Origin of the sequence: Massilia putida, from assembly GCF_001941825.1 — a bacterium.
GTDB classification, from domain to species: Bacteria; Pseudomonadota; Gammaproteobacteria; order Burkholderiales; family Burkholderiaceae_D; genus Telluria; species Telluria putida.
Map to the genome: position 1 here is coordinate 6167304 of NZ_CP019038.1, position 55661 is coordinate 6222964.

At 67.2% G+C, this 55661-nt stretch carries 54 protein-coding genes and 1 pseudogene (2 of these 55 cut by a window edge); 37 read left to right on the plus strand and 18 right to left on the minus strand.

From position 1 onward, the window contains the following. Positions 1-802: the 5' portion of a methyltransferase gene (locus BVG12_RS29690; RefSeq protein ID WP_075796646.1), read on the minus strand. The gene continues 164 nt to the left of window position 1, outside the view; the window shows 802 of its 966 coding nt (coding positions 1-802); it begins with the start codon at positions 800-802; its stop codon lies off the left edge, out of view. Between the two features lie 195 nt (positions 803-997). Here BVG12_RS29690 and BVG12_RS29695 point away from each other — a divergent pair, with 195 nt between their 5' ends. The 5 genes and pseudogenes from BVG12_RS29695 to BVG12_RS29715 form a co-directional block, all read left to right on the plus strand. Then, positions 998-1180, plus strand: coding sequence for a hypothetical protein (locus BVG12_RS29695; RefSeq protein WP_075795546.1), 183 nt, complete (start codon positions 998-1000; stop codon positions 1178-1180). Positions 1181-1242: 62 nt separating this feature from the next. Beyond that, on the plus strand, positions 1243-2118 hold the full coding sequence (gene ypfJ / locus BVG12_RS29700) for a KPN_02809 family neutral zinc metallopeptidase (RefSeq protein WP_075795547.1): 876 nt from the start codon (positions 1243-1245) through the stop codon (positions 2116-2118). 177 nt (positions 2119-2295) lie between these two features. Next, entirely contained in the window at positions 2296-3480 is a 1185-nt protein-coding gene (locus tag BVG12_RS29705) for a zinc-dependent alcohol dehydrogenase (protein WP_075795548.1), read from the plus strand. Positions 3481-3489: 9 nt separating this feature from the next. Next, entirely contained in the window at positions 3490-4053 is a 564-nt protein-coding gene (locus tag BVG12_RS29710) for a hypothetical protein (RefSeq protein WP_156895767.1), read from the plus strand. Between the two features lie 97 nt (positions 4054-4150). Continuing rightward, a pseudogene (locus BVG12_RS29715) lies at positions 4151-4429 on the plus strand (M4 family metallopeptidase); the annotation flags it as partial. Positions 4430-4543: 114 nt separating this feature from the next. On the opposite strand, the gene BVG12_RS29720 reads toward BVG12_RS29715, so the two are convergent. Further along, positions 4544-5245 (minus strand): M23 family metallopeptidase, encoded by a 702-nt coding sequence (locus BVG12_RS29720; RefSeq protein ID WP_075795549.1) that lies wholly within the window; start codon positions 5243-5245, stop codon positions 4544-4546. 24 nt (positions 5246-5269) lie between these two features. Beyond that, positions 5270-6199, minus strand: a complete 930-nt coding sequence (locus tag BVG12_RS29725) for a L,D-transpeptidase family protein (RefSeq protein WP_229503749.1) — start codon at positions 6197-6199, stop codon at positions 5270-5272. Positions 6200-6299: 100 nt separating this feature from the next. Here BVG12_RS29725 and BVG12_RS29730 point away from each other — a divergent pair, with 100 nt between their 5' ends. Further along, positions 6300-6599 carry a 2Fe-2S iron-sulfur cluster-binding protein gene (locus BVG12_RS29730; RefSeq protein WP_075795550.1) on the plus strand — a complete coding sequence of 100 codons (300 nt, stop codon included), beginning with the start codon at positions 6300-6302 and terminating at the stop codon, positions 6597-6599. 1 nt (position 6600) lies between these two features. On the opposite strand, the gene BVG12_RS29735 is transcribed toward BVG12_RS29730, so the two are convergent. Further along, positions 6601-7497 carry an alpha/beta hydrolase gene (locus BVG12_RS29735; RefSeq protein ID WP_075795551.1) on the minus strand — a complete coding sequence of 299 codons (897 nt, stop codon included), beginning with the start codon at positions 7495-7497 and terminating at the stop codon, positions 6601-6603. A 127-nt stretch (positions 7498-7624) separates the two neighbouring features. On the opposite strand from BVG12_RS29735, the gene BVG12_RS29740 reads away from it, so the two are divergent. Both BVG12_RS29740 and BVG12_RS29745 read left to right on the plus strand, forming a co-directional pair. Beyond that, positions 7625-7804 (plus strand): hypothetical protein, encoded by a 180-nt coding sequence (locus tag BVG12_RS29740; protein WP_075796649.1) that lies wholly within the window; start codon positions 7625-7627, stop codon positions 7802-7804. A gap of 22 nt (positions 7805-7826) precedes the next feature. Then, the gene (locus BVG12_RS29745) at positions 7827-8012 is read left to right on the plus strand and encodes a hypothetical protein (protein WP_075795552.1); all 186 of its coding nucleotides are present in this window, start codon (positions 7827-7829) and stop codon (positions 8010-8012) included. 70 nt (positions 8013-8082) lie between these two features. On the opposite strand, the gene BVG12_RS29750 is transcribed toward BVG12_RS29745, so the two are convergent. Then, entirely contained in the window at positions 8083-8301 is a 219-nt protein-coding gene (locus tag BVG12_RS29750; protein WP_075795553.1) for a hypothetical protein, read from the minus strand. Positions 8302-8459: 158 nt separating this feature from the next. Here BVG12_RS29750 and BVG12_RS34630 point away from each other — a divergent pair, with 158 nt between their 5' ends. Both BVG12_RS34630 and BVG12_RS29755 read left to right on the plus strand, forming a co-directional pair. After that, positions 8460-8597, plus strand: a complete 138-nt coding sequence (locus tag BVG12_RS34630; protein ID WP_169926848.1) for a hypothetical protein — start codon at positions 8460-8462, stop codon at positions 8595-8597. Between the two features lie 64 nt (positions 8598-8661). Further along, positions 8662-9024: a hypothetical protein gene (locus tag BVG12_RS29755; protein WP_075795554.1), complete on the plus strand. Its 363-nt coding sequence runs from the start codon at positions 8662-8664 to the stop codon at positions 9022-9024. 130 nt (positions 9025-9154) lie between these two features. Here the strand turns inward: BVG12_RS29755 and BVG12_RS29760 are convergent, their stop codons facing one another. From BVG12_RS29760 to BVG12_RS29770, 3 genes are all read right to left on the minus strand, one after another. After that, entirely contained in the window at positions 9155-9358 is a 204-nt protein-coding gene (locus BVG12_RS29760; protein ID WP_229503750.1) for a hypothetical protein, read from the minus strand. A 143-nt stretch (positions 9359-9501) separates the two neighbouring features. Next, a complete protein-coding gene (locus tag BVG12_RS29765; RefSeq protein ID WP_075795556.1) occupies positions 9502-12333 on the minus strand; it encodes a bifunctional diguanylate cyclase/phosphodiesterase in 2832 nt (943 codons plus the stop codon). Positions 12334-12429: 96 nt separating this feature from the next. Further along, a complete protein-coding gene (locus tag BVG12_RS29770; protein ID WP_229503751.1) occupies positions 12430-13179 on the minus strand; it encodes a fused MFS/spermidine synthase in 750 nt (249 codons plus the stop codon). A gap of 159 nt (positions 13180-13338) precedes the next feature. Here BVG12_RS29770 and BVG12_RS29775 point away from each other — a divergent pair, with 159 nt between their 5' ends. The 7 genes from BVG12_RS29775 (at position 13339) to BVG12_RS29805 (ending at position 21968) form a co-directional block, all read left to right on the plus strand. After that, the gene (locus BVG12_RS29775) at positions 13339-13614 is read left to right on the plus strand and encodes a hypothetical protein (RefSeq protein WP_075795558.1); all 276 of its coding nucleotides are present in this window, start codon (positions 13339-13341) and stop codon (positions 13612-13614) included. A 7-nt stretch (positions 13615-13621) separates the two neighbouring features. Next, positions 13622-14791, plus strand: coding sequence for a GGDEF domain-containing protein (locus BVG12_RS29780; RefSeq protein ID WP_075795559.1), 1170 nt, complete (start codon positions 13622-13624; stop codon positions 14789-14791). Positions 14792-14945: 154 nt separating this feature from the next. Continuing rightward, positions 14946-15875 carry a Ppx/GppA phosphatase family protein gene (locus tag BVG12_RS29785; RefSeq protein ID WP_075795560.1) on the plus strand — a complete coding sequence of 310 codons (930 nt, stop codon included), beginning with the start codon at positions 14946-14948 and terminating at the stop codon, positions 15873-15875. An 83-nt stretch (positions 15876-15958) separates the two neighbouring features. Next, positions 15959-16756 carry a substrate-binding periplasmic protein gene (locus tag BVG12_RS29790; protein ID WP_075795561.1) on the plus strand — a complete coding sequence of 266 codons (798 nt, stop codon included), beginning with the start codon at positions 15959-15961 and terminating at the stop codon, positions 16754-16756. Positions 16757-16808: 52 nt separating this feature from the next. Then, on the plus strand, positions 16809-20294 hold the full coding sequence (locus BVG12_RS29795) for a response regulator (RefSeq protein ID WP_075795562.1): 3486 nt from the start codon (positions 16809-16811) through the stop codon (positions 20292-20294). Beyond that, complete coding sequence (locus BVG12_RS29800) at positions 20294-21427, plus strand: response regulator (RefSeq protein WP_075795563.1); 1134 nt, start codon at positions 20294-20296, stop codon at positions 21425-21427. Before BVG12_RS29795 ends, BVG12_RS29800 begins: the two co-directional genes overlap by 1 nt. Before the next feature lie 67 nt (positions 21428-21494). After that, complete coding sequence (locus BVG12_RS29805) at positions 21495-21968, plus strand: hypothetical protein (protein WP_075795564.1); 474 nt, start codon at positions 21495-21497, stop codon at positions 21966-21968. A 2-nt stretch (positions 21969-21970) separates the two neighbouring features. Here the strand turns inward: BVG12_RS29805 and BVG12_RS29810 are convergent, their stop codons facing one another. Both BVG12_RS29810 and BVG12_RS29815 read right to left on the minus strand, forming a co-directional pair. Further along, positions 21971-22279, minus strand: a complete 309-nt coding sequence (locus BVG12_RS29810; protein WP_036234245.1) for a hypothetical protein — start codon at positions 22277-22279, stop codon at positions 21971-21973. Positions 22280-22502: 223 nt separating this feature from the next. Further along, the gene (locus BVG12_RS29815) at positions 22503-23144 is read right to left on the minus strand and encodes an ABC transporter ATP-binding protein (RefSeq protein ID WP_075795565.1); all 642 of its coding nucleotides are present in this window, start codon (positions 23142-23144) and stop codon (positions 22503-22505) included. A 362-nt stretch (positions 23145-23506) separates the two neighbouring features. Between BVG12_RS29815 and egtD the strand changes: the two genes are divergently transcribed. The 3 genes from egtD to BVG12_RS29830 are packed head-to-tail and all read left to right on the plus strand — an operon-like array spanning position 23507 to position 26649. Continuing rightward, positions 23507-24472: an L-histidine N(alpha)-methyltransferase gene (egtD, locus tag BVG12_RS29820; protein WP_075795566.1), complete on the plus strand. Its 966-nt coding sequence runs from the start codon at positions 23507-23509 to the stop codon at positions 24470-24472. Positions 24473-24499: 27 nt separating this feature from the next. Then, positions 24500-25723 carry an ergothioneine biosynthesis protein EgtB gene (gene egtB / locus BVG12_RS29825; RefSeq protein ID WP_075795567.1) on the plus strand — a complete coding sequence of 408 codons (1224 nt, stop codon included), beginning with the start codon at positions 24500-24502 and terminating at the stop codon, positions 25721-25723. Further along, positions 25720-26649, plus strand: a complete 930-nt coding sequence (locus BVG12_RS29830; protein ID WP_075795568.1) for a YihY/virulence factor BrkB family protein — start codon at positions 25720-25722, stop codon at positions 26647-26649. Before egtB ends, BVG12_RS29830 begins: the two co-directional genes overlap by 4 nt. Positions 26650-26739: 90 nt before the next feature. Here BVG12_RS29830 and leuA read toward each other — a convergent pair whose 3' ends face one another. After that, a complete protein-coding gene (gene leuA / locus BVG12_RS29835) occupies positions 26740-28428 on the minus strand; it encodes a 2-isopropylmalate synthase (protein ID WP_075795569.1) in 1689 nt (562 codons plus the stop codon). Between the two features lie 512 nt (positions 28429-28940). On the opposite strand from leuA, the gene BVG12_RS29840 reads away from it, so the two are divergent. After that, positions 28941-29585, plus strand: a complete 645-nt coding sequence (locus BVG12_RS29840) for a DUF1906 domain-containing protein (protein WP_075795570.1) — start codon at positions 28941-28943, stop codon at positions 29583-29585. Here BVG12_RS29840 and selD read toward each other — a convergent pair. Together selD and senB are read right to left on the minus strand one after the other, a co-directional pair. Further along, complete coding sequence (gene selD, locus BVG12_RS29845) at positions 29582-30637, minus strand: selenide, water dikinase SelD (protein WP_075795571.1); 1056 nt, start codon at positions 30635-30637, stop codon at positions 29582-29584. The genes BVG12_RS29840 and selD overlap by 4 nt on opposite strands. A gap of 34 nt (positions 30638-30671) precedes the next feature. Beyond that, complete coding sequence (senB, locus tag BVG12_RS29850; protein ID WP_075795572.1) at positions 30672-31646, minus strand: selenoneine biosynthesis selenosugar synthase SenB; 975 nt, start codon at positions 31644-31646, stop codon at positions 30672-30674. A gap of 41 nt (positions 31647-31687) precedes the next feature. On the opposite strand from senB, the gene senA reads away from it, so the two are divergent. Beyond that, the gene (senA, locus tag BVG12_RS29855) at positions 31688-32902 is read left to right on the plus strand and encodes a selenoneine synthase SenA (protein WP_229503752.1); all 1215 of its coding nucleotides are present in this window, start codon (positions 31688-31690) and stop codon (positions 32900-32902) included. A gap of 56 nt (positions 32903-32958) precedes the next feature. Here the strand turns inward: senA and BVG12_RS29860 are convergent, their stop codons facing one another. Both BVG12_RS29860 and BVG12_RS29865 read right to left on the minus strand, forming a co-directional pair. Further along, positions 32959-34539: a DEAD/DEAH box helicase gene (locus BVG12_RS29860; RefSeq protein WP_075795573.1), complete on the minus strand. Its 1581-nt coding sequence runs from the start codon at positions 34537-34539 to the stop codon at positions 32959-32961. A 529-nt stretch (positions 34540-35068) separates the two neighbouring features. Next, positions 35069-36430, minus strand: coding sequence for a transglycosylase SLT domain-containing protein (locus BVG12_RS29865; protein WP_075795574.1), 1362 nt, complete (start codon positions 36428-36430; stop codon positions 35069-35071). Positions 36431-36880: 450 nt separating this feature from the next. Here BVG12_RS29865 and BVG12_RS29870 point away from each other — a divergent pair, with 450 nt between their 5' ends. Next, complete coding sequence (locus BVG12_RS29870) at positions 36881-37450, plus strand: DUF1415 domain-containing protein (RefSeq protein ID WP_075795575.1); 570 nt, start codon at positions 36881-36883, stop codon at positions 37448-37450. Next, positions 37431-37646: a DUF1289 domain-containing protein gene (locus BVG12_RS29875; RefSeq protein ID WP_075795576.1), complete on the plus strand. Its 216-nt coding sequence runs from the start codon at positions 37431-37433 to the stop codon at positions 37644-37646. Before BVG12_RS29870 ends, BVG12_RS29875 begins: the two co-directional genes overlap by 20 nt. 10 nt (positions 37647-37656) lie before the next feature. Here the strand turns inward: BVG12_RS29875 and BVG12_RS29880 are convergent, their stop codons facing one another. Next, positions 37657-38163 carry a DUF1993 domain-containing protein gene (locus BVG12_RS29880; RefSeq protein ID WP_075796651.1) on the minus strand — a complete coding sequence of 169 codons (507 nt, stop codon included), beginning with the start codon at positions 38161-38163 and terminating at the stop codon, positions 37657-37659. Between the two features lie 244 nt (positions 38164-38407). Here BVG12_RS29880 and BVG12_RS29885 point away from each other — a divergent pair, with 244 nt between their 5' ends. After that, positions 38408-41566, plus strand: coding sequence for a sensor domain-containing protein (locus BVG12_RS29885; RefSeq protein ID WP_075795577.1), 3159 nt, complete (start codon positions 38408-38410; stop codon positions 41564-41566). After that, the gene (locus BVG12_RS29890) at positions 41535-43871 is read left to right on the plus strand and encodes a xanthine dehydrogenase family protein molybdopterin-binding subunit (protein WP_083685519.1); all 2337 of its coding nucleotides are present in this window, start codon (positions 41535-41537) and stop codon (positions 43869-43871) included. The genes BVG12_RS29885 and BVG12_RS29890 overlap by 32 nt, the downstream gene beginning before the upstream one ends. On the opposite strand, the gene BVG12_RS29895 is transcribed toward BVG12_RS29890, so the two are convergent. Next, positions 43872-44300, minus strand: coding sequence for a thioredoxin family protein (locus tag BVG12_RS29895; protein ID WP_075795578.1), 429 nt, complete (start codon positions 44298-44300; stop codon positions 43872-43874). Between the two features lie 62 nt (positions 44301-44362). Between BVG12_RS29895 and tsaB the strand changes: the two genes are divergently transcribed. The 4 genes from tsaB to BVG12_RS29915 are packed head-to-tail and all read left to right on the plus strand — an operon-like array spanning position 44363 to position 47454. Continuing rightward, complete coding sequence (tsaB, locus tag BVG12_RS29900; protein ID WP_075795579.1) at positions 44363-45100, plus strand: tRNA (adenosine(37)-N6)-threonylcarbamoyltransferase complex dimerization subunit type 1 TsaB; 738 nt, start codon at positions 44363-44365, stop codon at positions 45098-45100. After that, positions 45097-45558, plus strand: coding sequence for a ribosomal protein S18-alanine N-acetyltransferase (gene rimI / locus BVG12_RS29905; RefSeq protein WP_075795580.1), 462 nt, complete (start codon positions 45097-45099; stop codon positions 45556-45558). The genes tsaB and rimI overlap by 4 nt, the downstream gene beginning before the upstream one ends. Continuing rightward, positions 45555-46508 (plus strand): uracil-DNA glycosylase, encoded by a 954-nt coding sequence (locus tag BVG12_RS29910; RefSeq protein WP_075795581.1) that lies wholly within the window; start codon positions 45555-45557, stop codon positions 46506-46508. Before rimI ends, BVG12_RS29910 begins: the two co-directional genes overlap by 4 nt. After that, on the plus strand, positions 46486-47454 hold the full coding sequence (locus BVG12_RS29915) for a DUF1853 family protein (protein WP_075795582.1): 969 nt from the start codon (positions 46486-46488) through the stop codon (positions 47452-47454). Before BVG12_RS29910 ends, BVG12_RS29915 begins: the two co-directional genes overlap by 23 nt. A gap of 73 nt (positions 47455-47527) precedes the next feature. Here BVG12_RS29915 and lplT read toward each other — a convergent pair whose 3' ends face one another. Beyond that, a complete protein-coding gene (gene lplT, locus BVG12_RS29920) occupies positions 47528-48790 on the minus strand; it encodes a lysophospholipid transporter LplT (protein ID WP_075795583.1) in 1263 nt (420 codons plus the stop codon). Between the two features lie 138 nt (positions 48791-48928). On the opposite strand from lplT, the gene alr reads away from it, so the two are divergent. The 7 genes from alr to pstB form a co-directional block, all read left to right on the plus strand. After that, the gene (gene alr / locus BVG12_RS29925; RefSeq protein WP_075795584.1) at positions 48929-50041 is read left to right on the plus strand and encodes an alanine racemase; all 1113 of its coding nucleotides are present in this window, start codon (positions 48929-48931) and stop codon (positions 50039-50041) included. A gap of 10 nt (positions 50042-50051) precedes the next feature. Continuing rightward, positions 50052-51431 carry a DNA repair protein RadA gene (gene radA / locus BVG12_RS29930; protein WP_075795585.1) on the plus strand — a complete coding sequence of 460 codons (1380 nt, stop codon included), beginning with the start codon at positions 50052-50054 and terminating at the stop codon, positions 51429-51431. A gap of 84 nt (positions 51432-51515) precedes the next feature. Beyond that, positions 51516-51836, plus strand: coding sequence for a PilZ domain-containing protein (locus tag BVG12_RS29935; RefSeq protein ID WP_075795586.1), 321 nt, complete (start codon positions 51516-51518; stop codon positions 51834-51836). Between the two features lie 505 nt (positions 51837-52341). Next, positions 52342-53385, plus strand: coding sequence for a phosphate ABC transporter substrate-binding protein PstS (pstS, locus tag BVG12_RS29940; RefSeq protein WP_075795587.1), 1044 nt, complete (start codon positions 52342-52344; stop codon positions 53383-53385). Between the two features lie 104 nt (positions 53386-53489). Continuing rightward, positions 53490-54509 (plus strand): phosphate ABC transporter permease subunit PstC, encoded by a 1020-nt coding sequence (pstC, locus tag BVG12_RS29945; protein WP_075796654.1) that lies wholly within the window; start codon positions 53490-53492, stop codon positions 54507-54509. After that, the gene (gene pstA, locus BVG12_RS29950; RefSeq protein ID WP_075795588.1) at positions 54509-55363 is read left to right on the plus strand and encodes a phosphate ABC transporter permease PstA; all 855 of its coding nucleotides are present in this window, start codon (positions 54509-54511) and stop codon (positions 55361-55363) included. The genes pstC and pstA overlap by 1 nt, the downstream gene beginning before the upstream one ends. 11 nt (positions 55364-55374) lie before the next feature. Continuing rightward, positions 55375-55661, plus strand: the 5' end (the start) of a protein-coding gene (gene pstB, locus BVG12_RS29955) for a phosphate ABC transporter ATP-binding protein PstB (RefSeq protein WP_229503953.1). 517 nt of this gene lie beyond the right edge of the window; the window shows 287 of its 804 coding nt (coding positions 1-287); its start codon is at positions 55375-55377; its stop codon lies off the right edge, out of view.

Below are 55661 nucleotides of genomic sequence, written 5' to 3' on the forward strand. Positions count from 1 at the left end.
CGGCCCCGTCGACGATGGCCACGCCCGTGTACAGCAGCAGGCTGCCGCCGGGCTGCAGCCGGTCCAGCGCCGCGTGCACGATGCGGATCGACAGTTCGGCGCCGTGTTGTCCGCCGCCGTGGCGGTACGTCAGCGCGTGCGGGTCGAGGATGTAGGGCGGGTTCGACAGGATGAGGTCGAAGGCGCCGTCGACGCCGTCCAGCAGGTCGCTGTGGCAGGGCACGACGTTGTGCGCGCCGTTCAGGTTCGCGTTGACCTCGGCCAGCGCCAGTGCGGCCGGGTTGATGTCGCTCGCGTAGACGGTCGCGTCGCGGCAACGCAGCGCCAGTTCGATCGCGCCCGGTCCGGCGCCGGCGCCGATGTCGACCGCGCGCCGCACGGGCCGGCGCAGGCTGCCGTGCAGGCCGAGCACGCGCCGCAGCGCGGCCGTGTAGCGGTAGGTATCGGGGCCGAAGAACACGGCGTCCTCGTCGGACGTGGGCCAGGCCGAGTGAAAATACAGGCGATCACCGATCGTCGAGGCCCGCACGAGCGCGCGCCAGCCGTCGGCGTCGGCCGGTGCCGCCAGGCCGGCCGCGCGCAGCTGGCCGTCGATCGCGTCCGGCAGCACGCCGGCGCGGAACGGCCGGCTCCAGCCGAACACGCCCCGCAGGTCGTGCGCCCAGGCGTTCTCCGGGCGGTTGTTCACGCGCCGGTGCGTGGCCGGCGTCACGGTCACGAAACGGTAGCCGGCGGCTTGTAGACTGCTGCCGAGCGCGGCCAGCGCGTCGTGGTTGGCGAAGGGGGCGGCGGTCGAGGTCATGCGCGCAGCATGCATGACGCCCGCGCGCGCTTCCGTACGCGGGCGCACAGAGCCATGTGGACAGAGTCATGCAGGGCGGATCGCCGCTATGGCATTATGTGAATTGTGTGAAAGTTCGAACAGATGCGGCCGCGGGCCGCATGCAGAATTGATCCGGGCTGATGCAGGACGCGCGGCCCGGACACGAGGATGACCATGAAGACGACGACGCCGGACGTATCTTTGAACGAGCGCGTGCGACGGGAAGTCGAACGCGAACGCCACGAACGCGTGCTCCACGACGAGCAGCGGGCGGGCCTGGCGGACGACGAGTTCCGCCTCAAGGATGCACGCGAAAACATGGGGTCGGTGAAGATCAGGCGTCCCAGCGGACGCTGATTCGCCCGGCACCGAAACAATGACGACGGCACCGCCAACGCGGTGTCGCAAGGAGAGCAATCATGCGTTGGGAAGGCGATCGACAGAGCGACAACATCGAGGACCGCCGCGGCGACGGCGACGGTGGCGGCGGATTCAGCTTCGGCGGCGGGACCGTCGGCATCGGCACGATCGTCATCGCGCTGGTCGGCTCGTGGTTCTTCGGCGTCTCGCCGTCGACGATCCTGAACCTGCTGTCGGGCGGCGGCTCGCCGGCCCAGGTCCAGCAGGCGCCGTCGCATCCGCCCGCGAACGACCGCGAGACGCAGTTCGTCCGCACCGTCCTCGGCTATACGGAAGACACGTGGACGCAGATCTTCCGCGCCAACGGCGCCACCTATACGCCGCCGCATCTCGTGCTGTACACGGGCCGCACCGGCACGGGCGGCTGCGGCGTCGGCCAGGCGGCCGTCGGCCCGTTCTATTGCCCGGCCGACCGCAAGGTCTATCTCGACCTGGATTTCTTCCGCATGATGCAGCAGCGCTTCAAGGTCGGCGGCGAATTCACGCAGGCGTACGTGATCGCCCACGAAGTCGGCCACCACGTGCAGAACCTGCTGGGCATCTCGGGCAAGGTCGACAGCGCGCGCCGGCACCTGTCCGAAACCGAGGCCAACGCCGCGTCCGTGCGGCTGGAACTGCAGGCCGACTGTTTCGCCGGCGTGTGGGCCTATCACACGAACCAGGCCAAGCAGATCATCGAGCAGGGCGACGTCGAGTCCGCGCTGAACGCCGCCAGCGCCATCGGCGACGATGCGCTGCAGCGCCAGTCGCGCGGCGTCGTCGTGCCCGATTCGTTTACGCACGGCACGTCGGCCCAGCGGGTGCGCTGGTTCACGCGCGGCCTGCAGACGGGTTCCGTCCAGCAGTGCAACACGTTCGAGGCGCGCCAGCTCTGACCCCGCATCGCTCCCCGCGACGGCCGCCGCGTGCGGCCGTTTTCGTTCACTGGGCAAAAAAGTGTTCATTAACCCCCGTACGTTTCCGTGCGCGTATCGCCTTCCTTAGCGGTTTGACATACCTTGTTGTCAAGGGCTCGTCCATTGAGGCGGGCCGTCAACCATCGAGGAGGAATTATGCTGGCAATGAATTACCGGGGGCCGTATCGCGTCCGCGCCGATTACAAGCCCGATCCCGAGATCGAACATCCGGGCGACGCCATCGTGCGCGTGCTGCGCTCCTGCATCTGCGGGTCCGACCTGCACCTGTACCACGGCATGGTGCCCGACACGCGCGTGGGCCACACGTTCGGCCACGAGTTCGTCGGCGAAGTCGTGGACGTCGGCCGCGACGTGCAGACGCTGAAGGCGGGCGACCGGGTGCTGGTGCCGTTCAACTTGTTCTGCGGGTCCTGCTTCTTTTGCCAGCGCGAGCTCTTCGGCAACTGCCACAACACGAATCCGGAAGCGACGGCCGTCGGCGCCATCTACGGTTATTCGCACACGGCCGGCGGCTATGACGGCGGCCAGGCCGAGTACGTGCGTGTGCCGATGGCCGACGTCGGCCCGCTGCCCATCCCCGACGACCTGCACCTGGACGATGCCGTGCTGCTGACGGACGCCGTGCCGACGGGCTACCAGGCCGCCGAGATGGGCGACATCCAGGAAGGCGACACGGTCGTCATCTTCGGCGCGGGCCCGGTCGGCATCTTCGCGGCGAAGTCCGCGTGGCTGATGGGGGCGGGCAGGGTGATCGTCGTGGACGAGGTCGAGTACCGCCTGGAATTCGTCAAGCGCTATGCCCAATGCGAGGTCGTGAACTTCCGCGAAGTGAACGACATGGCGGAGCACATCAAGAAGATGACGGACTGGATGGGCGCCGACGTCACCATCGACTGCGTGGGCGGCGACGCGGCCGGTTCCATCGCGCAAACCTTGACGGGCCGCCTGATGAAGATGCAGGCCGGCGCCTCGACCGTGCTGCACTGGGCGATCAACTGCGTGCGCAAGGGCGGCAATGTGTCGATCGTGGGCGTGTACGGACCGACCTTCAACATGGTCCCGATGGGCAACGTGCTGAACAAGGGCCTGACGATCCGCGCGAACCAGGCCAGCGTCAAGCGCCACCTGCCGCGTCTCATCGAGCACATCCGCGAAGGGCGGTTGAATCCCAAGGAAATCATCACGCACCGCGTGCCGCTGGAAGAAGTGGCGGACGCGTACCACATCTTCTCGAGCAAGCTCGACAACTGCATCAAGACCGTCCTGATCCCGCCGTCCGCGCGCGAGGTCCAGGCCGTCAACGCCACCGCACTGCACTGAGGAGACGCCATGGAACACCATCATCATCACGACGGCGACGCGGGGCACGTGCACGCGCATCCGCTGCAGGGCGACATGGCGGACGGCCCGCGCCGGCCGAGCCGCGAGGAACTCGCCCACATCAACGGCTGGGGCGCCGACCTCGACCGCAAGAACCGCCCGGCCATCCTGATGGAGCGCACGCCCGCGCGCTTCATCCACCCGCACGAAGGCAAGCTGCCGCAGCAGCCGGAGAATGTCGAGATCCTGGTGTCGACGGAGCGCCCCGGCATCACGCCCATCTTCGGCACGGTCCAGCCGCCGAAAGGCTTGTCCGGCATGATCCGGCGCCTCGCCTTCAAATGGTCCGAGAACGATATGCGGCGCTGGCTGCTGCTGCTCGCGGCGGACCGCGTGAACGTCGTCGAAGGCGTCGGCGAGGACCTGGTCCATGGCAAGGTGCCGAACGTGCTGGCCGAGATGGGCATCAAGGCCGAGTGGGAGCACAACCGGGCCGGTCTCGTGAAGAAGGCCGTGCTGACGGGCGCCGTGCTCGGCGCGGCCGTCTACCTGATGCGCCGGCGCCCGCGTTGACGGTGCCATAGACGCATCCGGCGCGCCCCGGCGCACCGTACCGCGCCACGTGGCAACCGCCCGGCGGCAGCCGCACGCTGCCGCCGGGCTTATTTGGGGGTCAAACGCGGACAAGGCGGGCGACGATTACAGCAACTACCTCGTCAAGACGCCGGCGGCGATGACGGGCAACGGCCTGGACAAGGCGTACCGCATCCGGTTCAGGGCGAACACGACCAAGTTCACGTCGAGCACCGATTATGCGGATGCGCGCGCCAAGATGATCGAGGCGGCGGGCGAGTTGTACGGCAAGTCCAGCCGCGAACTGATTGCCGTGCAGCGGGCGTATGCGGCGATCAAAGTGGGGGCGGATGTGGACGAACCGCCGGCGCAGTAAGGCCGTTCCCCCATACTGAGGAACAGGATTCGGTACGTCGACAGCGTCGATGGCTCTGTTAATGCCTGTCTGCGGACACTCGGCATGGGTCCGCGCGTCCCGGGGACGACGGGTTTATGGCTGCAATAACGGATACGGATCCACCGGCGTCCCCTTCCACCACTGCTTCTCGGGCGTCAGCTCGAACACGGCGAAGTGCAGGTGCGGCGCGTTCGGGTCGGCGTTGCCCGTCGTCCCCACATAGCCGATCAGATCGCCCCGCTTGACCTGCGCGCCTTCCTGCAGGCCGTCCGCGTAGCGGGCCAGGTGCGCATAGTAATAGGCGTATTTTTCCGTCGGATCGAACTGGTAGATCGTCAGCCCGCCCGGCTTGCTCGTGAAGAGCTTGACGATCTTGCCGTCCGCGACCGCCAGTACCTTCGTGCCCTTGGGCGCCATGATGTCCAGCGCTTCGTGATGGCGCTCGTTGCCGCGCGGCTGGTCGTACGTGTCGGTGAGTTTCGACGGCGCGATGCCCTCGACCGGCACCAGCAGCTTGCCGGCCGGGGCCGCCGGCGGCGAAGCCGGCGCGGCCGCCGGCGCATCCGTGGCGGCGGGACGCAGCGGGAGGTCGAGCTCCGTGAGGTCCGGCATCACCTGCGGTGCCGGCGGCAGCTTGCCCTCCAGGGGGCTGCCCGGCGGCGGGGGCGCGGGCAGGGAGCCTGTGTTCACCGCCACGGCCGGCGCCGCCGGTTCAGGGGGCATCTGGCGCAGCCAGACGAACAGGCCGCCCGCGCCTACCAGCACGCCGAGCAGGAAGGTCATCAACCATCTCATTGCCGTCTCCTCATCGTTTGCGTGTTATTCCTCCAGCACCACTTCCGTCCCCGGCTGCACCAGCCCGGCCACCTCGGACGCGCTCCAGTTCGTCAGGCGGATGCAGCCGTGCGATTCGCTCTTGCCGACCGAGGCCGGCACCGGGGTGCCGTGGATGCCGTAGTGCGGCTTGGACAGGTCGATCCACACGACGCCGACCGGATTGTTCGGGCCGGCCGCGATCGTCGTGTTCTTGTCGCCCGGCTTGGCGTCCCAGAACAGCTTGGGGTTGTAGTGGTACGTCGGATTGCGGTGCACGCCATCGATCTTCCAGTGACCGATCGGCAGCGGGTCATGCTCGCTGCCGCTCGACACGGGGTATTGCGCGAGGATGGTCCCGGCCGCGTCCTGCAGCTGGAGGATGCGCGCGTCCTTCGACACGACCACGCGCGCGGCCTGCGCCAGCGCGGGCGTGCCGACGACGTTGGGCACGAGGATCTGCTCGCCCGCGCGGCCCAGGTCCTTGCCGGGATTGAGCTTCGCCAGCAGCGCCGGGCTCACGTGGAATTTCTCGCCGAGGGCTTCCGCCGGCGTGCTGTAGCCGAGTGCGGGCAGCTTGGCCTTTTCCATCATGTCGTCCGGCACCGGGCGGAACGGACCGGCGACGTCCGCGTCGACCAGCGTGTAGGTGAGCAGCGTGGGCGTCTGATCGGCGTTCAGCGCGTTCCACGTGGCCTCGTCGAGTTTGCCTGTCGGGTTCAGGCCGTGCGTTTTTTGGTAGCCGGCCAGGGCCTGGTGCATGTTGGAGCCGTAGGCGCCGTCGATTTCGCCGGGCGAGAAGTGGGCGCGGTCGAGCAGCACCTGCGCGCGCAGCAGCTTGTCGGATTCTGTCGCGGGCGCCGTTTGCGCGAACGCCGGACTGCCGGCGAGGCTGCCCAGCACGGCGATCAGTAGGTGGATGCGGAATGTTTTCAATTGATGTCCTGCCTGAAGATGTGATGGCTCCAGGGTAGTGCCGTGCAGGACGAGGCTCTGTGCGGGAACGAACCCAGGCGGGGCGGGTACAATCCTGCGCATGACGACGTTGACCATCACCCTGCAGCCCTCCGGCTGGTCCTTCCCGGCCGACACGGACACGACCGTGCTGCACGCCGCCGAACAGGCCGGCATCGACCTGCCCAGCTCGTGCCGCAACGGCACGTGCCGCACGTGCATTTGCCGCCTCGCGGGCGGCAGCGTGCGCTATCTCGTGGAATGGCCGGGGCTGTCGTTCGACGAAAAGCGCGAGGGGTACATCCTGCCTTGCGTCGCGGTGGCGCAGGAAGACCTGGTCGTCGACCAGCGGCTCGCGAAACGGATCGTGTTCCCGGACTGAGTCAGCGCGGCGCCGGCCCGAGCGCCGCTTCGATCGCGCCCAGCACGAGCGGCCACGATCGCGACGTCGCGGCCACTTCGTCGTAATGGCTGGCGCCGGGCAGGATGACGACTTCGGCGATGTCGCCGGCGGCGCGGGCCCGGGCCGCGAAATCGTGGGCGACGCGGGGCGGCGAGATGGTGTCCAGTTCCCCGGTGACGAGGATCGTGCGGCTGCCGTTCGGTATCAGGTCGCCCGGGTTCGTGTCGGCGAAGACGTCCGGCCGGGCGGCGCTGGGCGTGCCGGCCAGATCGACGACTTCGCGGCCGCAGCTGGATTTCAGCAGGGCCGATTCGCGGCGCAGGTCGGCCAGGCCGCCCAGGCTGACGACCCGGCGCACGGGAACGGCGTCCGCGCGGAACAGGGGGCTCGAGGCGGGGATGCGGGGCCGTCCCGCCAGCCATTGCACGAGCTGGCCGCCGGCCGAGTGCCCGACGGCCACGAGGCGTTCGACGTCCAGCGGATAGTCGCGCGCGGTGCGCGCCAGCAGGTCGAGGGCGGCGTTCATGTCCTGGTAGGTGCCCGGATAGCCGCCGCCGGCCTCGTCGACGCGGCGGTATTCCACGTTCCACACGGCGATGCCGCGCGCCGCCAGCGCGCCGGCCATATTGCGCAGCTGCGTGATGCCGCCGTACTCCTTCGTCCAGCAACCGCCGTGCACGAGCACGGCCACGGGAAACGGTCCCTTGCCGGGCGGGACGAACAGTTCGGCGTACTGCGACGGCGCCGCGCCGTAGCGCAGGGTGGCGTCGGGGGCGGGGCCGGACAGCGCCATGTAGTCGGCGAGGATCATCGGGGCGGCGTGGGGTGTCGAGGTCATGGCGAGGGACAGCGCGAGGGCGAGGAGGCGGCGCGGCATGGTGGGCGACGGGATGTCAAAACCCGACTATACCAGCCCCGCCCGCATGTCCGCACGATTGAAAACCCGCTCGGTTCTTCCATGCTAGGCTGTACACAACGTCAACGCTATCCATAGGAGGATGATCATGAGCCAGTCGAAATCCACCGGCAGTCAGAACAAGCAGTCAGGCAATCTGTCCGAGGCCGACCAGCAGAAGCGCCAGGCCGGCGTGAAGGACAAGAGCAGCCACGACCACATGTCGACCGTGAAGGCCGGCAAAGGCAAGGGCGCGGGCGGCGGCGCGAAGCAGAAGGAAGGCCGCTGAGCCTGGGCGCCGGAGAAGACCGATGAGTTTGCCGAAGCAGGTGGGCCGGCGGGACGACCTGCGTGCCCACTCGACGCCCGATCCCACGACGCCCGACCCGGAGTTGCCACCGCCGCAGCCGAGCCCCGATCCGGACGACGTGCCGGCGCCGGCGCGCGCGCCGGTGAAGGAGCCGGACGCGCCGGATGCGCCCGTCAAGGCGCGGTAAAGCGTTGGAAGATGTGAGAGGTGCGGATGGGGCGGACCGTCGTGTCGCCCCATCCGTTGTCACGTGAGCGTCAGGCTTTGCCCGGCTGGCCGTCGCGCGAGGCTTGCTGGTTGCCGGATTGGCCGCCGTCCTGCTGGCTGCCCGGGTTTTTTCCTTGCGGAGGGATTTCGCGGATCATGGCGTCCGTTTCGTGCTGGGCCGGCGAGCGTTCGCCGCTGCCGATGTCCGCTTCATGCATGTTGGCGGGGGCGTTGGCGCCCGGGTCGGGTTTCGGTACATTGGTTCTCATGACGTGCTCCATCGCGTTGTCGTGTTGGCGCGATATTAACAGTCCGTGTCGGGTTTGGGCGCGCAATAGGATCGCCGCTTCGGTACGCTGGCGCACATATGTCTTTTAGTAACTTTTTATAAAATGCCTGTGGCCAATGACATTCGGAGGAGAGAAGCATGAGCACCACCCTGTACAACAAGATTCCGCTGGGCCGCGGCCCGCTGCTGGGCTCGCACAAAATGCATGTCGCGGTGGCGCTGGGCGTGCTGACCGGGGCCGGGCTCGTCTGGGCCGCCGTGCGGGCGCTGCGTTGACGACCAGTTGCCGGGAAGGCCCGCCGCCGTTACCATGGCGGGCTTGTTTCCTTGGAAAGTGGTAATGAAGAATCTGAAACTGACGGGCGACGAATACGACGCGCTCGAATTCATCCGGCGCGGCGCCAAGAATGACCGCGTCAATGCCTGTGTCGGGCGCAATGCGAAGCGCCTGTCGGGCCTGAAGCTGATCCAGTATGCGAAGAACGGCAGCATCGCGCTGACCGCGCAGGGAACCGAACTGCTGTTCCTGCGCCGCTGCGTGCAGGCGCTGCGCGCGCTCGAGGCGGATCCGGCGGCGGCTGTCGACGATGACGTCGTTCAGTTCCTCAGCCGCAAATCCCACATCGCCGCGCGCGCGGAAGGCGGGTTCGACCTGACGGCGCGCGGCCGCGAATCGCTGGCCGACATCGCCGCCCAAGAGTAGCGGGATCCGGTAACGCATGACGGCAAGGGTTGCCCACCCTATGTCCGCAATTTCGATAGCTGTAGGGTGGGCATTTGAGGCCGGGGGCTCAAACGAAATGTGCCCACCATGCGCAACGACGATGAGACGTTCAGTTCGTGCGGCGTCGATTCGGATACACAAGGGCGCGCACGGCAATCTCCGCCGGCACGCCCATGGCCGCCAGGAATTCGGCGGCGCGCTGCAGGCCCAGCGTCGGGACCGACGCCACGGCCTGGTTGACCAGGTCGCGCGTACGCATGTCGGTGCGCGGCCTGCGTTCTGCCAGGGTGGCCGTGGCGGAATCGATATTCATTTCAGTCATCATCATCATACTCGGTGGGGTGGTATTGCAAAACAATCACCGGGTATTGTATGAGAACGATATCGATTAGGCCACAGGAAATTGCACAAATAATTTCACTTGGGGCCAGAACTTAAAGCAAATTCTAGATTTGCTCAGGCGACGGCCGTCTGCGGCTCGTCTTCCGGGGCCGTCAGGCTGCGGCGCTGGCGCAGCAACTGCTCGAATTCATGGGCCGGGAGCGGCTTCGAGAAATAATAGCCCTGCATTTCATCGCAGCCCTGGTGGCGCAGATAATCCAGCTGTTCGGCCGTTTCGACCCCCTCGGCGATCACGGACAGGCGCAGGTTGTGCGCCAGCGCGATGATCGAGGCGACGATCGCCGCGTCGTTGGCGTCGTGCGTGATGTCGTTGACGAACGAGCGGTCGATCTTGAGCACGTCGATGGGGAAGCGCGACAGGTAGGAGAAACTGGAGTAGCCCGTGCCGAAATCGTCGATCGACAGATTGACGCCCAGCGATTTCATGCGGTGCAACAATTCCACCGCCGGGGTGACGTCGCTCATGAACAGGCTCTCGGTCAGCTCCAGTTCCAGGCAGGACGGGTCCAGTCCGGTGTCGTTGAGGACGGCTTCGATCCCCGGCAGCAGGTCGGCGGCGCTGAACTGGCGCGCCGACAGGTTCACGGCCACGCGCAGCTTGCCCAGGCCCGCATCCTGCCACGCCTTGTTCTGGGCGCAGGCGGTGCGCATCACCCAGGCGCCGATCGGGACGATCAGGCCCGTGTCCTCGGCGATGCCGACGAAGCGCGACGGCGGCACCATGCCCAGTTCCGGATGCTTCCAGCGGATCAGCGCTTCCATGCCGACGATGCGGCCCGTCTGCAGGTCGACCTGCGGCTGGTAGTGCAGCACGAACTCGTTGCGTTCGAGCGCGTTGCGCAGCGCGCTTTCGATGCGCACGCGCTCCAGCGATTCCTCGTTCATGGCCGGCGTGTAGAACTGGAAGTTGTTGCGGCCTAGTTTCTTGGCGCGGTACATGGCGATGTCCGCATGCTCGATCAGGTTCTCGGCCGGCGTGCCGTCGCTCGGGAAGGCGGCCACGCCGATGCTGCAGGTGACGAAGAATTCCTTGGTGCCCAGCATGACGGGCTGCGCCACCGAATCCATGACGCGCTGCACGATGTCGGGCGTGAGCGGCTGGTCGGAGTGCTCGGACAGGATGACGACGAATTCGTCGCCGGACAGGCGCGCCACCGTGTCCGTGTCGCGCAGCGACGAGCGCAGGCGCGCCGCGACCGTCATCAGGAGGACGTCGCCGGCCTTGTGGCCCATGCTGTCGTTGACGAACTTGAAGCGGTCCAGGTCGATCAGCATCACCCAGACCTGGTGGCCGCTGCGCGTGGCATAGGCGACGGCCTGGCCCAGGCGGTCCTGCAGCAGCGAGCGGTTGGGCAGGCCCGTCAGCACGTCGTGCTGCGCCACGTGGTGCACGCGCTGCTCGGTGACCTTGCGCGCCGTGATGTCGCTGCCCGTGCCGCGGTAGCCGGTGAAGCGGCCCGTCTCGTCGAAGATCGGCTGGCCGTTGATGCAGAACCAGCGTTCTTCGCCGTTGTCGTCGACGACGCGGTATTCGAGGTTGCGGAACGGTTCGTGGGCTTCCAGCGTCGCGATGTGATCGCGGCCGAGTTCGGTGTCGGTCAGCGCGGGCACGTAATCCCAGCGGCGGCGGCCGAGCACGCGTTCGGTGGCGATGCCGGATTTTTCCGTGAAGTCGCCGGTGACGTGCGTGAAGCGGAACTGCTCGTCCTGCTCCCAGTACCAGTCGGACGACATGGCGACCAGCTGGCGGAAGCGCTGCTCGCTTTCCTGCAGGGCTTTTTCCGTGCGCTTGCGTGCGAGGACGTCGTCGATCAGGCGCTGGTTGGTCAGCTTGAGGTCGGCCGTCCGTTCGCGCACCAGTTCCTGCACCTTGCGCGTGCGCTGGCCGGCGGCCTGCACGAAGGCGCAAAACAGCAGCGTCGACAGCACGCCGCCGGCCAGCAGCAGCGTCGAGGCGAGGTGGTCGGCCAGCCATGGGCTCGGCGCGGCGATGGCTTCCACGGTCCATGACTGGCCGCCGACCGTGAAGGTGTTGACGGCGCGGCCCGTGAAGCCGGCCGACAGCAGGGCGAACGGCGGCTCGGACGGTGCCGCGTCGCTGCTGGCGTAGACGAGGCGGGCCGGATCGGCGCGGCCGCCGCCGTAGAACCTGAGGTGGATGCCGTGGTCGTCCAGCAGGCCGGCGCGGGCCAGCGTCGCCTTGACGAGGGTCGGGATCGAGATCACGGCCGCGGTGTCGCCGAGCAGGCGGCCGCCCTGGGCGTACACGGGCATCAGCACTTCGAAGCTGGGGGCGCTGGGCGCCTGGGCCAGTTGCAGCAGGCCGGTGACGGCGGCGCGGCCGCTGGCCTGGGCGCGCGCGAGGGCGTCCATGATCTGGCGGTTCTGGCCGACGTCCAGGCCGAACGCCGCCTCGTTGCCCTGCATCGGCTCGAGGTAATCGACGACATAGTAGCGGGCACGCTCCGCCACCGGCACCCGCCCGGCGCCGCGCATTTCGCGCAGCACGAGGTCGGGCTGGAACTGGCGCAGGTCCGCTTCGAACGCGGCCCGGTCGGCGCCCTGCACGACGCGGTGGAAATTGAAGGCGCGGATGTACGGGTTGCGCTGCAGCAGCGGTGTCGTGAAATCGTGGAACTGCGCGCGCGTGACCGGCTGGACGGTGGTGAACAGCTGGTTGGTGACGTTCAGGACTTCGACGGCATCGTCCATGCCCTGGCGCAGCGCGGCGACGCGCACCCCCGTGCCCTGTTCGAAGACCAGCGACTTGTTGTCGTATTCGAGCCGGCTGACGGCCACCGCCAGCACCGCGGTTGCGACCAGGCCACCCCCCAGTGTGAGAGCGGCTGCGAGCGTGAGCGAAAACGGCAGTCGGCGACGCGACATCCAGGGATCCCTATGCATGTAAGGTGATTGCTTGCCCAAAGGCATGAATTGAGGCGCCAGTTTGTCACAGAAACTCTAGTTTCCGCAAACAAATTGTCACATGCGGTGGCTTACCGGCCGAAGGTGTGGCGGCGTCAAAACAGATCGCGATGCGATCCAGGCAAGGATGAATCTTATGGCTAGCCGGTTCAATAATCCGAGGCCCAGGCCGCGCCGGCGCGCGAAACGCGCCACGCGTCGCGCCACGGCCGCGTCGGGGGTGTGCAAGGCATACACGATGCGGTTATTGCCCGCGACCTCGTCGAACCAGCAGGCCTGCCCTTCGAACACGGTGTGCAGCGCATCCATCACGTCCGGGTAGCGCGGGTCGTACGTGAACACATTGGCCACGAGGACGCCACCGGGCCGCAGCGCGCGGCGGCAATCGGCATAGAACGGCGCATCGGCCAGGCGCGGGGGCAGGCCGCGCGCGTCGAAACCGTCGACGAGCAGCACGTCGGCCGTGCCGGGGTGGGCCGCGAGCCAGGCGGCCGCGTCGGCGTGGACGACGGCAAAACGCGCGCTGTCGGGCGGTATGTGGAAGGCGGCGCGCAGCGCGATCACGTCGGCGCGCACTTCGAGGACGGTGATGCGCGCGTCGGGGAAGTGGCGGTGGCAAAACTTGGCCAGCGAGCCGCCGCCCAACCCGACCATCACGATGTGCCGGGGCCGCGGCGCGAACAGCATGAAACCCATCATCGCGCGCTGGTAGGCCAGCACGAGGGCATCCGGGCGCGCCAGCAGCATCTCGCTCTGGATGTCGCCGGGCGAGAATTCCAGCGTGCGCCGGCCGCGGCGCGTACGCACGAGCGGCGGTGCGGTTGTATACGGATGAGACGGGTCGTCGGGGGGCTGCATCGTGCCAGTATAGATGAAATCGATATCGGCCCCGTATCTCCATGGCGTAACTTGTTGCGTACGATGGGTTTCTGATAAGCTGGCCGTTGCAGCCCAAGCGGAGACCTCATGTTTCTGGATCACCCGACCATTACCGCCACCAACAGCCAGACCGAACCGGACCGCATCGAGCGCCTGGACCGCGTCTACGGCTACGCGATGGCGCTGGCGGACATGGACGGGAACCTTGCGTTTGTCGAGAAACTGACCCAGATCCACGACCACAAGGGCACCCTGATCGTGTTCTGGCACGAGCCGCCCACGGAAGCCGAGCGCGATTACTGGACGCGCGCCTGGTCCAGCCGGGTCGGCGACGGCACGACCGCGGTCGTGCACGAATTCTGAGGCGCCGATGGATTCCACGACGATGGTCCTCGCGCTGGCACTCAGCAATCTCGCCCTGTGCGCCACCCTGTTTTTCTTCGAACAATCCGGACACCGGCGGCCCGCGCTGCCCACCTGGGGCTGGTCGCGCCTGTACCAGGCCGCCGGCTGGCTGCTGCTGGCGATCGGCGCCGCGGGCGTCGTCCCGGAAGGCCTCGCGCTGCCCATCGCCTATGCCCTCGTGTTCGTCGGCGTCGCGTGGGAGTCGGGCGCGGCGTGGGAACGCGCCGGCCGCCTGCGCTGGCGCCGCGTCACGCTCCCGGCGCTGGCGCTGGCCGTCGCCGCCTTCCTGCTGTGCTGGCTGGTCGACCCGATCGGCCTGCGCGCCGTCGCCGCCTCGCTGATCCTGGGCGCCTTTTATTTGTCGGTGGCGGCCGCGCTGGGGCGCGACTGGGCGCAGGCCTCGATGCTGCAGCGTTTCCTGGCGCTGGCGACGAGCCTGCTTGCCGTCGTCGTCGGCGCGCGCGGCGCCCTCGTGCTGCTGGCGCCGGCCGGCTGGGGCTGGATGACGAACGACATGTTGCGCCAGTTCCATTCGGGCGCGCTGTATCTGCTGGCGCTGCTGGGCGGCTTCGGCTGGTTGCTGCTGGGCCGCGAGCGCGAACAGGCCGAGCTGGCGCGCCTGGAAGTCAATGATCCGCTGACGGACGTGCCGAACCGGCGCGGCTTCTTCCAGGCCCTGGCCCCGTGGATGGCGCTGGCGCGCCGGCCGGGCCAGCCGACGGCCCTCGTCGTGTTCGACCTCGACCAGTTCAAGCGCATCAACGACGGCTATGGCCACCCGGCCGGCGACGTCGTGATCGCCCACCTGCTCGAGACGTGCAAGCGGCAGCTGCGCGACAGCGACCTGCTGGGCCGCCTGGTGGGCGTCGAATTCGCGATCCTGCTGCCGAGGACGAGCCTGGACGATGCATTGATGGTCGCCGAGCGCATGCGCGCGGCGATCGAAAGCGAGCGCGTCAAGACCGAACGCGCGATGATTTCCCTGACGGCCAGCTTCGGCGTCACGACGATCCGCCCGGACGACAGCACCGTCACCTTGCTGGCCCGCGCCGACGAGGCGTTGCGTGTGGCCAAGAAGGCGGGGCGCAACCGGGTCGAAGTGGCGGCGTCCGCGTTGGCGCCGGTCGAGGAATGAAGAGCTTCTCTGCGGCGGGGTGCGCACACATGGCCGTGTCCGCCATGGCACCGCGGTCCCGCATGCCTTATGATGATACGATCAACGACGCTCTTGTCATCGATCCGTCATCCAGCCCCGCTATCGTGGCGCCGTTTTCGACTTCGGAGTCTGCATGAGCACCACATCTCCCATCCACGCCGCACTCGTCCTCGGATCGGACAGCTTCCGCCTGCTGGTGGGCGCTGTCGAGGACGGCATCCTGCGTCCCCTCGACAGTTTCCACGCCCCGCTGCGCCTGGCCGCGGCGCTGGACGCGCAGGGCTGCCTGAGCCCGGAGGCGATGCACGCCGCGTTCGATTGCCTGCGCGCCATCCGCGACCGGCTGAACGACCACGCGCTGGCCGCGGTGCGCGTCGTCGCCACGTCCACCTTGCGCATGGCCCGCAACAGCCATCTGTTCCTGCCCGCCGCGCAGCAACTGCTCGGCCACCCCGTCCAGGTGCTGTCCGGCGAGGAAGAGGCGATCCTGACCTACCTCGGCGTGGCCGACGGCACGGCCGCCGACGGCGAAGCGCGCATGCTGGTGCTGGGCATCGGCGGCGGCTCGACCCAGCTGGCGCTGGGCAGCGGGCGCCGCGTGCAGAAGGTCGCGTCGCTGGGCCTGGGCACGTCGCGCCTGGCGCTGACGTTCTTCGGCGGCGGCCGCATCGACGCCGTGTCGTTCGCGGCCGCGATCGCGTCCACGCGCGCCAAGCTGGGCGACGAAGCCCCGGCCTTCGGACCGGGACGGCGCGACCGCGCGTGCGGCGCGTCCGGCACCATCCACACGCTGGCGCGGCTGCTGGTCGACAACGACCTGGGCGGCCCGATCACCCGCGCCCGCCTCGAGGCGCTGGCAGCGCGCGCGCTGACCCAGGGCGGCGGCGGGGCGCCGTTGGCCGGTCTCGGGACGCTGCGCCTGCGCGACGTGACGGCCGCGCTGGCGATCCTGCTGGGTCTCATGGAGGAGCTGGAGATCGACGAGCTGGAAGTGCCGAAGACCGGCCTGCGCGCCGGCGTGCTGGCCGAGTTGCGCCACGGCCGCGCGGCCCTCGCGGCCTGACGGCAGGCGTGACGGTTTTTGGCAAGGTCTGGCATACTGTTGTCTGTTTTTAATCATTTTTGCCGCCGTCGCCATACCGTCCCATGCCGCGTTTCCTTCGCTATGGATTGATCGCCTGTTGTCTCGGCGCCGGCGCGCCATCGTTCGCGGCGGGCCAAGCCACCGTCCCCCTGTGCTTCGAACGCCAGGAGGTGCTGCCGTGGCGCACGCTGGACGGCGGCGGGCTGAATTTCGAACTGCTGGGTGAGGTCGGACGGCGGCTCGGGCTCGTGTTCGACTACCAGAGCATGCCCTGGAAGCGCTGTCTCGCACAGGTCAAGGCGAACCAGGTCAGCGGCGCGTTCGCCGTCAGCTTCAGCCGCGAGCGGCTCGCGCTGGGGGGCTACCCCGGTACCCACGGCGACCAGGGCCAGGCCGATCCCGACAAGCGCATGCACGTCGACAGTTACGTGCTCATGCGGCGCAAGGGCACGCGCGTCGACTGGGACGGCAAGCGCTTCGCCAACGTCGACGGCCGCATCGGCTTCCAGCTCGGCTATTCCGTCGGCGACTTCCTGCGCGCGCAGAACGTGCCCGTGGACGAGGGCAGCCAGCAGGCCGACGAACTGGTGCAGAAACTGCTGGCCGGCCGCGTCGTGGCGGCGGCCGTCGGCGGCGGCGACGCCGTGCGGCTGATGCGCACCGCCTATGCGAAAGACATCGAAGTGCTGCCCGTGGCGCTGATCGAAAAGCCGTACTACCTGTTGCTGTCGCACGCGTTCGTCGCGCAGCATCCGGACCTGGCGGAACGCATCTGGAAGACGATCGAGGAGGTGCGCACGAGCCCAGCCTACCGCAAGCGCGAGCGCGAACTGGCCGGCCAGCAGGGAGGCTCCCATTAATCCTCCGCCGCCCGCCGGCACCCGGCGCGCGCGCGCGCGGCTGCGTGACCGTGTGCGCGGGCTCGCCGACAGCTGGCGCCAGAACATCGTGTTCCGCCTCGGCGCGGGCATCGTACTGGCGGTGGCGCTGTCGACGACGGCGTACACCACGTGGGTGATGCATGCGCTGCGCCGCGAAGCCGGCGCGCGCCTGTCGGAACGGGTCGAGCGCCAGGCCACGGTGTTGTCGCACGCGCTGGCGCGTCCGCTGTTCGACATCAACGGCGCCGCCGTGGCCTCGGTCGTCGATGCGCTCGGCGGCACGCCGGAAGTGATCACCTTGCACGTGCTGGCGCCGAACGGCACGGTGCTCGCGGCGCTCGGCTCCGGCGCGCGCGAGGAGGGCGCCGAACGCATCCGGCAGAAAGTCGTGTACCACGACGGCAGCCGCGACTACCTTGTCGGCTCGATCGACCTGGCGATCTCGCGCCGCCAGATCGACGACGACCTGCGCCGCCAGATCATCCAGACCGTGGCGGGCAACCTGATCCTGACCCTCACCATCACCTTGTGCGTGCTGCTGATCGGGCGCCGCATGACGCAGCCGTTCGCCGACATCCAGGAAGCGCTGGAAAAGCTGGCGCGCGGCGAGACCGACATTCACTTGTCCGGCATCGGCCGGCGCGACCAGATCGGCCGCCTGTCGTCCGCCGTGCGCAGCTTCCGCGACACCTTGAACCGGCTGCGCCGTGCCGAGCAGGTGACGAACGGCCTGCTGCGCGAAAAGAGCGTGATCGAACAGCAGTTGCGCGACCTGAACGAAGACCTCGAACAAAAGATCGCCGCGCGCACGCGCGAGCTGGTCGACTCCATGCGCATGGCGCAGGGCAGCCAGGCCAAGCTGCAGGCCATCGTCGACACGGCGCTGGACGCCGTGGTGCGCATGGACCGCCAGGGCCGCATCGTCGGCTGGAATGCGCAGGCGGAAAAAATCTTCGGCTGGAAGGGCGAGGAGGTGCTGGGCCGCGACCTCGACGCCTGCATCGTCCCGGAACGGCACCGCGCCGCGCACCGCAACGGCCTCGCGCGCTACGAACGCAGCGGCGTGGGCGGCGTGCTGGACAGCCGCATCGAGACGTATGCGCTGCGCCGCGACGGCGTCGAGTTCCCGATCGAGCTGGCCATCACGCGCGTGCAGCTGGCCACGAGCGACGACTACGAATTCTGCTCGTTCATCCGCGACATCTCGGAACGCCGCGAGCGCGAGCAGTCGCTCGTCGCGGCCAACGTGCGCGCGGAGGCGGCGAACGTCGCCAAGTCCGAATTCCTGGCCAACATGAGCCACGAGATCCGCACGCCGATGAGCGCGATCATCGGCATGGCCTATCTCACGCTGCGGACCGATCTCTCGCCCAAGCAGCAGGACTACGTCGGCAAGATCCACCGCGCCGCGCTGTCGCTGCTGGGGATCATCAACGACATCCTCGACTTTTCCAAGATCGAGGCGGGCAAGCTGGACGTCGAGCACATCCCGTTCTGCCTGGACGACGTGCTCGCGAACGTGGCCAGCGTCACGAGTCAGAAGGCGGCCGACAAGCACCTCGAATACCTGTTCCACGTGCCGCACGCGATCCCGCGCATGCTCGTGGGCGACCCGCTGCGCCTGGGGCAGGTCCTCATCAACCTCGTCAACAACGCGGTCAAATTCACGCCGGCCGGCGAGCTGGAACTGTCGTGCACGCGCATCGAGAGTCCGTCCCGGGACCGCTTCCGCGACGATTACGTGACCCTGCGCTTCGCCGTGCGCGACACGGGCATCGGCATGAGCGAGCAGCAGCAGGGCAAGCTGTTCCGCGCGTTCAGCCAGGCCAACGGCAGCACGACGCGCGAATACGGCGGCACGGGCCTGGGCCTGTCGATCTCGCAGCAGCTGCTGGGCCTGATGGGCGGGCGCATCGTCGTCGCCAGTCACCCGGGCAAGGGTTCTACGTTCCACTTCGACCTCGAATTCCCCCTGTCCGGCGAGCCGGAACGCGTGGCCGTGGCGCCGCCGGAACTCGATGGCGCGCGCCTGCTGCTGGTCGACGACAGCGACGTGGCGCGCGAGATCATGAGCGAGGCGCTGCAGGCGCTGCCGCTGCGCGTCGACGTGGCGTCCAGCGGCGCCGAGGCGGAAAGCGCGTTGCTCGCGGCCGACGCGGCGGGCGACCCGTACAGCGTCGTGCTGACGGACTGGCAGATGCCGGGCATGAACGGCATCGAACTGGCGCGCCGCATCGCGGGCAATCCCGTGCTGCGCCGGCCGCCGTCGACCGTGCTCGTGACGGCGTTCGGCCGCGAGGAAGTGCAGCAAGAGGCGGAAGGCGCGGGCATCCGCGGCTTCCTGTGCAAGCCGATCGGCCAGTCGGCACTCGTCGACACGCTCGTCGCCCTGTTCGCGCCGCCGCGCGCGTCGCACGTCCACCACCGGCGGCACGGCAAATTCGGCGAGGCGGACGGCTTTGTTGCGCGCGTGCTGCTCGTCGAGGACAACCAGGTCAACCAGCAGATCGCGCTGGAACTGCTGCAGGTGCAGAACATCGATGTCGACGTCGCCGCCAACGGCATCGAGGCGCTCGCCATGCTGCGCGAGGGCGGTCCGCAAGCCTACGATCTCGTGCTGATGGACCTGGAGATGCCGCAGCTGGACGGCCACGCGGCCACCGTCGAACTGCGCAAGGATGCGCGCTACGACAAGCTGCCGATCGTCGCCATGACGGCGCATGCGCTGGCCGAGATCCGCGAGCGCTGCCTGCGCGAGGGCATGCAGGACTACATCACCAAGCCCGTCGAGCCGGAGAAGCTGTATGCCACCCTTGCGCGCTGGATCGGCCAGGCCGTCCCGCCGCCGGCGCCCGGCAGCGTCGTGCCGGACGGGCCGACCTTGCCGGGCTTGTCGACCCTGTCCGGCATCGATTCCGCATACGGCCTGCGCCACGTGGCCGACAACGTCGCCCTGTACGTGCAGCTGCTGGACCGCTTCCGCGCGACCCAACGCGACGCCGGCGCCCAGATCCGCGCCGACTACCAGGCGCGGCGCCTGCGCCAGGCGGCCGCGCGCGCCCACCTGCTGCGCGGCGTGGCCGGCAATATCGGGGCGCGCGAGCTGCAGACGCTGGCGCAGTCGGTGGAAGAGGGGCTGGCGCTGTCCGCGCCCGACCGCGGCCGTCTCGCGGCCGGCGTGCGCGCGCTGGAGGCGGCCGTGGACGCGACGATGGCTTCGCTCGACCGCTACTTCGCCCGCGCCGCCGCCGCCGCGCCGCCCGCGCCCGCGCCTGTGGCGTCCGGCGCGGACGGCAGCGGGTTCGAGGCCGTCGCCCAGCTCGACCAGCTGCTGGCCGAGTACTCGGGCGACGCCCTCGATTACTTCGAGACGGTGCGCCCGCTGCTGGCCGGTGTCCTCGACTTCGATCACATGGCGCGCCTGGAACGGCACCTGTCGCGTTACGAATTCGAAGAGGCGCGCCAGCAATTGCCCGATACGGCCGCCGCCAACCGCCCCGATACCGCGGAAACCTGATGAATATTGCAGCCACCGGACACCCCGGCAACAAGGGCAAGCCGACGATCCTGATCGTCGACGACACGCCCGACAACATCATGCTGTTGTCGCGCCTCCTCAAGGACAAGTACAACACGAAGGTTGCCAACAACGGCAGCCTGGCGCTGCAGATCGCCCAGGCCACGCCTGGCCTGGACCTGATCCTGCTCGACGTGATGATGCCGGGCCTGGACGGCTACGAGACGTGCCGCCAGCTGAAATCCAATGCCGTCACGGCCGACATCCCCGTGATCTTCCTGACGGCGAAGAACCAGGTCGAGGACGAGGCGATGGGCCTGTCGCTGGGCGCCGTCGACTACATCGCCAAGCCGATCAGCCCGCCGATCCTGTTCGCCCGCGTGGCCACGCAACTGACCTTGCTCGAGGCGCGGCGCCAGCTGCAGGCCCATAACGGGAACCTGGAAAAGCTCGTGCAGGACCGCACGGCGCAGCTGGCGCTGATGCAGGAAGCGATCATCATGGCGATGGGGACGCTGGCCGAGACGCGCGACAACGCGGCCGTGACAAACGGCGACCATCACATCCGCCGCACGCAGCACTACGTGCGCGCGCTGGCGCGGCACCTGCAGCGGCATCCGCGTTTCGCGGCGGACCTCAGCGACGAGAACATCGAGCTGCTGTACCGCTCGGTGCCGCTGCACGACATCGGCAAGGTCGGCATCCCCGACCGCATCCTGCTCAAGCCCGGCGTGCTCGATCGCGAGGAATTCGAGGTCATGAAGCTGCACGCCGTGTACGGGCGCGACACCATCATGCTCGTCGAGAAGCACGTCGGCGGCACCAACGGCTTCCTGATGTTCGCGCGCGAGATCGCCCACTCGCACCAGGAGAAGTGGGACGGCTCGGGCTATCCCGACCGCCTGGCGGGCGAGCAGATTCCGCTCTCGGCGCGCCTGATGGCCGTGGCCGACGTGTACGACGCGCTGATCTCGCGGCGCGTGTACAAGCCCGCGTTCACGCACCAGCAGGCGCTGGACGTGATGCGCAAGGGCCGCGGCACGCATTTCGATCCGGACGTGCTGGACGCGTTCTTCGAGATCGAGGGGCAGTTCGCCGCCATCGCCGAGGAATTCCGCGACGCCGAATCCTGATGTGCGCCCTTCCGCGCACGGGCCAAATGATATATATTGTTTGGCTTGTTTGAAGAAGGAGGTCCCGATGGCGAGGACGACGGCGGCCAAGGCGGCCGCGAAACCCGCGGCGAAGAAGCCCATGGCCGTGAAGAAGGCCGCAACGAAAGCTGCGCCGGCAAAAGCGCCCGCGAAAGCGGCTGCGGCGAAGAAGGCGGTGCCGGCGAAGACGGTGCGTGCGAAGGTCGCAAGCCCGGCCAAGGTCGCCCAGCAGGCGGCACGCGCGCTTGCCGTGCCCGCGAAAACCGTGCGCACGAAAGCCGCGCCCGCGGCGGCCCCGGCGCGGCCGCGCCTCGTGCGCGACAGCTTCACGATGCCCGAGCAGGAATACGCGGTGTTCGGCACCGTCAAGCAGGCCTGCCTCAAGGCCGGCTTCGAAGTCAAGAAAAGCGAACTGCTGCGCATCGGCGTGGCGCTGCTCGGCCAGCTCGACATGGCGTCCCTGCGCGCCGTGCTCGACAGCCTGCCGCAGCTCAAGACGGGACGCCCGCCGGGCGAGTGACGTCAATGGTGCGTGGGCGGCGGCTGCGTGCGCGCTTCGGCCGTCAATTCCTTGAGCTCGCGGATCGGGATATTCGACTTTTCATGCATCCGCAGCAGGATCGTGGCGCCGACGTTCAGCTTGCGGTGCCGGATCTTGCTGATGATGGGCGGCTGGACCTCCAGGACGCGGCACAGTTCCGCGTCGTTCTTCAGCTGCATTCGTTGAATCAATGTGTCGAGCAATTTGTTCGGAACAAAACTCGACGGCTCCATGGCCCGGGCGCGATGCATCGCCTCGAGCAACTCTTGTTTTTTCTGCCGTACACTCATGAATTCCTCCTGGGTGGATGGATATTCAAGACAGATCGACTGTTTTGGAGAGTTGCGGATTCGCCCGGTTGATGCCCAGTCCGAGCGGAATCCAGCCCGACCGTATTCGTATTGCTGACTTATGCCTGGTGGGTTTGTTGGAATGCTACTACGGAGTTGACAACACCGCCGCACTGTTCATGACTAAAACGCCATAACGGGCGTCTTTCCGGCCGAATTTACGTTACCTCAAGCCGGAGCGGGTCAGGACGAACGTCCGGTCAGCCATGGCGGCCGCGGCGTGCGAGTGGGTGACCATGATGGCGCCCGCGCCGCTCGCCTTGATCTCCGCGCGCAGCAGGTGCAGGATGCCGTCGGCCGTTTCCGGGTCGAGGTTGCCGGTCGGCTCGTCCGCCAGCAGCAGGGCGGGGCGGTGCACGAGGGCGCGCGCGATGGCAACCCGCTGCAATTCGCCACCCGACAGCTGGCGCGGGAAGTCGGCGTCGCGCCCCGCCAGGCCGACGGCATCCAGCATCTGCGCGGCGCGGGCCCGGTCGGGATTGCCGTTCAGCAGCAGCGGCAGCGCGACGTTCTGGGCCAGGGTCAGGTGCGGCAGCACGTGGAACGCCTGGAAGATGAACCCCATGCGCGTGCGCCGCAGCCGCGTGGCGGCATCGTCGTCGAGCGCGGACATGGGCGTGCCGTCGACCTTCACCTCGCCGGCGTCCGGCGCGTCGAGCCCGGCGATGAGGTTCAGCAACGTGGATTTCCCCACGCCCGACTCGCCCATGATCGCGACGAATTCGCCCGGTTCGAAGCGATGCGAGAGGGCGGCCAGCACCGTGCGGCCGCCGTAGGACTTGCTGAGGTTGACGAGTTCGAGCATGAAATGCCGCGTTGGCAAAACCGCTACTGTAGCATGCGGCAAAAATCCGGGGTCAGAGCCCTTTTCTGAGTAATTGCGCTTTGGCAGTCCATACATTGGCGTCAGCTTGGGCGCGCCGGTTTGCGACGATGAATGTGCCCCGTTCCGCTGATTCGCCGTTCCGCTGTTTCGCGTGCGCTGACAAAGGGTGCTCCGCCCCTGAATGTAGGGAAAAAAGCGCGCTGACCCCGAATTTTGGCAACAAGCGCCGGGGGCGGCATGCTGCGACGGGTACGCGTGCGGAATCGCGGAATCGCGTATCATGGCCGGAACGGCAACATTTCGCCGGCCGCGCGGTGCGGCCGCACCTCCGAGGACACCCGATGCTGAACGCTACGTCGACCGCAGTGCCCGCAGCAAACGATGGATTGCACGTACCCGCCGAACTGGACGCGAGCCTGCGCATGCGCCAGGCCTGCATTTCGCCCAAGTTCCTGTACGACCCGCTCGGCTCGAAGTTGTTCGAAGCGATCTGTGAATTGCCCGAGTACTATCCCACGCGGACGGAAGCCGGCATCTTCGACCTGCACGGCGCCGAGATCGCCCGCGCGGTCGGCGCCGGCTGCACCTTGATCGACCTGGGTGCCGGCAATTGCGCCAAGGCGGCCGGCCTGTTCCCGCTGCTGCAGCCGCGCCAGTACGTCCCCGTCGACATCTCGGCCGAGTTCCTGCACGACGCCGTCGAGGGCCTGCGCCAGCGCTTCCGCCACATCGACATGAGGCCGGTCGCCATGGATTTCTCATCCAGCCTGGACCTGCCCGACAGCGTGCTCGAGGAGCGCCGGCTGTTCTTCTATCCCGGTTCGTCGATCGGCAATTTCACGCCGCTTGAAGCGCGCGAATTCCTGCAGCGCGTGCACGCGCAATGCGGGCGCGACGGGGGCCTGCTGATCGGCATCGACATCGTCAAGGACCACGCCGTGCTGGACGCCGCCTACGACGATGCGCTGGGCGTGACGGCCGCGTTCAACCTCAACGTGCTGCGCCACGTGAACCGCCTGCTGGACGCCGACTTCGACATCCGCCAGTGGCGCCACCGCGGCTTCTACAATCCGGCCCAGGGCCGCGTCGAGATGCATCTGGAAGCACAGACCGTGCAGCAGGTGACGTGGCGCGGCGGCAGCCGCCGGTTCGCGGCCGGCGAATGGATCCACACCGAGAACAGCTACAAATACCGCCAGAGCGACGCCATCGAACTGCTCGGCCAGGCCGGCTTCGCGGCCACGCGCGTGTGGACCGATCCGAAGCAGTGGTTCGCCGTGATCTACGCGCGGGCGTTATCCCACTGAGCCCACCGAGCGCACCAAGGAGCGGCCATGGGAGCTTCCGAACACCACCTGTCCACCGCGTTCGAACATGTGCGGCAACGCTCGCTGCACCTGGCCGAACCGCTGACGCCCGAGGATTGCCTGGCGCAGTCGATGCCCGATGCGAGCCCCGTCAAATGGCATCTCGCGCACACGACCTGGTTCTTCGAGACTTTCGTCCTGGAACCGCGCGAACCCGGCTTCCAGCCGCATAATCCCGCGTTCCGCGTGCTGTTCAATTCGTATTACAACGGCGTCGGCGCGAAGCATCCGCGCGCGCAGCGTGGCCTTCTCACGCGGCCGACGCTGGCCGAGGTGCTGGCCTACCGCGCGGCCGTCGACGCCCGCGTGCTGGGCCTGATGGCGTCCGCGCGCGGCGATGGCGAACTGGCCGCGCTGGTGGAACTGGGCCTGCAGCACGAGCAGCAGCACCAGGAACTGATCCTCACGGACGTCAAGCATCTGCTGGCGCAGAATCCCCTGTATCCGGCCTACATCGATTCGCCGCTGCCCGCTTCCGGCCCCACCCCGCCGCTGGCGTGGATAGACTTCGACGGCGGCCTCGCCGAGATCGGCCACGGCGGCACGGGCTTCGCCTTCGACAACGAGAGCCCGCGGCACCGCCAGTACCTGCATCCGTTCGCGCTCGCGTCGCGCCTCGTGACCAATGGCGAATACCTCGAGTTCGTCGAGGCGGGCGGCTACCGCGATCCGGCGCTGTGGCTGTCGGACGGCTGGGACCAGGTGGCAAACGGCGCGATCGCGGCGCCGCTGTACTGGGTGAACGAGGGCGGACGCCGGCGCGAATTCACGCTGCACGGCCTGCAGGCGCTGGACCTGGCGCGGCCCGTCACGCACGTCTCGCTGTACGAGGCCGACGCGTACGCGCGCTGGCGCGGCGCGCGCCTGCCGACGGAAAGCGAGTGGGAATTCGCCGCGCGCGACGCGGCGCTGACCTGCGGCGACCTGCACCCGCGCGCGGCGGGCAGCGCGGGCCTCGCGCAGATGTTCGGCGAGTGCTGGCAGTGGACGGCGAGCAGCTACGCGCCTTATCCCGGCTTCGCCCCGGCCGCGGGCGCGCTCGGCGAGTACAACGGCAAGTTCATGGTCAACCAATACGTGCTGCGCGGCTCGTCGTGCGCCACCCCCCATGGCCACGCGCGGGCCACCTACCGCAACTTTTTCCCGGCCGGCGCGCGTTGGCAGTTCAGCGGGATCAGGCTCGCGCGATGAAGCCGGCGAGCGGCTTGCGCCTGCGCGTGCTGAACCGGCGCGCGAATGCGTGGATCGTCGCGCATCCGCTCGACTTTACCCTGCAGTGCATGCGCGCGTTCCGGGCCAACCAGGGCCTGCTGCTCGCGGGCGCCGTCGCCTATTACGCGCTGCTGTCGATCGTGCCGTTCCTGATGCTGGTCGTCGTCGTGCTGTCGCACTTCATCGACCAGGTCAACCTGCTGCTCACGTTGCGCCGCTACCTGGAACTGATCGTGCCCGGACAATCCGGCCCGATGGTGGAAGAGGTCGCGCACTTCCTCGACACGCGCGACCTGATCACGTGGGTGCTCGGCTTCACGATGCTGTTCTTCAGCTCACTCGCCTTCACCGTGCTGGAAAACGCGATGAGCGTGATCTTCGTGCACCGCGTGGCCGTGCGCCGCCGCCACTTCCTCGTGTCGGCCGTGCTCCCGTACTGCTACATCCTCGCTCTAGGTTTCGGCGTGATGATCGTGACGCTCGTCGCCGGGACCCTGCAGGTGATCGGGTCGGAGAGCGTGGAACTGTTCGGCCACACGTGGTCGCTGCACGGCGTGTCGGGTGCGCTGCTGTACCTGCTGGGGCTCGCGGGCGAGATCCTCGTGCTGACGTCGATCTATCTCGTGATGCCGGTGGGGCGGCTGTCGCTGTCGCACGCGCTCGTCGGCGGCGTGACGGCGGCGCTGCTGTGGGAAATCGCACGGCACGTGCTCGTGTGGTACTTCACGACCTTGTCCAAGGTGAACGTCGTGTATGGCTCGATGAGCACGGCGATCGTCGTCATGTTCAGCCTCGAGATCGCGGCGAGCCTGCTGCTGTTCGGTGCCCAGGTGATCGCGGAATACGAGCGTGTGGGCCAGAAGGGGCAGGGAACGGAGCCGCAGCCGTTGCGCACGGCGCCGTGAAAAGACAAGGGTGCATGGCGCCCCTGAGCAGAAAACGGCGCGGCCGGCCCGCGAAGGCCTGCCGCGCCGTCGGCGCGAATTAAGCGAGGATCACGCCGCGCGTTGCGGTGCCTGTTCTGCCGCGAGGGCCAGCTGGCGGTTCACGGCGGACAGCACGGCCTTGAACGACGCGGTCACGATATTGCTGTCGATGGCGGCGCCGAACAGGGTCGGGCCGTTCGCGAGGCGCAGCTCGACGTAGCAGGCGGCGCGCGCATCGGCGCCCGAGCCGATCGAGTGCTCGTGGTAGTCCATCAAGCGGATGTCCAGGCCGAGTGCGTTGACGAAGGCGTCGATCGGGCCGTTGCCGGTGCCGTGGCGCGCTTCCGTCACGCGGTTGTGCTGCACGGTCGTGTCGATCTGCACGCGCTCCTCGCCCTCGCTGTTCTCGACCAGGCGGTGCGAGACGTAGCGGTAGGCGGCGTTCTCCTGTTCGAAGTATTCACGCGAGAACAGGGCGTGGATGTCCGAGGCGGCCACTTCGCGTCCGGTGGCGTCGGCATGCTTCTGCACGACGCGCGAGAATTCGATCTGCAGGCGGCGCGGCAGTTCGAGGCCGTATTCCTGCTCGAGCAGGTAAGCCATGCCGCCCTTGCCGGACTGGCTGTTCACGCGGATCACGGCGTCGTAGCTGCGGCCCAGGTCGGCCGGGTCGATCGGCAGGTACGGCACTTCCCAGATGGCGTCCGCCTGCTGCTTCGCGAAGCCCTTCTTGATCGCGTCCTGGTGCGAACCGGAGAACGCGGTGAATACGAGGTCGCCGACGTACGGATGGCGCGGATGCACGGGGATCTGGTTGCATTCCTCGACGAGCTGGCGGACGGCATCGATGTCCGAGAAGTCCAGGCCCGGATGCACGCCTTGCGTGTAGAGGTTCAGCGCGAGGGTGACCAGGTCGACGTTGCCGGTGCGCTCGCCGTTGCCGAACAGGCAGCCTTCGACGCGGTCGGCGCCGGCCATCACGGCCAGCTCGGCGGCGGCGACGGCCGTGCCGCGGTCATTGTGCGGGTGCACGCTGATCACGAGGTTTTCGCGCTGGTTCAGGTTGCGGCACATCCATTCGATCTGGTCGGCGTACACGTTCGGCGTCGCCGCTTCGACGGTCGACGGCAGGTTGACGATGACCTTGTTGTCCGCGCTCGGCTGCCACACGTCGACGACGGCGTCGACGATGCGCTTGGAGAAATCCAGTTCCGTCGTCGAGAACGATTCCGGCGAATACTCGAGGCCCCATTTCGTGTCCGGATGCTGGGCGACCAGTTCCTTGATCAGCTTCGTGCCGTTCACGGCGATCTGCAGGATCTCGTCCTGGTTCATGCCGAACACGACGCGGCGGAACACCGGCGCGACCGAGTTGTAGACGTGGACGATGGCTTGCTTGGCGCCCACGCACGATTCGACGGTGCGGCGGATCAGTTCATCGCGGGCCTGGGTCAGCACGATGATGGTGACGTCGTCCGGGATGCGCTTTTCCTCGACCAGCATGCGCACGAAGTCGAAGTCCGTCTGCGACGCGGACGGAAAGCCCACCTCGATTTCCTTCACGCCGATCTGCACGAGCTTTTCGAAGAAGCGCAGTTTCTTCTCCGGGCTCATCGGCTCGATCAGCGCCTGGTTGCCGTCGCGCAGGTCGGTGCTCATCCAGACCGGCGGCTTGTCGATGATGCGGTTCGGCCACTGGCGGTCGGCCAACGGGACGGCGGGGAAGGGGCGGTATTTGGCGGAAGGATTGGTCAACATGGCGGTGGCTCCTGATTTCTAAATGCTGGTGTATGTGTCGTTTCGATCGTTGTGGCGGGGGCTGCCGGACGGGCCACGGGACGCTAGGCCCGGCAACCGATCGGTAGTGTTAGCCGCGAACGAAAACCCACACGCGCGCCGGCAGACAGCAGGAACGTTCCGGCGAAAATGACAGACAGCGTGAATGAGGTAGTGGCAAACATCGGTACAACTTTCCTTGGGCTACGAATCCGGCAAGCTTGGCCGGGCGGGACAGCGGCGATTTACGCGCGTAGTAGCAGGGCTGCCAGCGTTAGCGCGCCGGCAAGCGATAGGGAAGTCGACAGAGGCAGAGGGGAGAACATTTCTCCACTCTAAGTGAATTTTGTTTGGTGTGTCAAGCGTTTCCTGTGTTGTCGTTTGGCTACCACGGTTGCGCCCGTTTTACGACAAGCGGTTTTTGCGAACAGTCAATTTCGCAAGGGCAGTCGAGTGGCACAGTACGCGCTTCATGTCGCCAGGAGGGAGGCCGTATGCCGGTACTGAAAGGTCTGGACACGACGATGGAATTGACGCGCCACGCGCAGGCGCTCAAGGCGCAGGGCTACGATTTCGCGCTGCGTTACTACAGCCACAACGCGGCCAAGAACCTGTCGCTGGGCGAGGCGCGGGCGCTGTCGCAGGCGGGGCTCGCCATCGGCGCCGTGTGGGAAACGGGCGGCACCCGCGCCGGCTTTTTCACCCGCGCACAGGGCCTGGCGGACGGCGCGGCCGCGTTCCGGATGGCGCGCGACGTCGTCAAGCAGCCGTTCGGCTCCGCCATCTATTTCGCCGTCGATTATGATCCCACGCAGGCCGACCTCGATGGCGCGGTCAGTAATTACTTCACGGGCGTGCATGCCGCGCTGTACGTGGCGGCGGAAGGCAAGCCGTCGTACCGGGTGGGCGTCTACGGCTCGGGCCTGTGCTGCGGCAACCTGGTCGAGAGCGGCGCCGCGAACCTGTCCTGGCTGTCGCAATCGACCACGTTCGCCGGCTCGCGGCAGTACGCGGAACAGAAGCGCTACGACATCATCCAGCTGCTGCCCGCGCGCATCCTCGGCGCGGACGGCGTCGTCCTGGACATCGATCCGGACGCGACGCATCCGGACCGCGACGGCGGTTTATTTACTGTTTAGCCAACGAGGACTTTCGGCGCACCGGCTTCCATCGACCCGATCACGGCCGCGTCGCCGAAGCCTTCGCGGCGGAACAGGGCCAGCACCTCGTCGACGCTGCCCGGATCGCACGACACGAGCAGGCCGCCCGACGTCTGCGGGTCGGTCAGCAGCACGCGCTGCGTGTCCGTGACGGTGCTGCCCAGCTCGACGTCGCGGCCGTACGCATCCCAGTTGCGGCCGGACGCGCCCGTGAAATAGCCGGCGTGGGCCAGCGCCTCGACACCCGGCAGCAGCGGAATGTTGGCCATGTCCAGCTTCGCCGTCAGCTTGGCGCCGCGCGCCAGTTCGAGCAGGTGGCCCAGCAGGCCGAAGCCCGTGACATCCGTCAGCGCGTGCACGCCCGGCAGTTCCGACAGCGCCTTGCCCGGCTTGTTCAGCTTCGTCGTGTTCGCGATCATCGCGGCATAGCCGTCCGCATCCAGCTGGTCCTTCTTCAGCGCGGCAGACAGCACGCCCACGCCCAGCGGCTTGCCGAGGACGAGCACGTCGCCCGCGCGCGCATCGGCATTGCGCTTGACCTTCGACGGGTGCACGAGGCCCATGACGACGAGGCCGTAGATCGGTTCGACGGAATCGATCGTGTGGCCGCCCGCGATGGGGATGCCCGCTTCCGCGCAGATCGATTCGCCGCCCTGGATGATCTTGCCGATCGTCTCCAGCGGCAGTTTATTGATCGGCATGCCGACGAGGGCCAGCGCCATGATCGGCGTGCCGCCCATCGCGTACACGTCCGAGATCGCGTTGGTCGCGGCGATACGGCCGAAGTCGAACGGGTCGTCGACGATGGGCATGAAGAAGTCGGTCGTGGCGATCAGCGCCTGCTCGTCGTTCAGCTTGTAGACGGCCGCGTCGTCGGCCGTCTCGATGCCCACCATGAGCTCTTTCGGCACGGGGAAGCCGCTCGACTTTTTCAGGATCTCGGACAGCACGCCGGGCGCGATCTTGCAGCCGCAGCCGCCGCCGTGGGAGAACGAGGTCAGTTTGATGGGTTGGTCGGCAGATGTGTTCATACGGGGCTCTTGTCGTCCTGCGTTGTTCGAAGGTTCAGGTGGGCGCGTCGCGCGGTAACAGCAGATTATCCACCAAGTCGAGCAGGCGCGCTCGCTCCGCCGTCGGTGCGAACAGCTTGGCGCGCGCGGCGCACTGGCGGCGCAGGCGCTCGATGAAGCGCGCGTCGAGCACGCTGCGTTCGATGAGATCGGCCAGCGCCGCCGCATCGCCGGGCGGGAAGAAGCCGGCATAGTCCTCGCCCAGCATGCCGACGTTGCCGGAGATGTTCGATGCGAGCACCGGCACGCCGCTCGTCACCGCTTCGATGATGACGTTCGCGCCGCCCTCCATGCGCGACGCGATCACCATCGCGTGGCAGTGGCGCAGCCGGCGCCGCGTCGCCATGTGGGGCAGGGCGCCGAGCCAGCGGTAGGCCGGCGCGGCGGCCTCCGTTTCGCGCGCGCGCAGGCCGAGGTCGGGGTCCAGTGCCGCGCCGATGTGCAGCAGGCGCACGCCAGGCGTGTCGAGCAGGCGGGCCGCGTCCATGAATGTCTGCGGATCTTTTTCGGCGCGCAGGTGGCCGATCATGGCGACGTCGCGCGGCAGGCGCGGCCGGGCGGGACGCAGGCGCGGGGCCGACTGGTAGATCACGTGGGCCTTGGAACGCAGCGCTTGCGGCAGCTCGTCCAGGCCGCGCGGCTGCAGCACGACCAGCGCGCCGGCGCGGGTGAGCGACGCGCGCGCGGTGGCGTCGTCGTGGATGTCGCGATAGAGATCGGTGCCCGTCAGGACCAGCAGCGTGGACTTGGCCGGATGGGCTTTGGTGAATGCCGCCAGCGCGGCGGCGGAGCGGCGCGCGTGCAGCACGATCAGCAGGTCGGGGACGGCGTCGCCCGGTTGCCAGCCGGGGCCGATCGTGACGCGAAAATCGCGCGCCAGATGGCGCCGCCAGCGGCTGGCCGTCTGCCAGTTGCCGTTGTTTTCGCGGGCGGATGCGGGGCTGACGATGTGGATGTGCGCTCGGGCCATGCGGTTGGATTCGGAGTCGAAAATTGGTCGTACAATGATGCATGACCGTCAATCAAGCATCGTTCCGCCACGCGGGACCTCAAGAGCTGGCCGCCGCGCTGCGGGATGCGCGGCATTATACGCTCGCCCTGTTCGAAGCCCTCGCCATCGCCGGCTACGACGACGCTTCCCGCGTCCCGCGCTTGCCCATCGTGAATCCGCCGCTGTGGGAACTTGGGCACACGGCCTGGTTCGCCGAATGGTTCGTGCTGCGCGGCGCGCTGGACAGCCGGCCCGGCGCCGCCAGCGGCCATTCGCTGCTGGCGCGCGGCGACGACTGGTTCGACTCCGGTACCGTTCCGCACGGCGCGCGCTGGACGCTCGACCTGCCGCCGCCGGGCGCCGTCAAGACCTATTGCCACGAAGTCCTCGACCGCATCCTCGACCGTCTCGCGCACGAGGCCGATGACGACGCGGCGCTGTATCCGTACCGTCTGGCGCTGGCGCACGAGGACATGCACGGCGAAGCGTTCATGGTCGCCTTGCAGACGCTCCAGTCGCGCGGCGCGCCTGAGCCAAAGGGGCCGCTGGCGCCGCGCGCGCAGTCGGTCGTGGCGGGCGGCGCGGGCGAGGTCGCGTTCGCCGGCGGCAGCTTCATGCGCGGCGGCGACCAGTCGTCCGGCTTCGTGTTCGACAACGAGAAGAATGCCGCCCTCGTCAAGGTGGCGCCGTTCGCCATCGACGCGTCGCTCGTGAGCACGGCCGCCTTCCTCGACTTCGTGCACGACGGCGGCTACGAGCGTCCGCAATACTGGACCGAGGCCGGCCGCGCCTGGCTCATGACGCAGGAGCGTTCGGCGCCGCGCTACTGGGCGCGCGACGGGGAGGACTGGCACACGGTGCGCTTCGGCCGCCCGGTGGCGCTGGACCTTGCGGAACCCGTGCGCCACGTGAACCTGTACGAGGCGCAGGCCTGGTGCGCATGGGCCGGCCGCCGCCTGCCGACGGAGGACGAATGGGAATACGCGGCGGCGTCGCGGCAGCCGGGCTTCGCGTGGGGATCGTTGTGGGAATGGACGGCGTCCGCCTTCCTGCCGTTCGCCGGCTTCGAGGCCGACCGCTACCGCGATTACTCTGCACCGTGGTTCGGCACGCGCCAGACCCTGCGCGGCGCGTCGTTCGCCACGCCGGCGCGGCTGCGCTCGCCGCACTTCCGCAATTTCTATACGCCCGAGCGGGACGACATCTTCGCGGGGTTCCGCAGTTGCGCGTTATAAAAGAAAAACCCCCGGCGCCTCGCGGCACCGGGGGTTTTATTCATGCAGGCTGACGATCAGCGGTCGCCGAACGTGCGGCGGGCCGAATCGGCCGAGCGCGGATGGGCGCCGAAGCCGCTGCGTTCGCGGCGCGGGGCGCCTTCGCTCCGCAAGCCGCCGCCTTCACGGCGCTGGCCGTCGGCGAAACCGCCCTGGCGCGGCGCGCTGTCGCGACGCTGGCCTTCGTAGCCGCCTTCACGACGGGGCGCGTCGGCACGGAAGCCTTCGCGACGGGGCGCATCGCCACGGTAGCCGCCTTCGCGCTGGCCGCCGGCCTCGCCGCCGCGGTAGCCTTCACCGGCCGGCTTGTGGAAGCTGCGCTGGCCCGGCTTGCCGCCGCGGCCGTCGCCCGGCTTCCAGCCCGGACGCGCGCCCGAACGGGGAGCGGCCGAACGCTTCGGCTCGAAGCCTTCGACCACGTCGACCGGGATGGTCTGCTTGGTGAAGCGTTCGATGCGGCGCACGTTCATGCTTTCCGCGTGGTTCACGAGCGAGACGGCGATGCCGTTGCGGCCGGCGCGGCCCGTGCGGCCGATACGGTGCACGTAGTCTTCCGGGAACTTCGGCAGGTCGTAGTTCACGACGTGGGTGATGTTCGGCACGTCGATGCCGCGCGCGGCGACGTCGGTGGCGACCAGCACCTTGACCTGGCCGCGGCGCAGGCTGTCCAGCGTGCGGTTGCGCGCGCCCTGGTGCATGTCGCCATGCAGTGCGGCGGCCGCGAAACCGGCGATGTTCAGGCGGTCGGCGATCATGTCGGCGTCGCGCTTGGTGGCGGTGAACACGACGGCCTGGTCCAGCGTGTCGTCACGCAGCAGGTGGTCGAGCAGGCGGTTCTTGTGCGACAGGTCGTCGACGAAGTGGACCTTCTGCGTGATGTTCTCGTGGCGCTTCGTGCCACTGGCGATCTGGATCACCATCGGATCCTTCGTGATGCGGCGTGCCATATTGCCGACGACGCCATCCAGCGTGGCCGAGAACAGCATGGTCTGGCGCGAATCCGGCGTCGCGGCGACGATCTTCTCGATGTCTTCGATGAAACCCATGTCCAGCATGCGGTCGGCCTCGTCCAGCACGAGGATCTCGAGCTGCGAGAAGTCGATCTTGCCCGACTCCATGTGGTCGATCAGGCGGCCCGGGGTCGCCACGAGGATTTCCGGATTCTTGGCCAGCAGTTGCATCTGCTTCGGATACGGCATGCCGCCCAGGATCGACACGGCGCGGATGCGGCGCATGTTCACGGTGTACTGCTCGGTCGCGTTGGTCACCTGCAGGGCCAGTTCGCGGGTCGGGGTCAGGACCAGCATTTTCGGCTGGGCTGCCTTAAAACGGACGCGCTCGCCACGGGCGCGCGTCGATTGCGCTTCCTGCGCCGGGGTGCGGCCGGCAGGCGCGGGTTCGATGTTGGCGAATTTGTTCAGGGCGGGCAACATGAACGCTGCCGTCTTGCCCGAACCGGTTTGCGACGAGACCAGCAGATCGCGGCCCGCGATCGCCGCCGGCACCGCCTGCTCTTGCACCGGGGTCGGCTTTTCATAGCCGGCCTGGGCAACTGCTTTGACGATGGACGCGTGTAAGCCTAGTGCTTCAAAACTCATTATTTATCTTTACTTTCGGTATGGATCAGTGAGCGTCCACGCTATTCGGAGCGGAACGCGAAATAGCAACGCGAGCCAACAATACGAAATGACTCTGAAACGAAAGAAATTTCGGCACAAAAGCTTTGCGCCGGGACGGTGCCTGTTTCGGCACGCAGGGCGGGAGGGCTTTATGAAAGGACATCCTTCGGACACGTCGAAAAAACCTACTGCGCGTTGCCGATTTCGTCTGCGATGCTCGCTGTACTCTTCGTACAGCTGCGCTTCTCAACGAAATCTGCTGCCGCTCGTGACGGTTTTTCGAAGCCCCACTTCTTGGATGCCTGGGCTTGCGTAGCTGGTTTTGTACTACTGTCGGTGAACTGCCGCCGCGGTCAATGCAAACGCGTTTATTGCAGCGCACAACCAACACTATACCGTACTTTTGAAAAGCGTGCACGGCACGCGTCAAGATGTGCGCGGACGGACGGGTTATAAACCCGTCGCGTGGTCTGAATGATACGAGGCGCCGGAGCGCCGGACCGCGCAATCAACGGCGCTTGCGGCCGTTGGCGTTCACGGCCGGCTTGGAACCGCGCGACACGCGGCTCTTGATCTCGGCCACGGCATGCGCGGCACTGGCCTTGATGCGCTGGGCGCCGGACAACTTGCGGCCGTTGCGGCGGGCGTCGCCACGGTCGGCTTCCAGCGCCATCGATGCGTTCTCGACGATGCTCTCGGCGATGTCGTTGCCGGCCGTGGCGCTCGTCTTCGGCACCAGGATGGTCGAGCCCGCCTTGAGGCGCATCTGCGGCGGGATATTGTTGGCCTGGCGGATCACTTCCGGCGTCGTGCCCAGCTTGGCCGCCAGCGAGGCGATGCTTTCGCGGGCCGACGTGATCTTGTGCGTCGTCCACGACGACAGCGCGCGGCCCCATTGCGCGAGGTTCAGGTTGAACTTCTCGGCGTTTTCCTTGGGCAGCAGGATCTTGGTCGATTCGCCCGTGATCACGGGCTTCTTGAATTGCGGGTTCAGCGCCTTGAATTCGTCGACGGACATCTCGGCCAGTTGGGCGGCCACGGCCAGGTCGATGTCGGACGTCTTGTCGACAGCCACGAAATACGGGCTGTTGTCGATCGTCGGCAGGACGACGCCATACTGGGCCGGATTGGCGATGATGTTCTTGACGGCCTGCAGCTTCGGCACGTAGTTGCGGGTTTCCGCCGGCATCAGCTCGGACAGGCTTTCGAAGTCGGTCGGCTTGCCCAGCGCGCGGTTCTTCTGGATCGCCTTCTGCACATTGCCTTCGCCCCAGTTATAAGCGGCCAGGGCCAGCTGCCAGTCGCCGAACATCGTGTACAGGCGCTGCAGATAGGTGAGGGCGGCGTCGGTGGAGGCGAGCACGCCGCGGCGCTCGTCCTTGAACATGTTCTGCTGCAGGTTGAAGTCGCGTCCCGTGCCCGGCACGAATTGCCAGATGCCGGCCGCGTCGGCGGTCGACAGGGCTTGCGGGTTGAAGGCGGATTCGATGACGGGCAGCAGGGCCAGTTCCGTCGGCATGCCGCGCTTTTCCAGTTCCTGCACGACGTGGTACAGGTACAGCGAGGCGCGGCTGGAGGTGCGGGTCAGGTAGTCGGGACGGCTGGCGTACCACTGGATGTGCTTGGCGACGAGGGCGTTGTCGACGTCGGGGATCGCATAGCCGCTGCGGATGCGGGCCCACAGGTCGGGGTCCTTGTAGTCGTCGGCCTTGGACGGGGTCAGGGCTTGCGGCAGGGTGGCCCTGGCCATGGCGGCCATGCTGCTGCTCTGGGCGATCGGGCTCGGGACGCTGTCGGCGGCGTGACCGATCGCGGGTCCCAGCAGGAGCGCGATCGTCAGGGCGTAAGTGGAGCGAGTCGTTTCGTTCATAGCTTTCCAGTGTTGCGTCCAGGAACGGCAGGACTGACGAATGAAGGCGAAGTGTACGGACCAGTTACCGAGGCAGTCAAGAAATATGTCGGCGCGGTTACAAAAAATCTTGTCTACTCTTTTTGCTAACGTCGGCGTTTGTTAAGACGCGTATCGTGGGGGTATGGTTCCTTTCGATCCATCTTTGGCTGATGCGTATCAATAGTTTTGCGGCATACCCCGGGGAGTACCGGCGATTTCCGGGGCCGGAACCCGCGCTTGTGGCAAGCCCGTATTGTCAAATTTGTACCTGGACTAAATAGACTGGCGGGTAATACCGCCTGCCTGTCAAGGTAACCCGGCTTGCCGGACGTTCTATGGAGGGGACGCAAAAACGCGTACAATGGCCGTCTCCGCGCCAGCGGTTTAGGTTTTTCCGCGCCAGCGGATCGCATATATTGAAAGCATTACATGAGCACTGCCAACGAGAACGTGGACGATGACGCCATCGTCGCCGCCACCCGGCGCTGGGTCGACCGCGCCGTCATCGGCCTGAACCTTTGCCCGTTCGCCAAGGCGGTGCAGGTCAAGGACCAGGTCCGCTACGTCGTCTCGCATGCGCGCTCGCCCGAGTCGCTGCTCGACACCCTGATGGACGAACTGCAGCTGCTGGCCGACACCGATCCCGAGCAGATCGACACCACTCTGCTGATCCACCCGTATGTGCTCCAGGATTTCCTGGATTTCAATGAATTCCTCGACGTGGCCGACGCCGCCTTGGAAGACATGAGCCTGGACGGCGAGCTGCAGATCGCCAGCTTCCACCCGGACTACCAGTTTGCGGACACCGACCCGAACGATATCGAGAACTATACGAACCGTTCGCCTTACCCGGTCCTGCAACTGCTGCGCGAAGACAGCATCGACCGCGCCGTGGAAGCGATCCCGGATGCGGCCGAGATCTTCGAGAAGAATATCGACACCATGGAAAAGCTCGGCCATGAAGGCTGGGACAAGCTCGATGTCGGCCCCGCACGCTGATGCACGGAGCGTCCCTCTGCCCGAGCGTCCGGACACGCCCTGCGTCGCCGTCTGCTCGACGACGTTCGACGACATCTGCCGCGGCTGCGGCCGGACCGTCGTCGAGGTGGCCCATTGGGTCTCGATGACGGCCGAGCAGAAGGAAGTCGTGTGGCAGCGCATCCTCGCGCAGGGCTACCCGCGCCGCAACACTTGAACCGTCTTGATCAGAAGGTCCCGACGAAATCCCGTTTCCCGATCTCCAGCCCGTTATGGCGCAGGATGTCGTATGCCGTCGCGGCGTGGAAATAGAAGTTGGGCAGCGCGTAGTGCAGTAAATAGACCTGGCCCTTGAACTGGCGCTGGTTGGCGCCCGTGCCGATCGTCACGTCGCGGTCGCCGCCGGCATCCACCGCCTCGCGCGCCACCGTGTCCAGGAAGGCCAGCGTCTTTTCCAGCCGTGCCTGCAGGCCGGCGAAATCCGTCTCGGTATCTTCATAGCGCGGCACCTCGGCGCCCGCCAGGCGCGCGGCCGCGCCCTTGGCGAAATCCGTCGCCAGCTGCACCTGGCGCACCAGCGGGAACATGTCCGGGAACAGGCGGGCCTGCAGCAGGGCGTTCGGGTCCAACTTTTTCGCGTCCACATGCGCTTCGGCCTTCGTCAGGATGGACGCCAGGCTACCCAGGATCTGGCGGAATACGGGCACCGAGGCCGTGTACAGGGAAAGGGTCATCGTCGTCTCCTCCATGAAAAGAATTCGATGATAGCAAGCTTGCATCCGCGCCGCTTGGCGCCGTTCAAACCCCCCGGCGTGGCGGCCCGGTCACGGTTATCGCTACCAAGCCGGGCGTAACGGAAAAACTTGTGACGTGCGGCAATTGTTGCGTGCATAATCCAGAAAAACTCTAACTTATTGATTCGTCACAATAGTTGTCGTACCAGCCACAAGCCGGACGCGGCACCGAGTCCCCACCACCATGGCCTTCTTATCTCGAGTCGCCTTGACCGCGCTGCCGGCGCGCCTCGCCAGGCTGTACGGTCGCTCGCTGTACGCCGCGCTGCTGGTGATGGTGTTCGGCGGCCTCGCGGTGCCGGCCGTCGTGGGCGGTTACCTCCTGATCGGCGTGCAGGAACGGCAGGCGGCCCGCCGCGAGCTTGACGAGACCCTGCAGCGCAACGCCGACATCCTCGCGCTGGGCATGCAGGAATCGCTGTGGAACATGAACATCGATGCGGCCCGCTCGCTGGTCGATTCGCTGATGCGCGACCCGGCCGTCGTGCGCGTGCACGTGAGCGCCCAGGCCGAGGGGGATTTCATCGACCGCCGCGCCGCCGTCGCGCCCGGCGGCCAGATGCTGCGGGCCGAGCGCGAGGTCGTCGTGCACGGCCAGCCGATCGGCCACGTGGCTGTCGAGATGGACGACAGCCACAGCCAGCAATCGCTGCGCGCCAAGCAGGTGCGCTATGCGCTCGTGCTGGCCGTCCAGCTGGCCGTGTCGCTGTTATTGATCCTGATGCTGCTGCGCCGGCGCCTGCTCGCGCCGCTGGGCACCCTGATGTGTTTTTCCGACCGCCTGTCGCGCGGCGCGTTCGACACGCCGCTCGCGCTGCCCACGAACGACGAACTGGGACAGCTCGGCGGCCAGCTGGAGCGCATGCGCATCGCGATCGGCGACCTATTCCAGGACATCGGCCGGCGCGAGGAACGCTTCCGCACCATCGTCACGCAGGTGCCGGGCGCCGTGTTCCGCGCCCGCCCGGGCGGGTCGATCGACTTCGTCAGCGATGCCATCGAAGACATCTCCGGCTATCCGGCGAGCCGGTTCATCGGCGCGCACACCGACCTCTGGGCCGACGTGATCTGTCCCGAAGACCGCAAGCTGCAACGGCATTTCGTCAAGGAGGCCGTGCTGGCCGTGCGGCCGTACGAGATCGAGTACCGCATCGTCGACGCCGCCGGCATCGAGCGCTGGGTGCTGGAGAGCGGCCAGCCGGCCGGATTCGACGGCAACGCCGCATTCTGGATCGACGGCATCATCTCCGACATCAGCGAGCGCAAATACAACGAGATGCGCATCGAGGCGCTGCTGGCCGAGCAGGGCGCCGTGCTGGACAACGTCATGTTCGGCATCCTGTACGTGCGCGAGCGGCGCGTCGTGTCGACCAACCGCCGCTTCGACGAATTGTTCGGCTACGCCGAGGGCGAGCTGGTGGACGATCCGGTCGGCGTGCTGTTCCCGACCGTCGAGGATTGCGTGCAGGGCATCGAGGCGTCCGCGCCGGTGCTGGCGCGCGGCGACGACTACAGCGAGGAGCGCCAGTTCCGGCGCCGCGACGGGCGCCTGTTCTGGTGCGCCGTGAGCGGCCGCGCGCTCGACCCCGAACGGATCGACGACGGCGCCATCTGGGTGTTCGCCGACGTCACGGAGCGGCGCCAGGCCGAGGAAAAGCTGCGCCTGTCGGCCACCGTGCTGGAACACATTGCCGACGGCGTGATGGTGATCGACGTGCACGGCAAGATCGTCGCCACCAATCCCGCCTTCACGCAGATCACGGGCTATACGGAGAGCGAGGCCGTCGGCACGCACTCGAACCTGACGCGCATGACGGGCGCCGATGCCGGCTTCTACGAAGCGCTGTGGGCCGACCTGGCGGAGGCGGGGTTCTGGCGCGGCGAGATCCGCAACCTGCGCAAGAACGGGGAAGCCTATCTCGAGTGGCTGACCGTGTCGGCCGTGCGCGACGACCACGACGCCGTCACGCATTACGTCTGCGTGTTTTCCGACATCACCAAGGTCAAGGAATCGCAGGACAAGCTGGACCACCTCGCGCACCACGACCCGCTCACGGGCCTGCCGAACCGGCTGTTGTTCCACGACCGCCTGCAGCACGCGATGGTGCGCGCCGCGCGCGGCCGCCGCCAGCTCGCCGTGATGTTCATCGACCTCGATCGCTTCAAGACCGTCAACGACACGCTGGGCCACCACGTCGGCGACGAACTCCTGAAACAGGTGGCGGACCAGCTGTCCGCCTGCCTGCGCGACGGGGACACGCTGGCGCGCCTGGGCGGTGACGAATTCATCGTGCTGCTCGAAGACGTCGACGGCGCGCAGGGCGCGCGCGAGGTGGCGGAAAAACTGATGCGGCTGTTCGAACTGCCCGTGCTCGTGTCGGACTACGAACTGTTCGTCACGGGCAGCGTGGGCATCAGCCTGTTCCCGCAGGACGCGGTCGACATGAACGTGTTGATCCGGAACGCCGACGTGGCCATGTACCAGGCCAAGGCGCGCGGGCGCAACGGCTACCAGTTGTATGCGCCGTCGATGGATGGCGACAACGCCGAGCGCCTGCGCATGGAAGGCCTGCTGCGCCGTGCGATCGAACGGGGCGAGATCCGCCTGCACTATCAGCCGCAGGTGGAGATCGAGACGGGCCGCCTGACCGGGGTCGAAGCCCTCGTGCGCTGGCACAGCGCGGAGCTGGGCCACGTGCCGCCGGTGCGCTTCATCCCGCTCGCGGAGGACATCGGCTTCATCGGCCAGCTGGGCGCCTGGGTGCTGGAAGAGGCCTGCCGCCAAGCGGTGGCGTGGGACGCGGCCGGGCTGCATGTGCCGAAGATCGCCGTGAACCTGTCGGGACGCCAGTTCGACCGCGGCAGCCTGGCGCCGCAGGTCGCGCGCGTGCTGCTTGAGGCCGGCCTGGCGCCGCAGCGCCTGCAGCTCGAGGTGACGGAGTCCGTGATCATGAACACGGGCGACGCCCTCCAGTACATCAACGACCTGCATGCGCTCGGCGTGGAACTCGCGATCGACGATTTCGGCACGGGTTATTCGTCGCTCGCCTACCTCAAGCAGCTGCCGGTGCAGACCTTGAAGATCGACCGCAGCTTCATCAAGGACATCGCCACCGACAAGGAAGACGAAGCGATCGCGATCGCCATCGTCCAGCTGGGCAAGAGCATGGACCTGGCCGTGATCGCGGAAGGCGTCGAGACCGTCGAGCAGGCCGCGTTCCTGCTGCGCCACGGCTGCCGGCGCGCGCAAGGTTATTTGTACGGCCGGCCGATGGAGCCGGGCGAACTGCTGGACACATGGAGGGAGGACGATGCGGGACACGGGCGCACCAAGTTCGGATAAGGAAGACGACGACAGCATTCGCGGCGTACGCAAGGTGCAGAAACCGCGGCGCCGGCGCTTCCTGCTGGGCGGCCTGGCCGCCGGGACCGCGCTCGTCGTGGGCTGGGGCGTCGCGCCGCCGCGCCAGCGGCTGCGCGCGACGGTGGCAGGCAGGCTCGATGCCGGCACCGTCGCCCTGAACGGCTGGGTGGCGATCGCGCCCGACGGCACCATCGACGTCGTCGTGCCGCGCAGCGAGATGGGGCAGGGCGTGCACACGGCCCTGCCCGTGCTGCTGGCCGAGGAACTGGACGCGCCGCTCGAAGCCGTGCGCGTCGTGCAGGCGCCCATCGACAAGATCTTCGCCAACCTCACCGTGCTGCGCGATACCTTGCCGTTCCATCCGGACGCTGCGGGCAGCGTGCCCGCGGGCGCCCGCTGGGTCGCGGGCAAGGTCGCGCGCGAGCTGGGCATCATGTTCACGGGCGGCTCGACGAGCGTGAAGGATGCGTGGCCGACGATGCGCGAAGCGGGCGCCGTCGCGCGCGCGATGCTGCTGCGCGCCGCCGCGGAACAATGGGGTGCCAAGGTCGATGCGCTGACCACGCGCGACGGCATGGTGCTCCATCCGGATGGACGCCGCGCGCCGTACGGCCTGCTGGCCAGGCGCGCGGCCGCGCTGGGCGCCGGCATCGGTCCCGGCGACGTGCGCCTCAAGACGCCGGCGGAGTACCGCCTGATCGGCAAGCCGCTGCCGCGCCGCGACTCGCCGTCGAAAGTGAACGGACAGGCCGTCTTCGGCATCGACGTGCGGCCGGAAGGCCTGCTGTACGCGGCGCTGCGCATGGCGCCCGTGCTGGGGGCGGGTGTCGCCGGCTTCGACGCGACCAAGGTCGCGGCCATGCCGGGCGTGGTCAAGGTCGTGGACGTGTCGTCCGCGCTGGCGCCGTTCTCCGGCGCGGGCGCCGGGGTCGCGGTCGTGGCCAAGGGCTGGTGGCAGGCGAAGCAGGCGGCGCAGGCGCTGTCCGTGCGATGGTCCGACAGTCCGCACGATGCGCTGTCGAGCGAATCCGTGTTCGCCGGCTTCGCCAAGGCGCTCGAAGAGGAGCCGGGCTATGCCTATTTCGAATCCGGCAGCCAGGACGCGGCAGAGCTCGCGGGTGCGCGCATCGTGCGCGCCGAATACCGCGCGCCGTTCCTCGCGCATGCGACGATGGAGCCGCAGAACTGCACGGCGCAAGTCCTGAACGGCAAAGTCAGGTTGTGGGCGCCGACGCAGGTACCGAGCATCGCGGTGGACGTGGCGGCGAAGGTCGCCGGCGTGTCGCGCGACGATGTGTCCATCGCCGTGACGATGCTGGGCGGCGGCTTCGGCCGGCGCCTGGAGACGGATATGGTGGCGCAGGCCGTGGCTGTCGCGCTGCAGACGCGCGGCCGGCCGGTGCAGCTGATCTGGACACGCGAGGACGACATCGGCCACGACGTCTACCGCCCGGCCGCGCTGGCGCGCTACACGGCGCGCGTGGGCGCGGACGGCAACGTGCTCGCATGGGACAGCAAATTGGCGAGCGGCGCCATCGGCCACCAATACTTCCCGCGCAACCTGGGCCTGCCCGGCGTCGGCCCGGACAAGACGACCGCAGAGGGCGAGTTCGACCTGCAGTATGCGATCGCCAACCGGCGCAGCCGCCACGTGGCCGTCGACAGCTTTGTGCCGATCGGTTACTGGCGCTCGGTGGGGCACTCGCACAACGCGTTCTTCAAGGAGAGCTTCGCGGACGAACTGGCGCACGCGGCCGGCCAGGACCCGGCGGCGTGGCGGCGCGCGCTGCTGAAGGACCATCCGCGCCATCTGGCCGTGCTGGACGCCGCGCTCGCGCGCGCCGGCACGGCACCTGGCGGCCGCGCGCACGGCCTCGCGGTGCACCAGGCGTTCGGCACGGTCGTCGCGCAGGTGGCGGAAGTGTCGGTGGACGGCAAGGACATCCGCGTGCACCGCGTCGTGTGCGCCGTCGATTGCGGCCTCGTCGTCAATCCGAACATCGTCGCGCAGCAGGTCGAGTCGAGCGTCGTGTTCGGGCTGTCGGCCGCGCTGGCGGGCGAGATCACGTTCGCCGGCGGACAGCCGCGGCAATCGAATTTCGGCGATTATCCCGTGCTGCGGATGGGGCAGGTGCCGGAGGTCGAGACGATCATCATGCCGAGCGCGGCGCCGCCGGAAGGCATGGGCGAGCCGGCCGTGCCGCCCGTCGCCCCGGCCGTGGCGAACGCGGTGTTCAAGTTGACGGGGCAGCGCTTGCGCAGCCTGCCGCTGCGCCTCGCGTGATCACTCGTCCGCGCCCGCCAGCAGGGTGCGCAGATTGCACTCGCGCTGCCACGCCTGGCGTTCCGGCGTCGATGCTCCCTGGCGCGCCAGCTCATCGGCGCTGAGTTCGGCCTGCGCGTGGATCAGCCGGTCGGCCACGCCCGCATCCGGCAGCATCGTGCCGAAGAACGCGACGGCGTCGCCGCGCTGCATGAGCAGGGTCGGGAAGTTCTCGACGTCGAGGTCGCCGACGACGTCGGCCTGGTCTTCCACGTCGATCCAGACGAAGGTCTTGTCCGGATGGCGCGCGGCCAGGCCGTCGAACGCGGCGCGGTAAGACGCGCAGGTGCCGCACCAGGCGGCGCACAGGCAGGCGACGATCCAGCCGTCGCCGTGGAGGGCGGCGGCGACCTGGTCGCGGGTATCGGGCTCGAGGGTGAGACTGGACATGGGCGGGATTTTACAACGGTTCCGCGCTTTTGGCCGGCCCGGCCGCCGGGTTACAATACGCCATGCCTATCATCCTCGCAATCGAAACCTCGTCCGAGCTGGCGTCCTGCGCGTTGTTGAATAGCGCGGCCGGCGCGGATGCCCCCGTATTGACCCGTGAATCGTCCGGCGTGCGCACGCATTCCCAATCCGTCCTGCCGATGGTGCAGGCGTTGCTGCGTGACGCGGGCATCGCGCTGGCCGACTGCGACGCGATCGCGTTCGGCGCCGGTCCCGGCTCGTTCACGGGCGTGCGCACGGCATGCGGCGTGGCGCAGGGTCTGGCGTTCGGCGCGAAGAAGCCCGTGCTGGCGCTCGTGACCTTGGAAGCGATGGCCGAGGCCTGCCGCGCACGCACGGGCGCGACCGAGGTGCTCGCCGTGCTGGATGCGCGCATGGGCGAAGTCTATTGGGCGCAGTACCGTTTCGACGGCGCGTGGGAGAGCGTGCGCGAGCCCGTGCTGTGCGCGCCCGGCGCCGTCGCGCCGGAACCCGTGGCCGGCCTGGTCGCCTGCGGCAACGGCTTCGCCGCGTATCCGGAAGCGTTCGCGGGGCAGGCTTTCGCCGCAGGTGCCCACGCCGACATCCTGCCGCACGCGCGCGAATTCGCCGTGCTGGGCGTGGCCGCGCTGGCCGCCGGCCAGGCCGTGCCGGCCGACGCGGCGCAACCGCTCTACCTGCGCAACAAGGTCGCGTACACGAGCGCCGAACGCCAGGCCATCAACGCGGCGAAGGCCGGCGCGGAGCAGGGCAAGCAATGAGCGGGCACGCGCACCTGGCACTGCGTCCGATGGTCGTGGGCGACGTCGACGAGGTGCATGCCCTCGAATGCAGCGTCTTTCCGCATCCGTGGACCCGCACGAACTTCATGGACTCGCTCGCGAGCGGCTACGACGCGTGGGTGCTGCGCGAACCCGAAGGCGCTCTGGCAGGCTACTTCCTGCTGATGTATGCGCTCGACGAGGCCCATCTGCTGGACGTCGCCGTCGCGGCGCCGCTGCATGGCCGCGGCGTCGGGCGCTATCTGCTGGACCGCATCGCGGCCCGCGCGCGCGCGCAGCGCATGGAGTCGATCCTGCTGGAAGTGCGGCCGTCGAACACGCGCGCGCTGCAGGTGTACCAGCGCTACGGCTATGCGGAGATCGGCCGCCGCAAAGGTTATTACCCCGCGCACGAAGGCCGGCGCGAGGATGCGATCGTGATGAGGTATGTGTTATGAACGGTGTCAGTGAACGCGACGCCATCTTCCTGAGCGAGATGGGCCTCGCCCCGCTGTGGCAGCTGCGATCGGCGCCGGCACGCGCGGACGTCGCCGTCGAAGAAGCCCCAGCGCGGGCCCCGTCGCCGCTGCAGCCTGTGGCGCAGTCGGCGTCCGCGCTGGCGCCGGTCGTGCCGCCGCCGGCCCCCGTCGCGCCGCCGCCGGCACCGCGGCCTGCCCCGGCGGCACCGCAGCCGCGGCCGCCCGGACCGTCGCCGCTGCAGCCGGTCGCGCAATCCGTGTCCGCGCTGGCACCCGTCGACGTCGATTCGGCCTGGGACGACGCCGCGCTGCCGAGCGACGCGACGCCGGAAGAAATCGCGGCCATGGACTGGGACCAGCTCACCATCGCCATCGCCGCCTGCCGCCGCTGCAGCGCCTGCCGCGAAGGTCGCGCGCCGGTGCCGGGCACGGGCGCGAAACGGGCGCGCTGGGTCGTCGCGGCCGGCGCCACGACGGCCGCCGATGAAAAGGCGCGCGTGCCGCTGGCGGGCGATCCGGGCAAGCTGCTGGACAATATGCTGGCCGCCGTCGGCATGGGCCGCGAGCGCGACGTCTACGTCACGAACCTGATCAAGTGCCGTCCGACGACGGCCAGCGGCGGCGAGCGCGCGCCGACGCCGCAGGAGGCGGCCGCGTGCCGTCCCTACCTCGAACGCGAAGTGGCGCTGACGGGGGCGGACACCGTGCTCACGCTCGGGCAGATCGCCGCCAACACGCTGCTGGCACGGCCGCTGCCGGAACCGCTGGCGGGTGCCCGCGGCGATATCCACACGCTGGACGCGGGCGGGCGCGCCGTGCACCTTGTCGCGACGCTGCATCCGGGCGAACTGCTGCGGCGCGGCGCCGACAAGGCCCTGGCCTGGGCCGACCTGTGCAGGGCGAGGAATGCCCGTGCGCGATCCGGCTGACACGTACCAGGCTTATTTCGAGCGCCGCTGGAGTCATCTGCGGCGCGCGCGGGTGCGGGCGCTGGCCTGGCTGCTGGACGCCCCGGACCTGCTCGACATCCACGATCCGCACTGGGCAGGCCGCATCGCCACGCTGGGCCCGATGCTGCCTGCGACCGAGCTCTGGCTGAGCGAGCTCGACGCCGATCCCACGCCGCTCGACGCGGCGCTCGGCGCGAAAATGTATACGCGCCTCGGCCTGTACGCGGAAAAGCTGATGGCGTTTTATTTCGCCCACCAGGGCCGCCTCGTCGCACACGGCCTGCAGGTGCGCGCGAGCCGCAACGACACGGTCGGCGAGTTCGACTTTTTATTGGATGCGGAGGAGGGCGCAGGCGTCGAACACATCGAGTTCGCGACCAAGTTCTATCTGCTGCAGGACGGTTCGGCGGCGGGCTTCGACACGTTCGTCGGCCCCAACCTGGCAGATAGTCTCGGCCGCAAGATGCGCAAGGTGTTCGACCGCCAGCTCGCGCTGGGCAGCCACCCGGCCGCGCAGGACGTGCTGCCGCGGCCCGTCGTCGCGGCGCGCGCGCTCGTGAAGGGCTGGCTGTTCTACCCGCGGGGAACCTATCGAGCCATGCAGGGGATCACGGCAGGCCACTGCCGCGGCTTCTGGTGCGCATTGGAAGAACTCGACGCCTTGCCCGGCGACCGCTTCCTGATTCTGCCGCGCCTGCAATGGCTGCCGCCGTTCCGCGCGCAATCGGCCACGTGGATGCTGGACAAGGCCCAGCTGGCCGCGGAACTGGAAGATCATTTCCTGGCGTCCGACGCACCCGTGCTGGTGGCGCTCGTGCGCGAAGAGCCCGGCGTGATCGTCGAATTCGAACGGGGCTTCATCGTCCCGGACGACTGGCGCGAACGGGCCTCAAACCGGGGTCAGACCCCGGTTTTTGGAAATTGATTCAGGGACAGATTTAGCGGGCCCGCCATGGTTGCTTCGAAGACGTTGCCCAAATTTGGGGTCTGACCCTTGTTTAGTGTTTGTGCTCGCCGATGAGGGCAAGGGAATCATGCTCGCGCTGGTTGGCCGCGTGGCGGCGGCCGATCAGCCACATGATGCTGGCCAGCGACATGCCGAACAGGACGATGATGACGTTCAGGTCGAGGTTCAGCGTGATCATGATGGCGTACAGCGCCAGCATGGTGAGGATGGACAGGTTCTCGTTGAAGTTCTGCACGGCGATCGAGTGGCCGGCGCTCATCAGGACGTGGCCGCGGTGCTGCAGCAGGGCGTTCATCGGCACGACGAAGAAGCCGGACAGCAGGCCGATCAGCAGCAGCAGCGGCACGGCGATCGTCAGCGAATACACGAGGGTCATGCCCATCACAACGAGGCCCATGAGGATGCCCAGCGGGATGACGGTCAGCGATTTCTTCAGCGGGATCATTTTGGCGGCGAGCGCCGCGCCGACGGCGACACCGATCGCGACGACGCCGATCAGGCTCGTGGCTTTGTCGAGCGGCATGTGCAGCGAGCGCTCGGCCCATTTCAGCACGATGAATTGCAGGGTGGCGCCGGCGCCCCAGAACAGCGTCGTGACGGCCAGCGAGATCTGCCCCAGCTTGTCCTTCCACAGCGTGGACGAACAGTCGGCGAAGTCGGCGATCAGCCTGGCCGGGTTGCGTTCCTGGTGCTCGTAGCGGGCGCCCGTGTCCGGAATGCGCAGGTTGAAGCCGGCCGCCAGTGCGTACACGCCGATCAGCACGGCGAGCTGGGCCTTGGTCGGGGTGTCGATGCCGGTGTCGATATAGGGCACGTCCAGGGACATCAGCCAGGCGTTGCCGTGCACGCTGACGAGGGCGCCACCCATGACGGTGCCGAGGATGATGGACATGACGGTGAGCCCTTCGATCCAGCCGTTGGCCGCGACGAGTTTTTCCGGCGGCAGCAGCTCGGTCAGGATGCCGTATTTGGCGGGCGAATAGACGGCCGCGCCGAAGCCGACGACGGCGCAGGCGATGAGGGGATGCACGCCGAAGAAGATCAGGCAGCAGCCGAAAACTTTGATTAAATTGGCGATGAACATCACCCGTCCCTTGGGCATGGAATCGGCGAACGCACCGACGAAAGCAGCCAGCAGGACGTAGAACAGGACGAACGACAGCTTCAGCAGCGGAGTGAGGGAAGCCGGGGCTTTCATCGCCGTTAGCAGACCGATCGCGACAAATATCAGCGCGTTGTCTGCCAGCGACGAGAAGAACTGCGCCGCCATGATGGTATAAAAACCACGATTCATTCGAGAGGTTCAAAAAACTGGATGGGTTGCTTTATACCATGAAAGATCGGTTCGCCCAAGGAATCGACAATACGGCATTTCACTGCCGCAGGTAAAATATGCCTTTCGTTCGCAGCTAACCGCCCCCATCTGCAAGCCATGCCACGTCCCCTGCACGCCACCATCCACCTCGATTCCATGCAGCACAATCTGGCCCGTGCGCGCGCCTGTGCGCCGCAGGCGAACGTCTGGGCGGTGGTGAAGGCGAACGCCTACGGGCATGGCCTGGAACGGGGTATGCGCGGCTTCGCGTCGGCGGACGGGCTGGCGCTGATCGAGACGGAAAATGCGCTGCGCCTGCGCGAGCTGGGCTGGGTGAAACCGATTCTCTTATTGGAGGGAATCTTCGACACGTCGGACATCCCGTTGCTGGCCGAGCACAATATCAACAGCACGGTGCACTGCATCGAGCAGGTCAGGATGCTCGAATACACCCAGCTGTACCGTCCCATCGATGTGCACCTCAAGATGAATACCGGGATGAACCGGCTCGGCTTCCGGCCGGACGAGTTCGCGGCGGCCTACCAACGCCTGCGCGCCATTCCCGGCATTCGCAACATCACGCTGATGACGCATTTCGCCAATGCGGACGAGCTGGAGCATCCGCGCCTGTCGATCGGCGAGCAGGTCCGGCGCTTCCGCCTGGGCGCGGACGGCCTCGCCGGCGAGCGCAGCCTGTCGAATTCCGGCGGCGTGCTGCACACGGCGGAGCTGGTCCAGGAGCTGCAAAGCGACTGGGTGCGTCCGGGCATCATGCTGTACGGCGGCACGCCGGGCGGCCGGTCGGCGCAAGACTACGGCCTGCTGCCGACGATGACCCTGAAGTCGGAGATCATCGGCGTCCAGCATCTGGAACCGGGCGACAGCGTGGGCTATGGCAGTCGCTTCCAGGCCGACCGGGCGATGACGGTCGGCGTCGTCGCCTGCGGCTATGCGGACGGCTACCCGCGCCACGCCGAGCACGGCACGCCCGTGCTCGTGGACGGCATCCGCACGACGCTCGTCGGCCGGGTGTCGATGGACATGATGGGCGTCGACCTGTCGCCGATCCCGAACGCGCGCGTGGGCAGCAAGGTCACGTTGTGGGGCGACGGCCTGCCGATCGACGAGGTGGCCCACGCCGCCGGCACGATCGGTTATGAATTGATGTGCGCGCTGGCATCCCGCGTGCGTGTGGCCGAGGCCCCGCTCGGCTGCGATCCCATTTTATAAGTAAGGAACCATGGCTAAATCCCGTACCAGTTTCGTCTGCAGCGATTGCGGCAGCGTCGCCAGCCGCTGGACCGGCCAATGCGTCGATTGCAAGGCCTGGAACACGATGACCGAACAGGTCGAGACCGCCGGCCTGAACCGCATGTCGCAGACGCCGCATATGCACAAGAGCCTGGCGCAGACGGCGCCCGTGCTGTCGCTGAAGGATATCGAAGCGATCGACGTGCCGCGCTTCGGCACCGGTATCGATGAATTCGACCGCGTGCTGGGCGGCGGCCTCGTCGCGGGCGGCGTCGTGCTGATCGGCGGCGACCCCGGCATCGGCAAGTCGACCCTGCTGCTGCAGGCGCTGGCCAACCTGGCCGGGAACCGCAGCACGCTGTACGTGTCCGGCGAGGAATCGGGCGCCCAGATCGCGCTGCGTGCGCGCCGCCTGCAGGTCGAGGCGAAAGACTTGAAATTGCAGGCCGAGATCCAGCTGGAAAAAATCCTTGGCACCATTGCCGACCTCAAGCCGGACGTCGCGGTCATTGACTCGATCCAGACGCTGTATTCGGACGCGCTGACATCGGCGCCCGGTTCGGTCTCGCAGGTGCGCGAATGCGCGGCCCAGCTCACGCGCGTGGCCAAGCAGACGGGCGTCACCATCATCCTCGTCGGTCACGTGACGAAGGAGGGCGCGCTGGCGGGGCCGCGCGTGCTGGAACATATCGTCGACACGGTGCTGTATTTCGAGGGCGACACGCAGTCCAGCTTCCGCCTCGTGCGTGCCATCAAGAACCGTTTCGGCGCCGTCAACGAGCTCGGCGTGTTCGCGATGACGGAAAAAGGATTGAAGGGCGTGTCGAACCCGTCCGCCTTGTTTCTTTCGCAACATGACAATCAGGTGCCCGGTTCCTGCGTGATGGTGACGCAGGAAGGCACGCGGCCGCTGCTCGTCGAGGTGCAGGCCCTTGTCGACGCGAGTCACCTGCCGAACGCGCGCCGGCTGTCCGTCGGCCTGGAGCAGAACCGTCTCGCGATGCTGCTGGCCGTGCTGCACCGTCACGCCGGCATCGCCGCGTTCGACCAGGACGTGTTCATCAACGCGGTGGGCGGCGTCAAGATAACGGAGCCGGCGGCCGACCTTGCCGTCCTGCTTGCCATTAATTCATCGATGCGCAACAAGCCGTTGCCGCGCGGCCTCGTCGTGTTCGGCGAAGTGGGACTGGCCGGCGAGATCCGCCCGGCACCGCGCGGCCAGGAGCGCCTGCGCGAGGCGGCGAAGCTCGGCTTCTCGATCGCCGTGATTCCGAAAGCCAATGTCCCTAAGCAAAAGATCGAGGGCATGAATATCGTGGCCGTCGAGCGCATCGACGAAGCGTTCAGCAAGCTGCGCGAGCTGGACTGATCTGAGGGTTGGGCTGCGGCAACACGCGGGTTGCCATTTCCGCCTATAATCCCACCTCGTTTTCAAAAGCATCACTGGATAAACGTGGTTACAGATCAAAGAACTTCCGCACGCAAGATCCTGAAGGCGAGGGCGGTATTGGCGTTGGAAGGGCAGGCGCCTGTCCAGGGCCGCACTTCCGATATCGGCACCAACGGCGTCAGCATCACGGTGCCGCATCCGTTGCAGACGGGGCAGACGGGCCAGGTCGGCGTGGACCTGCTGGTCGACGGTCACCCCTTCGCGCTGCGTGCCCGCGTCAAAGTCATGTATTGTATTTTCAGCAATGGCGAGTTCAAGGCCGGGTTTCAGTTCGTGAACCTGGATTTGAACTCGATGAGCCAGCTGTCGCGCTTTCTGCGCTGACGCCGGTTTTGTCGGCAAGAAAAGCGGCGGGTGCCTGTGGCCCCGCCGCTTTTTCTTTGATGAGGCCTCGTCGGTCTCCAATGCTATTCGTGATAGCGGTCGTGCAATTTTTGCGCGCTGCCGATGCCTTCCGAGATCACCTCGTACAGGACGAGGACCACGATACCGGCCAACATTCCAGATATAAATAACATAACCTTTAGCGCCGTTGGGCGCTCCCTCCGATCCTTCTCACCGTGCCGTTTTTAAGTTGTAGGACACATCCTCCATACCACTGTAAACGCTTTCAAAGTAGCATAAGGCGAGGTATTTACAAGGGGCTTTTGCTCTGCCGCGTGCCCGGCAATATGACACGGGCGGGCAACCGTGTGACAAGGTTTTTTAGCGTGTCACATCATGCGGGCTGGATGTCATATGGTCGAATCGACCATGTCATAAAGCCGTCATATTTGCTCTCTACACTTCGCAGCATCAACCGTGTGACTACCTCAACAAAGGACTTGATATGCGCATGAAGCAACTGCTGGCAACCATCATCATCGGCACCACCGCCGCGTTCGCGAGCACCGCGACCCTGGCCGCCGATATCACCGGTGCTGGTTCCACCTTCGCCTACCCGATCTATTCGAAGTGGGCGGAGATGTACAAGAAGACCAGCGGCAACGGCCTGAACTACCAATCGATCGGCTCGGGTGCCGGTATCAAGCAAATCAAGGCCAAGACCGTCGATTTCGGCGCGTCGGACATGCCGCTGCCGGCCGAGGAGCTGAACGAAGCGGGTCTGATGCAGTTCCCGACGATCATGGGCGGCGTCGTCGCCATCGTCAATCTGGAAGGCGTCGCCCCGGGCCAGCTGAAGCTGACCGGTCCGGTTCTCGCCGATATCTACCTGGGTAAGGTCACCAAGTGGAACGACAAGGAAATCGCCGCCCTGAACCCGGGCGTCAAGCTGCCGGCCGAAGACATCACGGTCGTGCACCGTGCCGACGGTTCGGGCACCTCGTTCCTGTTCACCAACTACCTGTCGCAGACCAACCCCGAGTTCAAGCAGAAGATCGGCGCCGGCACGGCCGTGAAATGGGTCGTGGGCGTGGGCGGCAAGGGCAATGACGGCGTCGCCGCCAACGTCCAGCGCATCAAGGGCTCGATCGGCTACGTCGAGTGGGCGTATTCGAAGAAGAACAAGCTGGCGCACACCCAGCTGAAGAACCACGACGGCAACTTCCTGCAGCCGGACGACGACAACTTCAAGGCCGCCGCCGCCAACGCGGACTGGGCCCGTGCACCGGGCTTCGACGTCGTCCTGACCGACCAGGCCGGCAAGAACGCCTGGCCGATCACCGGCGTGACCTACGCCCTGGTGCACAAGCAGCAGGCCGACGCCGCCAAGGGCAAGGAAGTGCTGAGCTTCTTCAACTACGCGTTCAAGAACGGCGCTGCCGCCGCCACCGAACTGGACTACGTGCCGATGCCGGAGTCGGTCATCAAGCTGGTGGAAACCGCCTGGAAAAACAACCTGAAAGACAGCTCGGGCAAGGCGATCTGGTAATTGGGCAAAACCCGTAACGTGGGTAGCGTCGCTCCCACCCTCCCGGCGAGCGGTCGGTAGGGTGGGAGCGACGCATTGCTTTAGGTAATAAATTGGACAAGAACATGAACGCACACTCCGCGCTCGCCGCCGACGAGGCCGGCCAGGCCGCGTTGCAGGACGAGGCCCGCAACGCGGCACTGCGCAATACCATGCGCGTGCAGCGCATCCAGGACTTCATCTTCCACAAGGTGACCTTGCTGTTCGCCGCGAGCGTACTGGTGGTCCTGGTCGGCATCATCGTATCCCTGGCGATCGGCGCGGCGCCCGCGTTCCGCGAATTCGGCGCATCGTTCCTCACGACCAACGAGTGGGATCCCGTCAACGATAAATTCGGCGCCCTGATCGCCATCACGGGCACGCTGGTGACCTCGATCATCGCGCTCCTCGTCGCGTTCCCGATCAGCTTCGGCATCGCCCTGTTCCTGACGGAGATCTGCCCGGCCTGGCTGCGCCGCCCGATGGGCATGGCTGTCGAACTGCTGGCCGGCGTGCCGTCGATCATCTACGGCATGTGGGGCCTGTTCGTGTTCGCGCCGCTGTTCGGCGATTATGTGCAGCCGTTCCTGAAAAAGACGCTCGGCGTGCTGCCGTTCATCGGCCCGTTCTTCCAGGGCCCGACGATGGGCCTGGGCCTCCTGACCGCCGGCCTGATCCTGGCCGTGATGATCATCCCGTTCATCGCCTCCGTCATGCGCGACGTGTTCGAGATCGTCCCCGCCGTGCTGAAAGAATCCGCATACGGCCTCGGCTGCACCAAGTGGGAAGTCGTGCGCAAGATCGTGTTGCCGTACACCCGCGCCGGCGTCGTCGGCGGCGTGATGCTGGGCCTGGGCCGCGCACTCGGCGAGACGATGGCCGTCACGTTCGTGATCGGTAACGCCAACGATATCGCCCTGTCGCTGTTCGCGCCGGGCAACTCGATTTCTTCCACGCTGGCCAACGAATTCGCCGAAGCCAGCTCGCCGCTGCACGTGTCCTCGCTGTTCGCGCTGGGCCTGATCCTGTTCGCCATCACGTTCATCGTGCTGTCGGCCGCAAAACTGATGCTCGTGGGTATGGCCCGCAAGGAAGGGGTGAAGTAATGGATGCTGTCGTGAATGCTGTCTATCGCCGCCGCCTGCTCGGGCACCGCGTCGGCATCGCGCTGTCCGTGCTGGCGATGGCCATCGGCCTCGGCTTCCTGCTGTGGATCCTGACCACGTTGCTGATCAATGGTTTTGGCGCACTGTCGCACACGCTGTTCATGATGGACACGCCGGCCCCGGGCAGCCCGGGCGGCGTGCGCAATGCCATCGTCGGCAGCCTCATGATGGTGGGTCTGTCCACGGCGATCTCGACCCCGGTCGGCATCCTCGCGGGCATCTACCTGGCCGAATACGGTCAGAACAACAAGTTCGCCGCCGTCACGCGTTTCGTCACGGACATCATGCTGTCGGCGCCGTCGATCGTGATCGGCCTGTTCGTGTATGCCCTGTGCGTGGCCCGCTTCCAGCATTTCTCGGGCTATGCCGGCACGGTCGCGCTGTCGCTGATCGCGATTCCCGTCGTCGTGCGCACGACCGACAACATGCTGCACCTCGTGCCGAACAGCCTGCTGGAAGCCGCGTTCGCGCTGGGCGCGCCGCGCTGGAAGGTGTCGATGACGGTGCGCCTGCGCGCCGTGAAGGCGGGCGTCGTGACGGGCGTGCTGCTGGCCGTCGCCCGCATCGCCGGCGAGACGGCGCCGCTGCTGTTCACCGCGCTGAACAACCAGTTCTTCAGCCTCGACATGAAGCAGCCGATGGCCAACCTGCCGGTGGCGATCTATCTGTTCGCGATGAGCTCGTACGAAGACTGGCGCAGCCTGGCCTGGGGCGCCGCCCTGCTGGTGACCTTCAGCGTGCTGCTCCTGAATATCCTCTCGCGGACCGCGTTCCGCCAAAAGACCCCGCAATGATGAATTCCATGATGACCCAGACCCTGTCTACTCCGACGACGACGAACATGTCCAAGCCCAAGACCAAGACGATCGAGATCTCCGGCCTGGACTTTTATTACGGTAAGACGAAGAGCCTGAAAAACGTCAGCCTGGACGTCCACGACAAGCAGGTCACCGCATTCATCGGTCCGTCCGGCTGCGGCAAGTCGACGCTGTTGCGCACGCTGAACCGCATGTACGACCTGTACCCGGGCCAGCGCGCGGAAGGCTCGATTCTTTACCGCGGCCGCAATATCCTGGAGCCGGGCGTCGACGT

Bases quoted from the DNA above. Each gene is read 5' to 3' on its own strand.
- BVG12_RS29695 (WP_075795546.1), top strand. From the start codon at position 998: ATGAAGACGACGACGCCGGACGTATCTTTGAACGAGCGCGTGCGACGG.
- ypfJ (WP_075795547.1), top strand. From the start codon at position 1,243: ATGCGTTGGGAAGGCGATCGACAGAGCGACAACATCGAGGACCGCCGC.
- BVG12_RS29705 (WP_075795548.1), top strand. From the start codon at position 2,296: ATGCTGGCAATGAATTACCGGGGGCCGTATCGCGTCCGCGCCGATTAC.
- BVG12_RS29710 (WP_156895767.1), top strand. From the start codon at position 3,490: ATGGAACACCATCATCATCACGACGGCGACGCGGGGCACGTGCACGCG.
- BVG12_RS29720 (WP_075795549.1), bottom strand. From the start codon at position 5,245: ATGAGATGGTTGATGACCTTCCTGCTCGGCGTGCTGGTAGGCGCGGGC.
- BVG12_RS29730 (WP_075795550.1), top strand. From the start codon at position 6,300: ATGACGACGTTGACCATCACCCTGCAGCCCTCCGGCTGGTCCTTCCCG.
- BVG12_RS29735 (WP_075795551.1), bottom strand. From the start codon at position 7,497: ATGCCGCGCCGCCTCCTCGCCCTCGCGCTGTCCCTCGCCATGACCTCG.
- BVG12_RS29740 (WP_075796649.1), top strand. From the start codon at position 7,625: ATGAGCCAGTCGAAATCCACCGGCAGTCAGAACAAGCAGTCAGGCAAT.
- BVG12_RS29745 (WP_075795552.1), top strand. From the start codon at position 7,827: ATGAGTTTGCCGAAGCAGGTGGGCCGGCGGGACGACCTGCGTGCCCAC.
- BVG12_RS29750 (WP_075795553.1), bottom strand. From the start codon at position 8,301: ATGAGAACCAATGTACCGAAACCCGACCCGGGCGCCAACGCCCCCGCC.
- BVG12_RS34630 (WP_169926848.1), top strand. From the start codon at position 8,460: ATGAGCACCACCCTGTACAACAAGATTCCGCTGGGCCGCGGCCCGCTG.
- BVG12_RS29755 (WP_075795554.1), top strand. From the start codon at position 8,662: ATGAAGAATCTGAAACTGACGGGCGACGAATACGACGCGCTCGAATTC.
- BVG12_RS29760 (WP_229503750.1), bottom strand. From the start codon at position 9,358: ATGAATATCGATTCCGCCACGGCCACCCTGGCAGAACGCAGGCCGCGC.
- BVG12_RS29765 (WP_075795556.1), bottom strand. From the start codon at position 12,333: ATGTCGCGTCGCCGACTGCCGTTTTCGCTCACGCTCGCAGCCGCTCTC.
- BVG12_RS29775 (WP_075795558.1), top strand. From the start codon at position 13,339: ATGTTTCTGGATCACCCGACCATTACCGCCACCAACAGCCAGACCGAA.
- BVG12_RS29780 (WP_075795559.1), top strand. From the start codon at position 13,622: ATGGATTCCACGACGATGGTCCTCGCGCTGGCACTCAGCAATCTCGCC.
- BVG12_RS29785 (WP_075795560.1), top strand. From the start codon at position 14,946: ATGAGCACCACATCTCCCATCCACGCCGCACTCGTCCTCGGATCGGAC.
- BVG12_RS29790 (WP_075795561.1), top strand. From the start codon at position 15,959: ATGCCGCGTTTCCTTCGCTATGGATTGATCGCCTGTTGTCTCGGCGCC.
- BVG12_RS29800 (WP_075795563.1), top strand. From the start codon at position 20,294: ATGAATATTGCAGCCACCGGACACCCCGGCAACAAGGGCAAGCCGACG.
- BVG12_RS29805 (WP_075795564.1), top strand. From the start codon at position 21,495: ATGGCGAGGACGACGGCGGCCAAGGCGGCCGCGAAACCCGCGGCGAAG.
- BVG12_RS29810 (WP_036234245.1), bottom strand. From the start codon at position 22,279: ATGAGTGTACGGCAGAAAAAACAAGAGTTGCTCGAGGCGATGCATCGC.
- BVG12_RS29815 (WP_075795565.1), bottom strand. From the start codon at position 23,144: ATGCTCGAACTCGTCAACCTCAGCAAGTCCTACGGCGGCCGCACGGTG.
- egtD (WP_075795566.1), top strand. From the start codon at position 23,507: ATGCTGAACGCTACGTCGACCGCAGTGCCCGCAGCAAACGATGGATTG.
- egtB (WP_075795567.1), top strand. From the start codon at position 24,500: ATGGGAGCTTCCGAACACCACCTGTCCACCGCGTTCGAACATGTGCGG.
- BVG12_RS29830 (WP_075795568.1), top strand. From the start codon at position 25,720: ATGAAGCCGGCGAGCGGCTTGCGCCTGCGCGTGCTGAACCGGCGCGCG.
- leuA (WP_075795569.1), bottom strand. From the start codon at position 28,428: ATGTTGACCAATCCTTCCGCCAAATACCGCCCCTTCCCCGCCGTCCCG.
- BVG12_RS29840 (WP_075795570.1), top strand. From the start codon at position 28,941: ATGCCGGTACTGAAAGGTCTGGACACGACGATGGAATTGACGCGCCAC.
- selD (WP_075795571.1), bottom strand. From the start codon at position 30,637: ATGAACACATCTGCCGACCAACCCATCAAACTGACCTCGTTCTCCCAC.
- senB (WP_075795572.1), bottom strand. From the start codon at position 31,646: ATGGCCCGAGCGCACATCCACATCGTCAGCCCCGCATCCGCCCGCGAA.
- senA (WP_229503752.1), top strand. From the start codon at position 31,688: ATGACCGTCAATCAAGCATCGTTCCGCCACGCGGGACCTCAAGAGCTG.
- BVG12_RS29860 (WP_075795573.1), bottom strand. From the start codon at position 34,539: ATGAGTTTTGAAGCACTAGGCTTACACGCGTCCATCGTCAAAGCAGTT.
- BVG12_RS29865 (WP_075795574.1), bottom strand. From the start codon at position 36,430: ATGAACGAAACGACTCGCTCCACTTACGCCCTGACGATCGCGCTCCTG.
- BVG12_RS29870 (WP_075795575.1), top strand. From the start codon at position 36,881: ATGAGCACTGCCAACGAGAACGTGGACGATGACGCCATCGTCGCCGCC.
- BVG12_RS29875 (WP_075795576.1), top strand. From the start codon at position 37,431: ATGTCGGCCCCGCACGCTGATGCACGGAGCGTCCCTCTGCCCGAGCGT.
- BVG12_RS29880 (WP_075796651.1), bottom strand. From the start codon at position 38,163: ATGACCCTTTCCCTGTACACGGCCTCGGTGCCCGTATTCCGCCAGATC.
- BVG12_RS29885 (WP_075795577.1), top strand. From the start codon at position 38,408: ATGGCCTTCTTATCTCGAGTCGCCTTGACCGCGCTGCCGGCGCGCCTC.
- BVG12_RS29890 (WP_083685519.1), top strand. From the start codon at position 41,535: ATGCGGGACACGGGCGCACCAAGTTCGGATAAGGAAGACGACGACAGC.
- BVG12_RS29895 (WP_075795578.1), bottom strand. From the start codon at position 44,300: ATGTCCAGTCTCACCCTCGAGCCCGATACCCGCGACCAGGTCGCCGCC.
- tsaB (WP_075795579.1), top strand. From the start codon at position 44,363: ATGCCTATCATCCTCGCAATCGAAACCTCGTCCGAGCTGGCGTCCTGC.
- rimI (WP_075795580.1), top strand. From the start codon at position 45,097: ATGAGCGGGCACGCGCACCTGGCACTGCGTCCGATGGTCGTGGGCGAC.
- BVG12_RS29910 (WP_075795581.1), top strand. From the start codon at position 45,555: ATGAACGGTGTCAGTGAACGCGACGCCATCTTCCTGAGCGAGATGGGC.
- BVG12_RS29915 (WP_075795582.1), top strand. From the start codon at position 46,486: ATGCCCGTGCGCGATCCGGCTGACACGTACCAGGCTTATTTCGAGCGC.
- lplT (WP_075795583.1), bottom strand. From the start codon at position 48,790: ATGAATCGTGGTTTTTATACCATCATGGCGGCGCAGTTCTTCTCGTCG.
- alr (WP_075795584.1), top strand. From the start codon at position 48,929: ATGCCACGTCCCCTGCACGCCACCATCCACCTCGATTCCATGCAGCAC.
- radA (WP_075795585.1), top strand. From the start codon at position 50,052: ATGGCTAAATCCCGTACCAGTTTCGTCTGCAGCGATTGCGGCAGCGTC.
- pstS (WP_075795587.1), top strand. From the start codon at position 52,342: ATGCGCATGAAGCAACTGCTGGCAACCATCATCATCGGCACCACCGCC.
- pstC (WP_075796654.1), top strand. From the start codon at position 53,490: ATGAACGCACACTCCGCGCTCGCCGCCGACGAGGCCGGCCAGGCCGCG.
- pstA (WP_075795588.1), top strand. From the start codon at position 54,509: ATGGATGCTGTCGTGAATGCTGTCTATCGCCGCCGCCTGCTCGGGCAC.